Origin of the sequence: Prauserella shujinwangii, from assembly GCF_003001955.1 — a bacterium.
GTDB classification, from domain to species: Bacteria; Actinomycetota; Actinomycetes; order Mycobacteriales; family Pseudonocardiaceae; genus Qaidamihabitans; species Qaidamihabitans shujinwangii.
Genome location: NZ_PVNH01000004.1, coordinates 113,129 through 169,428 on the forward strand (window position 1 = coordinate 113,129; position 56,300 = coordinate 169,428).

Below are 56,300 nucleotides of genomic sequence, written 5' to 3' on the forward strand. Positions count from 1 at the left end.
ACGTCCCGGGTGTGCTCGCCCGCGTGTCCGGCCTGTTCTCCCGCCGCGGCTTCAACATCGAGTCCCTCGCCGTCGGGCCCACGGAGAACCCCGAGGTGTCCCGGATGACGATCGTGGTCGCCGTCGAAGAGCTACCGCTCGAGCAGGTGACCAAGCAGCTCAACAAGCTCGTCAACGTCATCAAGATCGTGGAGCTCGATCCCGCCAGTTCCGTGCAGCGCGAACTGCTGCTGGTGAAGGTGCGGGCGGACGCCACGGTGCGCAGCCAGGTCCTCGAGACCGTGCAGCTGTTCCGTGCCAAGGTGGTGGACGTGTCGCCCGAGGCGCTCACCATCGAGGCGACCGGCACCAGCGACAAGATCAACGCACTGCTGCGCATGCTGGAGCCGTACGGGGTGCGCGAGCTCGTGCAGTCGGGCATGGTCGCGGTCGGCCGGGGCGCCCGGTCCATCACGGCGACCGCCACACGCTGAAGAACGAAAGGAAGAACCTCCCCTCATGTCAGTCGAAATCTTCTACGACGACGACGCCGATCTCGGCATCATCCAGGGTCGCAAGGTCGCCGTGATCGGGTACGGCAGCCAGGGCCACGCCCACGCGCTCAGCCTGCGCGACTCCGGCGTCGATGTGCGCATCGGGCTGCCCGAGGGGTCGCGGTCGCGGGCCAAGGCCGAGGACGAGGGCCTGCGGGTGCTCACGCCCGCCGACGCGGCCAGGGAGGCCGACGTCATCATGATCCTCGCGCCCGACACCAAGCAGCGGGCCATCTACAGCGAGGACATCGAGCCGAACCTGTCCGACGGCGACGCGCTGTTCTTCGGGCACGGCTTCAACATCCGCTACGAGCTGATCAAGCCGCCGGCCAATGTGGACGTCGCGATGGTCGCCCCGAAGGGCCCCGGTCACCTGGTGCGGCGCCAGTTCGTCGACGGCAAGGGCGTGCCCTGCCTGATCGCGGTGGAGCAGGACCCGAGCGGCGGCGCGCAGGCGCTCGCGCTGTCCTACGCGGCGGCCATCGGCGGCGCGCGGGCAGGCGTCATCAAGACGACGTTCACCGAGGAGACCGAGACCGACCTGTTCGGTGAGCAGGCCGTGCTCTGCGGTGGCACGTCCGCCCTCGTGCAGGCCGGCTTCGAGACGCTGACGGAGGCCGGTTACGCCCCGGAGATCGCCTACTTCGAGGTGCTGCACGAGCTCAAGCTGATCGTCGACCTCATGTACGAGGGCGGCATCGCGCGGATGCGCTACTCGATCTCCGACACCGCCGAGTACGGCGACCTGACCCGCGGCCCGCGCGTGATCGGCCCGCAGGTCAAGGAGAACATGAAGGCCATCCTCGCCGAGATCCAGGACGGCACGTTCGCGCGCGAATGGGTCGCCGAGGACGAGGCGGGCCGCCCGAACTACCGCAAGCTGCAGGAGGCGGGCGAGCAGCACCCGATCGAGGAGACCGGGGGCAAGCTGCGCGGCCTCATGTCGTGGGTGGACCGTCCGATTACCGAGACGGCCTGACACGCTACGGAACGTTCGCCGAGGTCACCTCACCCGGTGAGAGGTGAGGTGACCTCGCGCGTGTCCGGGACCCGATGGCCTACGGTGCGGGCCTATGAACGACGAACGCCCCCTCGGCGTCGACAACAAGGCCAACCTGCGCGAGGAGCTGGACCTCACCCGCGCCGAGTGGCGGCGGCTGCTGCCGGGAGCGGACACCGTCGAGTTCGGGTTCGTGCCCCACACCGACGGCTGCACCTACGTGGCGATGCGATCGTCGTCCGAACCGGACGCCGTGGTGCTGGTGTTCACCCCGTCCGAGTGGGACGCCTTCCTGTCCGGGGTGCGGGACGGCGAGTTCGACCGCCCGTCCTGAGCCGCTGACCTGGCATGATGGCCGTCTCGCTTGCTGGGACGGTTGCGGTGGAGTTAACAGCGCCCCCACTCCGGGGCTAGACTGCGCGCGTCCGGGCACAGTGTGGTGACCCGTTGAGCGCGTCCCAGGGGATGAACCCCCGATCACCGAGTCGAAGGGCAGCGCGAACCGTACCCGATCTTGTGAAAGGGCCATCGTGACCAATTCCAGCCAGCCCGTCGTCCTCCTCGCCGAGAAGCTCGCGCCCTCCGCGGTGAGCGTGTTCGGTGACGAGGTCGAGATCAGGCACGTGGACGGCACCGACCGTCCGGCGCTGCTGGCCGCGGTCGCCGACGCGGACGCCCTGCTCGTCCGGTCCGCGACGAAGGTCGACGCCGAGGTCCTCGGCGCCTCGAGCAAGCTGAAGGTCGTCGCCCGCGCCGGGGTGGGGCTGGACAACGTCGATGTGCCCGCGGCCACCGAGCGCGGCGTGCTCGTGGTCAACGCGCCCACCTCCAACATCGTCTCCGCCGCCGAGCACGCGATGGCGCTGCTGCTCGCCGTCGCCCGGCGCGTGCCCGCCGCCGACCAGAGCCTGCGTGGCGGCGAGTGGAAGCGCAGCGCGTACACCGGCGTGGAGCTCAACGGCAAGACCGTCGGCGTGGTGGGGCTCGGCAAGATCGGCCAGCTGTTCGCGCACCGGGTCGCCGCGTTCGACACCCGGGTCATCGCCTACGACCCGTACGTCTCGGCCTCGCGCGCCGCGCAGCTCGGCGTCGAGCTGGTCTCGCTCGACGACCTGCTGGCGCAGGCCGACGCGATCTCCATCCACCTGCCCAAGACGCCCGAGACGAAGGGCCTGATCGACGCCGCGGCGCTGGCGAAGACGAAGAAGGGCGTGCTCGTCGTCAACGCCGCGCGGGGCGGGCTGGTCGACGAGGAGGCGCTGGCCAACGCCGTCCGGGACGGTCAGGTCGGCGGCGCGGGCATCGACGTGTTCGCCAGCGAGCCGACGACATCGAGCCCGCTGTTCGAGCTGCCGAACGTCGTGGTGACCCCGCACCTGGGTGCCTCCACCGCCGAGGCGCAGGACCGCGCGGGCACCGACGTCGCCCGCTCCACGCTGCTGGCGCTGCGCGGCGACTTCGTGCCGGACGCCGTGAACGTCGCGGGCGGCGGCCGGGTCAGCGAGGAGGTCCGGCCGTACCTGCCGCTCGCGCAGAAGCTGGGCACCGTGCTCTCGGCGTTCAGCACGCAGCCGCCGCAGTCGGTGTCGGTGGTCGCCAGCGGTGAGCTCTCCACCGAGGACGTGTCGGTGCTGCAGCTGTCCGCGCTGCGGGGTGTCTTCTCCGGCGTGGTCGAGGACCAGGTGACGTTCGTCAACGCGCCGCGGCTCGCGGACGACCTCGGCGTGCAGGTCACCGTCAGCACCGAGCCGGAGAGCCCGAACTTCCGCAGCCTGCTCACGGTGCGCGCGGTGCACGCCGACGGCACGGTGCACGCGGTGTCGGGCACGGTGATCGGCAAGGACGAGGTGCAGAAGCTCGTCGAGGTCAACGGCAGGCACTTCGACCTGCGGGCCGAGGGCCACGTGCTGCTGCTCGAGTACCCGGACCGGCCGGGCATCATGGGCCGCGTCGGCACGCTGCTCGGCGAGGCCGGGATCAACATCGAGGCGGCGCAGATCAGCCAGACCACCGACCGCTCCGACGCCGTCATGCTGCTGCGTGTGGACCGCGCCGTGGACTCGCACCTGCTGGAGCCCATCGGAGCCACCGTCGACGCGCGCATGATCCGCGCGGTCACCTTCGAATAACCCGCCCACCCCCAACCTTCCACGGCGAGCAGTGAGGGCCACCTTGACTGCGTTGGGCGCAGTCAGGGTGGCCTTCACTGCGTCCGGAGCCGCGGTGTCGTTCGCCGGCAGGAATCGGGGACAGCGGGTGGGCCGCGTTGCTACCCTCGGTGCACCGGTGTCCTGGGGGTCGATGTGGGGTTCGAGGTGGAACCGCGGTCGCTGCGCGACGCCGCCGGATCGGCGGCGGACGCGGCGCAGCGGCTGCGCGGGGTCGAGCTGACCGTCGTGGCGGACCTGGCAGGCGCGCTGCCGGGAGCGAAGTCGGCGGCCCAGGCGGAAAAGCTCGGTGCCCACTGGGAGCGGCAGGCCTCGACCTGGGCCGGCGGTATGGACGACTACGGCGAGAAGCTGGTCGCCGCGGCGGATGCCTACGACGCGGGTGATCGCGGAGCCGCCGGCGACCTGGGTGGGTGAGCCGGATGGTGAGCTGGAACGACGTGAGCCGGTGGGATGCCGGTGCCGTCGCCGGGGCCGGTGACGGCCTGGTGCGGGCGCGCACGGCGATCGTGGGCCTGCAGGACGAGATCGAGGACGCCGCGACGCCGGAGAAGTGGACCGGCCCGAGCGCCGACGCGGCCCGGGACGAGTTGCGCGACCGCAGGCAGGACCTCGAGGAACTGGTGGCGGAGGTCGCCGCGGTGGTGACGGCCGTCGACTCCGTCGAGTCGGCGGTCCGGCAGCTCAGACGGGACGTGGACGAGACCGAGGCGCTGGCCGCCAAGTACCGGTTCGGGATCGAGGACGGGAAGGTCGTGGACCGGGCCGCCGGAGACCCGGCCGACCGGTTACTCAGGACCATGGTCCGGGACGAGCTGGACGAGCGGATCGCCGCGGTGCTGCGCACGGCCGGGGAGGTGGACGACGAACTGGCCGGGATCATGGCCGACGTCCTGGCCGGCAGGATCACCGACGGCGGCGCCACGACGCTGGCCGACGCCGCCGAGGCGGGCGGGGAACGCGTCGAGCTCGGCCGGATCCTCGCCGAGTACCAGGTGAGCCCCGACCCGGACGGCACGGTGACCTACCCGCCGATCATCGGGGTGACCGTGACGAAGTCGGAGGCCGAGCTCCTCGACGACATCGGGCTGGCCGGTATGAAGGACATGTACGACATCCGGGACAACGCGTTCGGGACGGCGGAGGAGCGGTTTCCGGGCCAGGACTCCAACGACAGTCACCAGGACGCGTTCCGGCACGCCTACTGGAACGCGCTGATGACCCAGCGGTTCGGTGCGGACTGGACCGAGCGGTACGGCACGGCCCACGAGCGCCTGCCCGGCAATCCGGCCGACCGGGAGGCCATGGACCTCTACAACAACGAGGTCGGCCGCAAGATCGCCACCGAGCACCCGGACGCGAGCCCGGACGAGCTGGCGGATCTGGTGGCACAGGCCGTGCGCGACGGGAAGATGGTCGTGATCGACGGGAACGGCGAGCTCGCCTACAGCGACGACGTCGCCGGGGGAGAGACCGGCAGAGCGGACGATCCGGCGCCGGAACGGCCGGGTGGCGAGCCGGACTCCGACGCGGGCAGCACCGGGTCGGGGAACGAGAGCGGTGACTACGACTCCGGCAGCGGCCCGGCGGGCAGTTGAGGGGAATCGTGCGGTTACTGGTGATCGGGCTCCTGCTCATCGTGTGCGCTGGGTGCGGCGCGGGAGGAGTGGACGTGGAACACGACGAGGGACTGCAGAAGCGGCTGCGGGAGCTCAGCGAGCAAGGCGGGACGGCCACGCTGGCGGACCTCACCGAGCGTCCGTGGGACGCCGTCTACGTGTTCAGCGAGGGGGTGTCCGCCGAGCGGGTCGAGCGCGCGGTCGGCAGTCCCGTGCTGAGCAGCGACTTCTACTACGAGGCGGGCAACCTCCTGGTGTTCGAACGGGACGGTGCGGTGACCGCCGCGGTCTCCGTGCTGCCCGACCTCCTGGTCACCGGCGGCCAGGCGCGGTGGAGCCGGGACGTCCGCCTGGAACCGCAGGGCGAACGCAGGCCCGCCGCGCTGCGGCTCGTCGAGCCCTGACCCTGACCCGTTGCCCCCAAGGCCACCTTGGTCGCGACGGGCGCAGCCAAGGTGGCCATGGCGGCGCGGCAGGGGCCCAGCGCTCCGGGGGAGGGGAGCGGCAGTGAATGGCACATCGCCTGCGCTGAACGCAGGCGATGTGCCATTCACTGCGGCTGGGGGTGCAGCGGCAGGCCCCCCAAGATCAACATGTGGGTAGCGCTGTGCCACTATCGGGTGGCACGGAGGGGCCGCCACTCCGGCATAAGGGTGGTAGTGCTTCGGCGGATTATCGACTGCCGGTAACCTGCCGAAGCTGGAGTTTGACCGCAAGTGGGGCATCCGGGGTCCGGTCCCCGATCGACGGAGGTGTATGGATGCGGCTCGCTGTGATCCCAGGCGACGGGATCGGGCCCGAGGTGGTCACCGAGGCGCTCAAGGTGCTGGGTGAGGTCGTTCCGGGCGCGGAGATCACCAACTACGACCTCGGCGCCGCGCGCTGGCACGCGACCGGCGAGCTGCTTCCCGAGTCGGTACTCGGCGAGCTCCGGCAACACGACGCCATCCTGCTCGGCGCCGTCGGCGACCCGACCGTGCCGAGCGGCATCCTGGAGCGCGGCCTGCTGCTGCGCCTGCGGTTCGAACTGGACCACCACGTGAACCTGCGGCCCGCGCGGCTGTACCCGGGCGTGCGCGGCCCGCTGGCCGAGCCGGGCGACGTCGACATGCTCGTCGTCCGCGAGGGCACCGAGGGGCCGTACGCGGGCAACGGCGGGCTGCTGCGCAAGGACACCGAGCACGAGATCGCCACCGAGGTCAGCGTCAACACCGCGTTTGGCATCCGCCGGGTCGTCGCCGACGCGTTCCAGCGCGCCGAGCGGCGCCCCCGCAAGCACCTCACCCTCGTGCACAAGACCAACGTCCTCGAACACGCCGGCTCGCTGTGGTCGCGCATCGTCGAGGAGGTCTCGCTGGAACACCCCGACGTGACGGTCAACTACTCGCACGTCGACGCCGCGACCATCCACATGGTCACCGACCCTTCGCGGTTCGACGTGATCGTGACCGACAACCTGTTCGGCGACATCATCACCGACCTCGCGGCCGCGGTGACCGGCGGCATCGGCCTCGCCGCCAGCGGCAACCTGGACATCACCCGGCGCAACCCGAGCATGTTCGAGCCGGTGCACGGCAGCGCGCCGGACATCGCGGGCCAGAACCTCGCCGACCCGACCGCGGCGGTGCTGTCGGTGGCGCTGCTGCTGGACCACGTCGGCGAGCAGGAGGCAGGGCGCCGCATCGAGGCGTCCGTGGCCTTCGACCTGGCCACCCGCGACCAGTCGTCGCCGGGTACGACCCAGGCCATTGGCGACCGGCTGGCCGCGCTCGTCTCCTCGAACGCGCCCCGCCAGGCCAGCTGAGGGTTTTCCCGTCTGTCCCCCAAGGTGGCCTTGGGGACGATGTGTGTACGGGGTGGATGCGGGGAAGTCTGGAGAGCCGGAGGCTTCGCACCCCGAGGGGGTCCGCCATGTGGAACTGGCTGCGCAATCTGCTGGAACGCCGTGAGCCGAGGTCGTCGAGCGCGCCCGAGGCCGACGCCGCCACCGATCCCGGCGTCGCGAAGGCCCGCCCGACCGGCGGCAGGCCGGACGACGAGCGCGCCGACAACCCGTCCACCACGGGCCCCGGCGAGACGGAGACGTTCGTCGGCCGCGCCGCGGGCGAGGACCTCGGCTACGCCGGGGAGACCGGCGCCGGCGCCCGCGCCGAACGGGAACACCCACCGGAGTGAGCGCCGGCGCCGCGCCGACGCACCCGATGTGGCTTTCGGTGCGCTGAACGCACCGAAAGCCACATCAGGTGCGTGCGGGACGGCGCGGCACGAACGGGTGTCCACGATGCGGGATGGGTGCCCACGGGTTGGGCCCGGCGTGGCGTTGTGGCATGATGCGTCCATGGCCACGACGCACGCCATCATTATCCGCCAGCGCGCCGGGTAAGTGCTTCCCCAAGCACCCGGCGCGCAGACCTCTCGCACCCGCGGGGGGTCTTTTTGTTTGTCAGGACGAGCACCGCACCCGCCCCGAGGAGAGAACCCGTGACCCGCACGGAACCGGCCGGCACCCCGCTCGGCGACGACTTCCACCTCTACGACACGACCCTGCGCGACGGGGCCCAGCGCGAGGGGATCTCGTACTCGGTCGCCGACAAGCTCGCCGTCGCCCGCCTGCTCGACGAGCTCGGGGTCGGCTTCATCGAGGGCGGCTGGCCCGGCGCGATGCCCAAGGACACCGAGTTCTTCGCCCGCGCCGCCGCCGAACTGCCGCTCAAGCACGCGGTGCTGGTGGCCTTCGGCTCCACCCGCAGGCCGGGGGTGAAGGCCGCCGAGGACCCGCAGGTCCGCGCGCTGCTCGACGCGCAGGCCCCGGTCGTCACGCTCGTCGCCAAGTCGGACGTGCGGCACATCGAGCGGGCGCTGCGCGTGGACGTCGACGAGGCGTGCGCGATGGTGGAGGACACGGTGTCCTTCCTCGTCGGTGCGGGCAGGCGGGTCTTCCTGGACGCGGAGCACTTCTTCGACGGCTACGCCCACGACCCCGGCACGGCGCTGAAGGTGCTGGACGCCGCGGGCCGGGGCGGAGCCGACGTGGTGGTGCTCTGCGACACCAACGGCGGGCAGCTGCCGCTGCAGCTCGCCGACACCGTGCGCGAGGTGGCCGACCGCACGGGCCTGCGGCTGGGCATCCACTGCCAGGACGACACGTCCTGCGCCGTGGCCAACACCATCGCCGCCGTGCAGGCGGGTGCCACGCACGTGCAGTGCACCGCCAACGGTTACGGCGAGCGGGCGGGCAACGCCGACCTGTTCGCCGTGACGGGGAATCTCGTGGCCAAGCTCGGCATGGACGTCCTCCCGACCGGAGGCGCCGCGGAGCTCTCCCGCGTCTCCCATGCCCTTGCCGAGATCGCGAACATCGCCCCCGACACCCACCAGGCCTACGTCGGGGCCTCGGCCTTCGCCCACAAGGCGGGGCTGCACGCGAGCGCGATCAAGGTGGATCCGTTGTTGTACAACCACATCGATCCGGCCTTGGTCGGCAATGACATGCGGGTGCTGGTCACGGAGATGGCTGGCAGGGCGAGCCTCGAACTCAAGGGACGTGAGCTCGGGGTGGACCTTGCCAGCCGGCCTGATGCGCTCACCAGCGCGGTGAGCAAGGTCAAGAGCCTGGAGGCGGACGGCTGGTCGTTCGAGGCCGCCGACGCCTCACTGGAACTCCTGCTGCGCAAGGAGGTCGCCGGTCCGGGCGAGCCCGCGGAGCCGCCGTTCACGCTCGAGTCGTACCGGGTGGTGCTCGACCACCGCGCCGACGGCGAGGTGATCTCCGAGGCCACGGTGAAGGTCCACGTCGGTGGCGAGCGGGTGATCGCCACCGCCGAGGGCAACGGCCCGGTCAACGCACTGGACGCCGCGCTGCGCAAGGCGCTCGTCCCGCACCTGTCCTGGTTGGACACCGTGGAGCTGTCCGACTACAAGGTGCGCATCCTCGCCGGGCATCCGGGCACCGACGCGGTGACGCGGGTGCTCGTCGAGTCCAGCGACGGCGAGCGCGAGTGGACGACCGTCGGCGTGCACGCCAACATCGTGGAGGCGAGCTGGCTCGCCCTGTGTGACGCCCTCGTGCACAAGAGCCTGCGGGTGGCCGCACGGTAGGATCGCCCCCGTGCGTCTGGCTCGAATCGCTCATCCCGACGGTGTCGCCTTCGCCTCGATCGACGGCGAGGGTGACACCGCAGAGGTCCTGGAAATCGCCGAACACCCGTTCGGCCAGCCCAACTACACCGGGCGGCGATGGCCGCTCGCGGACGTCCGGCTGCTCGCGCCGATCCTGCCGACGAAGGTGATCGCGGTCGGCCGGAACTACGCCTCCCACGCGGCGGAGTTCGGCAACGAGGTCCCGGCGGAGCCGATGCTGTTCCTCAAGCCGAACACGAGCATCGTCGGACCGAACGCGGCGATCAAGCTGCCGCCCGCGTCGTCCCGAGTGGACTTCGAGGGGGAGCTGGCCGTCGTGATCGGCCAGCCGGTGAAGAACGTGCCCGCCGCCAAGGCGAGCGCCGCCGTGCTCGGCTACACCGTCGCCAACGACGTCAGCGCCCGCGACCTGCAGAAGTCGGACGGGCAGTGGGGCAGGGCCAAGGGGTTCGACACGTTCTGCCCGCTGGGGCCGTGGATCGAGACCGCCGTGGACCCGGCCGACCTGGCGATCCGGTCGGAGGTGGACGGACAGGTCAGGCAGGACGCCCGCACGTCCGCGCTCGTGCACAAGGTCCCGCAGCTGGTGGAGTTCGTCTCGGCGGTGATGACCCTGCTGCCCGGCGACGTGATCCTCACCGGTACGCCCGAGGGCGTGGGGCCGATCCAGGAAGGGCAGCAGGTCTCCATCACCATCGAGGGCATCGGCACGCTCACCAACCCGGTGGTGAAGGCCTAACCCGCGGGCATCAGTCCCGGGCGGGGGCGCGCCGCGCGAACCGCGGCGCGTGCTCGGGCCGCACCCCGACCCCGATGAGGTAGGCGGGGACGAACGCGGCCCGCGGGAACCGCCGCATCAGCCCGATGAACGGCTTCGGCGGGCCGGGCCGCGACCCGGTGACGACCGGCGTCACCACCATGCGGTGCAGCAGCCGCTGCAGCAGCTGGACGAGCGCGGTCGGGAGCAGCCTGCGGGTGCGGATCCGCGCGAGGTCACGGTCGCGCACGGCGCCGCGCCGGAGCGGCCCGGCCAGCAGCGTCGCGGCGGCGACCGCGTCCTGCACGGCGAGGTTGATGCCGACCCCGCCGACCGGCGACATCGCGTGCGCCGCGTCGCCGAGGCAGAGCAGGCCGCCGACGTGCCAGCGAGGGAGCCGGTTCAGCCGGACGTCGAGGTGCTTGACGTCGTCCATGGACTCCAGCGAGCCGGTCCGGTCGGCGAGCCACGGGAGCATCGCCGCGACGTCCTCCCGGAACCGGGCGATGCCGCGCGCCCGCAGCCGGGGGTCGAGGCCCTTCTTCGCGATGTAGGCGATCTGGAAGTACCCCTCGCGCGGGATGACGATCCCGAACCGGCCCGCACGCATCCCCGGGGTGAGCGCGGACGCCTGCTCGTCGGACCGGCGGGGCAGCCGGAACCACCACGCGTCGAACGACACCGGGAACTCCTTCGGCCGCAGGTCCGCCTGCGCGCGGGCCATCGAGTGCCTGCCGTCGCACGCCACGGTCAGCTCCGCCCGCAGCTCGCCGGTCGCCCCGTCCGCGGTGCGGTAACGCACGCCGCGGACGCGGCCGCCCTCCCGGATCAGCCCGGTGGCCTCCGTGTTCATCCGCAGGGTGAAGGTGGGCTCCTCCGCGGCGGCGTCCGCGAGCAGGTCGAGCAGGTCCCACTGCGGGACCATCGCGATGTAGGGGTGACGCACCCCGACCCGGCGGAGCCGCCGCAGGTCCCCGACCACCACGCGCTCGGACTCGGACACCGGGAACGCGATCTCCTCCAGCCTGCTCTGCGGCAGCCGCGCGAACCGCTCGCCGAGGCCCAGTTCGTCGAGCAGCTGCATCGTGGACGGGTGCACGGTGTCGCCGCGGAAGTCGCGCAGGAAGTCGCTGTGCTTCTCCAGCACGGTCACCTCGACCCCGGCGCGGGCCAGCAGGAGCCCCAGCACCATCCCGGCGGGTCCACCCCCGATCACGGCGCAGGTCGTGCGCTCGGTCATCGTCGCTCACCCCTTATTCATCATATGTTGAATAACTCCACGATGCACTCGCCGGGGCGTCCCGTCAAGCGAGATAGGCTGAACGAGCTATGACTCAGACGACTCAGACCAAGCCGGTGCGTGCTCGCTTCTGCCCCTCGCCGACCGGGACCCCGCACGTCGGCCTGATCCGCACGGCCCTGTTCAACTGGGCGTTCGCCCGCCACCACGGGGGCAGCCTCGTGTTCCGGATCGAGGACACCGACGCGGCGAGGGACACCGAGGAGTCCTACGAGGCGCTGCTCGACGCGCTCCGCTGGCTGGGTCTGGACTGGGACGAGGGGCCCGAGGTCGGCGGTGAGTTCGGGCCGTACCGGCAGAGCGGGCGCGGGGAGATCTACTCCGACGTCGCGGCCAGGCTGCTGGCGGCGGGCGAGGTGTACGAGGCCTTCTCGACCAACGAGGAGGTCGAACAGCGCCGCCGCGCCGCGGGGCAGGACACCAAGCTCGGCTACGACAACTACGACCGCGACCTCACCGAGGAGCAGAAGGCCGCCTTCCGGGCCGAGGGCCGCTCGCCGGTGCTGCGCCTGCGCATGCCCGACGAGGACATCACCTGGCACGACCTGGTTCGCGGCGAGATCACGTTCAAGGCGGGCACGATCCCGGACCCGGTGCTGGTGCGGGCCAACGGCCAGCCGCTGTACACCCTCACCAACCCCGTCGACGACGCGCTCATGCGCATCACGCACGTGTTGCGGGGCGAGGACCTGCTGCCGTCCACACCCCGGCAGATCGCGCTCTACGGCGCCCTGCTGCGGGTGGGCGTCGCCGACGTCATGCCCGAGTTCGGTCACCTGCCGTACGTGCTGGGCGAGGGCAACAAGAAGCTGTCCAAACGGGATCCCACGTCCAACCTGTTCCACTACCGTGACCGCGGCTTCATCCCCGAGGGTCTGCTCAACTACCTCGCGCTGCTGGGCTGGTCGATCGCGGATGACCGGGACATCTTCACCGTCTCCGAGCTCGTCGAGGCCTTCGAGATCACCAAGGTGAGCGCGAACCCGGCCCGGTTCGACGTGAAGAAGGCCGAGGCCATCAACGGCACCCACGTCCGCGCACTGGCGCCGGACGACTTCGCCCGGCGCGTGGTGCCCTACCTCAGCGCCGCGGGCGTGCTCCCGGCCGAGCCCGGCGAGCAGCGGCTGGCCACGCTGCGCGCCATCGCCCCGCTGGTGCAGGAGCGCGTGACCGTCCTGTCCGACGCCACGGACATGGTCCGCTTCCTGTTCGCCGACGAGGACTCCTTCGCGCCGGAGGAGGCCGCCGCCGCGAAGGCGCTCGGGCCGGATGCCGAGCCGGTGCTGCGGGCCGCGCTCGCCGCGCTCGAGACGCTGCCCTCCTGGGAGGCCTCCGCGATCGAGCAGGCGCTCAAGGACGCGCTCGTGGAAGGGCTCGGACTGAAGCCCCGTAAGGCATTCGCTCCGGTCCGCGTCGCCGTTACCGGCCGCACGGTTTCACCACCGTTGTACGAATCGATGGAACTGCTCGGGCGAGAGAAGTCGCTCGGTCGGCTGCGTCGCGCGCTGCCGGGCAACTGAGCGTAGAGGTCCTAAACCGAAACAGAGCACGACTTATCACCTCGTCAGCCGAGTCGGTATCGGCGAAAGTGCCCTAGCCTCGCGGGGTGGATTTTGCGCTTGCCTCCCCGACAGCACCGCAAACCGCCCCCGGGCTGGATCATGCCGTGCCGTGGGTCCCCCCGGAACTCCGGCTGGTCTGCCTGGACATCGATGACACGCTGATCGATTTCTCCGCCGCGGGGCGAAGATCGCTCGCGGCGCTGATCGGCAGGATCGACCTGTGGCCGCTGTGGGAGCGCATCACCGACGAGCACGTCGCCAGGGTCGTGGCCGGGGAACTCGACTACGGCGAGATGCACGTCCGGCGGTCGCAGGCGTTCCTCGCCGAACTCGGCGCCCTCGTCGACGCGACCGACGTCCTCCAGTTCGAAGCGCGCCGGAAGGAGATGTTGCGGCGATCCTGGCGGCTGTTCGACGACGTCCTGCCGTGTCTGGAGTGGCTCGCCGCCGCCGGTGTCCGGCTCGCCGCTGTGACCAACGCCTCGGGCGCGCACCAGCGGGAGAAGCTCGCGAACCTCGGCCTGCTCGGTTTCTTCGACCACGTCGCGATCGCCGGGGAGGTCGGCGTCGCGAAACCCGATCCGGTGATGTTCCACTCGGTGTGCGTCGAAGTCGGCTGCGAACCGGCGGAAGCCGTGCACGTGGGGGACAAGCTGGAGACCGACGCCGTCGGGGCGCGGGATGCCGGGCTCGGCGGGGTCTGGCTCAACCGCGGCGGAGCCGCGAAAGACGTCCCCGCGGGCGTGCACGTCGTCTGCGGGCTGGCCGAGCTTCCTGAGCTGCTCGTTTGCGAGTTCGCCCGGGTGGGGGTGCCGCTGCCGCGCTGACCGCGCCAACCCCCGGTGCGGGGCGTTCCCTGCGGTGGTCTAGTATTTCTTCCCGGTGGTGCTGAGCAGGACAACGCTCCGGCTCAGCGCTCCTTGGGGTATGGTGTAATTGGCAGCACGACTGATTCTGGTTCAGTTAGTCTAGGTTCGAGTCCTGGTACCCCAGCTGCGAAGAGGAAAACCGGGTCTGGTAAGTTCTCTTCAGCAACAAGGACAAGCCCCCGTCGTCTAGCGGCCTAGGACGCCGGCCTCTCACGCCGGTAGCGTGGGTTCGAATCCCATCGGGGGTACGCGAAAGGTGGAAGGCCCTGTCTGCGGAAAGCGCAGACAGGGCCTTTCGTTTTGTGTCTTGTGGGGGTCGAACCCCCACACCCCCGCCGGGGGCAAGCCCCCTGGACCCCCGTAGGTCGCCGATGTGCACGGGGGCCGGTGCGGGGTGGTCGTGAGCGGGAAACGTGGTTCGCGCCACGTTGGTCACGCACGACCGTCAGACGCGCTCCTGCAGGGCCTCCGCCGCCGCCAGCAGGTCCGCCGCCCAGCGGGCGCCCGGCTTGCGGCCGATCCGCTCCACCGGCCCCGACACCGACACGGCCGCCACCACCGCACCCGCCGAGTCCCGCACCGGAGCGGACACACTGGCCACTCCCGGCTCGCGCTCCGCCACGCTCTGCGCCCAGCCCCGCCTGCGCACCTCCAGCAACGTCCGCTCCCCGAACACCGCCTCGGCGAGGATCGCCCGCTGCGTGTGCGGGTCCGACCACGCGGCGAGCACCTTCGCGCCCGAACCCGCCGTCATCGGCAACCGCGCCCCCACCGGAACGGTGTCCCGGAGCCCGCTCGGCGGTTCCGCCGTCGCCACGCACACCCGCTGCACGCCGTCCCTGCGGTACAACTGGACGCTCTCGCCCGTGATGTCCCGCAACTTGGGCAGCACGGTCGCCGCCGCGTCCAGCAGTGGATCGGCCGTGCCGCCGGCGAGCTCGGCCAGCGCGGACCCCGGGCGCCAGCGGCCGTCGGCCCCGCGGCGCAGCATGCGGTGCACCTCGAGGCCCACGGCGAGCCGGTGCGCCGTCGCCCTGGGCAGTCCGGTGCGTGAGCACAGTTCGGCGAGCCCGCACGGCTCCTCCGCGACGGCGTGCAACACGGCTACGGCCTTGTCCAGGACTCCGATACCGCTGTGCTGGTTGTTAGGGCTATCCTGTCCCACGAAGCGATACTATATTCCCGCAGTTTGGGAAGTCCAGATCTTGGGACGAGCGTGTTCCCCCTGTCCCGCTCGTGCCCGACCAACCTCGTAGGAGGAGCCCTGATGACAACGACGCGGGGCCGCACGCTGGCGGAGAAGGTGTGGGACGAGCACACCGTGCGCCGCGGCGAAGGAGCCGAGCCCGACCTGCTCTACATCGACCTGCACCTCGTGCACGAGGTCACCAGCCCGCAGGCGTTCGACGGCCTGCGCCTGGCCGGCAGGCCCGTCCGGCGGCCCGACCTGACCATCGCGACCGAGGACCACAACGTCCCGACAGTGGACATCGAGCTGCCCATCGCCGACCCGGTCTCGCGCACCCAGGTCGACACCCTTCGCCGCAACTGCAAGGAGTTCGGCATCCGGCTGCACCCCATGGGCGACGCCGAGCAGGGCATCGTGCACGTCATCGGCCCGCAGCTGGGCCTGACGCAGCCCGGGATGACCGTCGTCTGCGGGGACAGTCACACGTCCACGCACGGCGCGTTCGGCGCCATGGCGTTCGGCATCGGCACGTCGGAGGTCGAGCACGTGCTCGCCACGCAGACGCTGCCGCTGCGGCCGTTCAAGACCATGGCGATCAACGTGGATGGCCGGCTGCGGCCGGGGGTCACGGCGAAGGACATCATCCTCGCCGTCATCGCGAAGATCGGCACCGGCGGCGGCCAGGGCTACGTGCTGGAGTACCGCGGCAGCGCCATCGAGTCGCTGTCGATGGAAGCCCGGATGACGATCTGCAACATGTCGATCGAGGCGGGCGCCAGGGCGGGCATGATCGCCCCCGACGAGACCACGTTCGCCTACCTGAAGGACCGCCCGCACGCCCCCCAGGGCGCGGACTGGGACGCCGCGGTGGCCGCGTGGCGGGAGCTGCGCACCGACGCCGACGCCGAGTTCGACGCCGAGGTGCACCTCGACGCCGGCACGCTGACCCCCTTCGTGACCTGGGGCACCAACCCCGGCCAGGGGCTTCCGCTCGCGGAGTCGGTGCCCGACCCGGAGCGGATCGCCGACGAGACCGAGCGCTTCGCCGCCGAGAAGGCCCTGTCCTATATGGATCTTGAACCGGGCACCCCGCTGCGGGAGATCGCGGTGGACACCGTCTTCCTCGGCTCCTGCACCAACGGCCGGATCGAGGACCTGAGGGCCGCCGCCGAGGTGCTGCGCGGGCGCAGGGTGGCCGACGGCGTCCGCATGCTCGTCGTCCCCGGCTCGATGCGCGTGCGCCAGGCCGCCGAGGCCGAGGGCCTGCACGAGGTCTTCACCGAGGCCGGTGCCGAGTGGCGCCAGGCGGGCTGCTCCATGTGCCTCGGCATGAACCCCGACCAGCTCAAGCCGGGGGAGCGCAGCGCGTCGACCTCGAACCGCAACTTCGAGGGCAGGCAGGGCAAGGGCGGCCGGACCCACCTCGTCTCGCCGCTCGTGGCCGCCGCCACCGCCGTGCGCGGCACCCTCTCCTCGCCCGAAGACCTGGACTGACCCCGGAGGTAGACCCACCATGGAGCCGTTCACCAAGCACACCGGCGTCGGGGTGCCCCTGCGCAGGTCCAACGTGGACACTGACCAGATCATCCCGGCCGTCTACCTGAAGCGCGTCAGCCGGACCGGCTTCGAGGACGGCCTGTTCGCCGCCTGGCGCTCCGACGAGCACTTCGTCCTCAACCAGCAGCCCTACCGGCAGGGCAGCGTCCTCGTCGCGGGACCCGACTTCGGCACCGGCTCGTCCCGGGAGCACGCCGTCTGGGCCCTGATGAACTACGGCTTCCGGGTCGTCATCTCGTCCCGCTTCGCCGACATCTTCCGGGGCAACGCCGGCAAGCAGGGCCTGGTGGCCGCCCAGTGCGAGCAGGCCGACGTCGAGCTGCTGTGGAAGCTGCTCGAGAACGAGCCCGGCACGGAGGTCACCGTGGACCTCGAGACGAAGACGGTACGAGCCAAGGACTTCACCGCGGGCTTCTCGATCGACGACTACACCCGCTGGCGGCTGCTCGAGGGACTGGATGACATCGCTCTCACCCTGCGACACGCCGACGACATCGACGCGTTCGAGGCTCGGCGGCCCTCCTGGAAGCCCGTGACGACCCCGCAGACGACGTAGCGGACACGGATTCCCTGCTCAGAAGGGAATCCGGCCTCGGCCGACGGCCGGCGAAACCACGCCAGACGGCACGCGGAACGGCCCCGAACGGGTACCTCGGGGGGCGGAAGCCCCCACCCGATAAGGAAGAAATCCGCGTGCCGTTTGGAATTTGTGCTGCATTGGTAATACCGTGTGCGCAAGTCGGCCGGTGTGGCCGTGCAACACGTAGTTCTTCATGGAGGACTGGAATGGCCAACAAGGCCCAGCTGATCGAGGCGCTTTCCGAGCGTCTGGGCGACAAGAAGGTCGCGTCCCAGGCTGTCGACAACCTCGTCGACATCATCATCCGTACGGTCAACAAGGGCGAGAAGGTGAACATCACCGGCTTCGGGGTGTTCGAGAAGCGCGCCCGTGCGGCCCGTACCGCGAGGAACCCGCGCACGGGTGAGACCGTGCGCGTGAAGAAGACCAACGTCCCGGCCTTCCGTGCCGGCACCACCTTCAAGGACGTGGTGAGCGGCGCGAAGAAGCTGCCGAAGGCGACCGCGAAGCGGGCCACGGCCACGTCGCGGACCTCCTCCGGTACCACCAGCCGCAGCACGTCCACGCGGACGGCCGCCAGCAGGCCTTCCGCCACGCGGAGCACGACCTCGCGGACCAGGGCCACGACCACGGCTCGCGGCACGGCGTCGTCGCGCAGCACGGCGACGAAGCCCGCTTCTCGGTCCACGGCCACGAAGAGCACCACCAAGGCTGCTCCGAAGACCGCGGCCAAGAGCACCACCGCGAAGAAGTCGACGACCGCCAAGGCGGCCCCGAAGACCGCGGCGAAGTCCACGACCAAGGCTGCGCCGAAGTCGACGGCGAAGAAGACCACCGCCGCGGCCAAGAAGAAGAAGTAGCGACCCGGGAACGGGCCGGAGATCCCCGGATCGTCCGGTTTCAGCGACTTCTCGGCAGGGCCCCGCGCCGGACGGCGCGGGGCCCTGCCGCATCCGGGACCACCACGAGCCCGCCGGATCCCCGGCCGCGGCGGTGCCGCCCGTCAGCGCTCGGCGGGCACCGGAGAGGGCAGCGGGCTCGCGAAGTAGTCGGCGTCCACCAGCCGCGGACCCGTGCCGTCGGCGGGATCGGCGAACGACAGCAACCACAGCGAGCCCTTCTTGCTCGCCACCGTGCCGTGCTTGACGGCGCTCAGCTCGACGCCGTCCCGGTCGGCCAGCGTGCCCACCACGTCCGGGATGACACCGCCCTGACTGCACACCACCGGCGTGCCGCCGTCCGCGACGATCGCGAGCAGCCGCGCCGTCCCGAGCACGGGATCGGCCCAGTAGCCCTCCTCCGACAGCAGCGGTTCGTGGCCGACCTCCACCCCGAGGTCCTCGGCGACGCCCTGCACCGTCTGCACGCACCGCAGCCGCGGTGCGGACAGCACCCGGTCCGGGCGGAACGCCCGCACCAGCAGCCGCAGCGCGTCCGCCTGCCGGAAACCCGCCTCCGACAGCGGGCGCAGGTCGTCGTCGCCCGTCCACTCCTCGCGCTTGCCCGCCTTCGCGTGCCGCACCAGCAGCAGCGTGGTGAGCCGGGCGGGCACCGCGCAGAACTCGCGCAACACGGCGACGTCACCGGAATAGCTCAGCACCGTCTCCGCCTCCGAGGGCGGCAGCCAGCGCAGCTCGTCGACCTCCTCGTTCGGTTCGAAACGTCCCGCACACGCCTCGGCGCTGAAGAAGTCGACGGCTTTCCGTACCCGCCCGCGGCGGCCGGAAACGTCGTATTCGATCCGTTGGAGGAAACGGCCGAGGACGGAGTCGTAGCCGGTTTCCTCCCGCAGTTCCCGGACGGCGGCCACGGGGGCGGTTTCGCCCGGATCGAGCTTTCCCTTCGGCAGCGACCAGTCGCCGTAACGGGGCCGGTGCACGACGGCGACCTCGACGTCGCTCCCGTCGCCCGGCCGCCACAGGACCGCGCCCGCCGCCCGGACCGCGACTCGCTGTTCGGCCACGTGCGTCACCCGGTCGCCCCGTGCTTGCGGAGAAGCTCCACCTGGTGGTCGCGGACCTGGGAACCGTCCGCGGGCGACGGGATCCATTCGCCGACCGAGGTGAGCACCCAGCAGCGCGTCACCGGGTCCAGCGCGGAGTCGAGCACGTCGCCGAGTTGGGCGGCGAGCCTGCGGTCCTTGACCCGGACCATCGCCTCGATCCGGCGGTCCAGGTTGCGGTGCATCATGTCGGCGCTGCCGATCCAGTACTCGCCCGCGCCCCGGAAGTGGAACACCCGGGAGTGCTCCAGGAACCGTCCGAGGATCGAGCGCACGGAGATGTTGTCGGAGAGCCCCGGCACGCCGGGCTTCAGCGAGCAGATGCCGCGCACCACGATCTCCACCGGCACACCCGCCTGGGACGCCCGGTAGAGCTGGTCGATGATCTGCTCGTCGACGAGCGAGTTGCACTTGATGCGCACGCCCGCGGCGGCGCCGGACTCGGCGAGGGCGATCTCCTCGGCGATCCGCTGCAGGATGCCGCGCCGGATCCCGTTCGGTGACGTGAGCACGTTGCGGTAGTGCTCCTGCCGCGAGTATCCGGTGAGCACGTTGAACAGGTCGGTGAGGTCCGCGCCGATCTCCGGGTCGGCCGTCAGCAACCCCATGTCCTCGTACAACCGGGCGGTCTTCGGGTTGTAGTTGCCGGTGCCGATGTGGCAGTAGCGCCGGATCGTGGCGCCCTCCTGCCGCACCACCATCGCCACCTTGCAGTGCGTCTTGAGGCCCACGAGCCCGTACACGACGTGCACACCCGACCGTTCCAGTGTGCGTGCCCACGTGATGTTGGCCTGCTCGTCGAAGCGGGCCTTGATCTCCACCAGCGCCACGACCTGCTTGCCCGCCTCGGCCGCGTCGATGAGCGCGTCGACGATCGGCGAGTCGCCCGAGGTGCGGTACAGCGTCTGCTTGATCGCCAGCACCTTGTCGTCGGCCGCGGCCTGCTCGATGAAGCGCTGCACGCTCGTGGAGAACGAGTCGTAGGGGTGGTGCACCAGCACGTCGCCCTCGCGCAGGGTGGCGAAGACGCTCTTCGGCGTCTCCCGCTCACCGAAGGCGGGATGCGTGGCCGGCACGAAAGGGCGGTCCTTGAGCTCCTTCCGGTCCACCGCGGCGAGCTGGTGCAGGCACGTCAGGTCGAGCAGTCCGGGAACCTCCACCACGTCGCCGGGATCGACCTCCAGCTCCCGCAGCAGCAGCTCCAGCACGTGCTCGCTCATGTCCTGCGCGACCTCCAGCCGCACCGGCGGGCCGAACCGCCGCTGCGCGAGTTCCCGCTCCAGCGCCTGCAGCAGGTCCTCGTCGCGGTCCTCCTCGACCTCGAAGTCGGCGTTGCGCGTGACGCGGAACACGTGGTGCTCGATCACCTCGACGCCGCTGAACAGTTCGTCCAGGTGTGCCGCGATGAGCTCCTCCAGCGGCAGGAACGTCGCCGCCGTGCTGTCCCTGCGCTCCTCGACGCGGATGAGCCGCGGCACGTTGTTGGGCACCTTGACCCTGGCGAAGCGCTCGGTGCCGCCCTCGGGGTCCCGCACCGTCACCGCGAGGTTCAGCGAGAGCCCCGAGATGTACGGGAACGGGTGCGCCGGGTCCACCGCGAGCGGGGTGAGCACCGGGAAGATCTGGTCGCTGAAGTAGCGGGACAGCCGCAGCCGGTCGGAGGCGTCCAGATCGGACCAGGACACGATCCGGATGCCCTCGGCCGCCAGCGCGGGCCGGACCCGCTCCTCGAAGGCCGCCGTGTGCCGCTCGACCAGGTCCTGGTTGCGCTTGGCGATGTAGGTGAGCTGTTCCCGGGGGGTGAGCCCGTCGGCGCTGCGCACGGACAGCCCGGTCTCGTCGCGGCGCTTCAGGCCCGCGACCCGGACCATGTAGAACTCGTCCAAATTGGAAGCGAAGATCGCGAGGAACTTCGCCCGCTCGAGCAGCGGCTGGGACTCGTCCTCGGCCAGGGCGAGCACGCGGGCGTTGAAGTCCTGCCAGGAGAGCTCCCGGTTGAAGTAGCGGTCGTCGGGCAGCGTGTCGGCGAGCGGCTGCGCCCCCGTGGCCGCGGGCGGCGCCGACGGCACCGCCCGCACCTCGCGGATCCGCCCGTCGGGGTCCGCGACGCCGGGCGGCGGGGCGGTGGTCACGGTCCGCCGCGGGTGCTCGGGTGGCCGTGGGGCAGCCGGTTGGCTCTCGTCGTTGCTCACACCTGCATTGTTCCCCACGAAGGCAAGGGTCGCGTGTATCCAGCGCAACGCCTCGGTGAGCAACCTAGCGGGGAGCACAGGAGGCTTCCCGCAGCGCGAGCACCGCCGCCGTCCGCTCGCCGAGCCCGAGCAGCCGCGCGTGTTCGAGGTCGCCGGGCGTGTCGACGTCCCCGCGCAGCGACGGCGCGGGCAGCAGCAGCGGCGCCGCCCCCGACTCGGTGTGGGCGCGCGCGGAGCCCGCGCCGAAGCGGGGATCGAGCGGCCCTCCCGGTGCGGACAGCAGCAGGGTGGTGCCGGTCCCGTGCCGGTCGGCGGCGAACGCCCTGCGGCCCGAGGCCTCCGCCACGGCCGCCGCGAGCTCCTCGGGCCGCAGCGCGGGCAGGTCGGCCTGCAGCGCGCCCACCACGCCGCCGGGGTCGGCGGAACGCAGAAACCGCTCACCGACGCGCAGGGCGGCGTTGAGGTCGCGCGCGCCGCACTCGCCGATCACCTCGGCGCCGGTGTCGCGCAGCTCCGCCAGGGCGCCGGGATCGGTCGCCACCACGACCACGCGCCGCACGCCGGCGGCGGCCGTCGCCGCCCGCAGCGTGTCGGCGGCCAGCGCGCGGACCAGGTCGGCGTGCCCCCCGGTGCCCGGCGGGCAGCCGAGCGCGGCCCGCAGCCGCGACTTGCCGGAGCGCGGGGGTTTCATCGGGACGATCAGGTCCACGTGTGCTGCCACGCCCCCATCATGACCGAATCGGCGGCTCCGGTGCTTGTGGGAGGATCGGCCGAGGCGAGGTGACCGTGTGCGGACGTGGAGGAGGAGCCTTGGCTGATCGGGAGAAGGGCGGCTTCTGGGTCGGTGCCGCCGCCGCCCTGTTCTACCCGCTGACCTGGATCGGGCGCAGCGAGTACCGCGGGGCGGAGCGCATCCCCCGGCACGGGCCCGCCCTGCTCGTGCTGAACCACATCTCCCACCTCGACCCGGCCGTCGACGCGGTGTTCGTGCACCGCAACCGGCGGGTGCCCCGGTTCATGGCCAAGGACAGCCTCACCCGCGTGCCGGTCTTCGGCAAGATCCTGCTCGGATCCGGCGGCATCCCGGTGTCCAGGGGCACGTCCACGGCGGGGGACAGCCTGCAGGCCGCCCACGACACGCTCCGCGACGGCAAGATCGTGGTCATCTATCCGGAAGGGACGATCACGCGGCACCCGGACGCCTGGCCCAAGCGGTCGTACACCGGGGTGGCCCGGCTGGCGCTGGAGAACGACGTGCCGGTGATCCCCATCGCGCGCTGGGGCACGCACGCGATCTGGAACGGCTACACGAAGAAGTTCCGGCCGTTCCCGCGCAAGACCGTGATCCATTCGGTGGGGGAGCCGATCGACCTCTCGGCCTACCGGGACGCCGAGCGCACACCCGCGGTGCTGCGCGAGGTCACCGACGTGGTGATGGGCCGGGTGCTGGACCTGCTGTGCGAGATCCGTGGCGAGCAGCCGCCCGCGAAGACCGGGGACGGCGCCTGAGATGAGTGTGCAACGCGTCACGGTGCTCGGGGCGGGGTCGTGGGGCACGACCTTCGCGAAGGTGCTGGCGGACGCCGGCCGCGACGTCACGATGTGGGCCCGGCGGGCCGAGATCGCCGAGGAGATCCGCACGGGGCACACCAACACCGGCTACCTGCCCGGGGTGCGCCTGCCGGACCGGCTCACCGCCACCGCCGACGCCGCCGAGGCGCTCGCCGGGGCGGAGGCCGTGGTGCTCGCGGTGCCGAGCCAGTCGCTGCGGGCCAACCTCACCGGCTGGCGTGACCTGCTGCCGCGCGACGCGGTGCTGGTCAGCCTCGCCAAGGGGGTCGAGCTGGGCACACTGAAGCGGATGAGCGAAGTGATCAGCGAGATCGCCGGTGTGCCCGCCGGGGAGATCGTGGTGGTCTCCGGCCCCAACCTCGCCCGCGAGATCGCGGCGGAGCAGCCGTCGGCGGCGGTGCTGGCGTGCGCCGACCACGAGCGCGCGGTGGCGATCCAGAAGGCGAGCGCCAACCGCTACTTCCGCCCGTACACCAACACCGACGTGGTGGGCTGCGAGCTCGGCGGTGCGTGCAAGAACGTCATCGCGCTCAGCTGCGGCATGGCGGCGGGACTGGGCTTCGGCACCAACACGATGGCCACCCTCATCACGCGCGGGCTGGCCGAGATGGCGCGGCTCGGCGCGAAGCTGGGCGCCGACCCGCTGACGTTCGCGGGACTGGCGGGGGTCGGCGATCTCGTCGCCACCTGCTCGTCGCCGCTGTCGCGCAACCGCAGCTTCGGCGAGCGCATCGGGCGGGGCGAGTCGATGGGGCAGGCGCAGGCCGCCGCGGGTGGCCAGGTGGCGGAGGGCGTCATGTCGTGCCGGTCGATCCGCGAGCTGGCCCGCGGCGTCGGGGCCGACATGCCGATCACCGACGCGATGTACCGGGTGTGCCATGAGGGTGTCGACCCGGCCCGCGTCGGCGCGGAGCTGCTCGGCCGGGAACGCAAGCACGAGTGGTCGTGACCCACGGCGCCGTCCACGGAGTGGGATCGGTTTGACGCCGGCTCCGGGCACTGGTTCGCTGGCGGTGTGCTGACGCGAGACGAGAACGTACGGCGGGGCCGCACCGGCCACCGCCCGTTCGCCTGCGCGCCGTGTCCTCGCTGTTGCCGGTGACCTGACCCCGGCCACGCCCCCGCACGCTCTCTCTTTCTCCGCGCTTTTCCCGAGGACACCCATGTTCGCCGTTCCCGAGAACACCATCGCCCCTGTCGAGAAGGCGCTGCTGCGCCACCCCGTCCGCACGGCGCTCGAGTTCGCCGCCGACCGGGAGCGCTGGCGCAACCTGCTGCGCTACGACCCCGACGAGCGCTTCGCCGTGCTCCTGGACCGCTCCGGCGACCAGGAGGTGTGGCTGCTGAGCTGGCTGCCGGGGCAGGCCACCGGTCTGCACGACCACGGCGACGCCACCGGCGCGTTCACCGTCGTGTCGGGCACGCTGACCGAGACGGTCACGCGCCGGGCGCCGGACGGGCGCGTGCTCACCGAGGTCCACACGCCCGGCACCGGGCAGTCGAGGGTCTTCGGGCCCGGCTATGTGCACGAGGTCCGCAATGCGGGGCCCGACCCGGCGATCAGCGTGCATGTCTACCGGTCCGAGCGGACCCTGCGGCCGTACCAGGTCGACCCCGTGACCGGCCGCCTGGTCTCGTGAGTGAGGAACGTTGTTCTAACCACGTTCCTCACTCACGAGGCGCGTCGACCGGCTTCCCGGCGCGGTCGGCGACGTGCGCGGGCACGGGGGTCTCCCCGGGCACGTAGGGCGCGGGCTCGGGGGTGCCGAACACCGTGTGCACCGGCAGCACGCCCGCCCACGCGGTGCCGTGCGCGACGTCCTCCGGCTCGTCGCCCGCGTTGCCCGCGCGGACCTTCACCGACGCCTCGGCGAGGTCCAGGGCGAGCACGGTCACGGAGGCGAACTCCTTCGGGTTCACGGCCCTGGCGTGCTCCCACGAACCGGGGGACAGGTGGTCGCTCACCACGCGCAGCCCGTGCCACTTCTCGTCCTCGCCGGTCACCGCCCTGGCGCGGCCGTGCACGACGGCGCAGCGGTAGTTCATGGAGTGGTTGTTGAGCGAGCGGGCGTAGACGATCCCGTCGAGCAGCGTCACCGTGACGCACACGCCGGCGCCCTTCGCCGCTTCCCGCAGGTTGCCCGCGCCCGTCGAGCCGTGCAGGTAGAGGGTGTCGCCGTCGCGCCCGTAGCCGGTCGGCAGCACGACGGGGGAGCCGTCGAGCAGGAGCCCGAGGTGGCACACGAGCCCCGCGTCCAGCACCTCGTACAGCACCTCGCGGTCGAGGACGGCGCGGTTCTTCTTGCGGGTGAGGGTGGAGCGGGGTGTCGGGGACAGCGGGCGTGCGATCGTCATGCCCCCAGCCTCGCCGCGCCGAGTGGTACTTTTGAATGGCCAATCTCGGCCAAGACGAGGAGGCCACTTTGGGTTCCGGTGACACGGCGCTGCCGGTCACGCTCGACCGCTCGTCCGAGGTGCCCCTCGCCGTCCAGCTCGCCGACGCCCTGCGGGAGTCCGCCGCCTCCGGACATCTTCGCGGTGGTGACCGGCTGCCGTCCACCCGCGCCCTCGCGGGCAGGCTCGGCGTCAGCCGCACCGTCACCTCCGCCGCGTACGAGCAACTGCACGCCGAGGGCTGGATCGCCGGGCGGCACGGCTCCGGCACGTACGTCACCACGTCGCCACCCACCGGGCGGCCCGCGCGCACGGCGGTCGTGGCACGCGACGCCGTGCCGCCGGACCTGCTCGTGCTCACGCCGGGCGTGCCGTGGGCCGACGGTCTCGACCGGGCCGCGTGGCGGCGCGCCTGGCGGGCCGCCGCCGACGCGCCGCCCACCCTGTACGCGCCGCGCGGCGGGCTGCCGGAGTACCGCGCCGCCGTCGTCGAGCACCTGCTGCGCCACCGCGGGCTGGCCGCGGGCACCGAATCCGTGCTCGCGACGGGCGGCACGACGGCCGCCGTGGTGGAGCTGGCGAACGCCGTGCTGCGGCCCGGCGACGTCGTCGCCATGGAGGAACCGGGCTACCAGCGGGCCGTGCAGGCGTTCCGGCGGGCCGGGCTGACGGTGGTGCCCGTCGGGGTCGACTCGGAAGGGCTGCGGCCCGCCGAGGTCCCGGCGGGCGCGCGGGCGGTCTACTGCTCGCCCGCGCACCAGTACCCGATGGGCAGCCGGATGAGCGCCTCGCGCCGCGTCGAGCTCGTGGAACGGGCCAGGGCCGAGGACTTCCTGCTCATCGAGGACGACTACGACGGCGAGCTGCGCTACGACGTGGCCCCGCTGCCGCTGCTCGTGTCGCTGGCCCCGGACGTGGTGGCGCACCTGGGCACCACCAGCAAGATCCTCACCCCGGTGCTCGGCGCGGGCTGGATGGTCGCCCCGCCCTCGGTCACCTCCGCCGTGCTGGAGTACCGCGACGCCACCGGAACGCGGCCCTCGCCCGCGGGCCAGCGAGTGCTCGTGGAGCTGGCCCGCCACGGCGACCTCGGCAGGCACCTGCGCAGGCTGCGCCGGGAGCTGTCGGAGCGGCGGTCCCTGCTCGTGACCGCCCTGCGCGCGGCGGGGATCCGGGTGCTGGGCGACGACGCGGGCGCGCACCTCGTCGTCCCGCTGCCTTCGGCCGAGGACGAGCGGGCGCGGATCGCCGCGGGCCGCGAGCACGGGCTGCTCCTCGACGGACTGCGCAGGCACTTCACCGGGCCAGCCACGGCGCACGGGGTCACCGTCGGCTACGCGGGGTGCTCGCGGGAGGCGCTGCAGGGTGCGCTCGGGGTGCTCGTGGACCTGCTGTGGGGGCAGCGGGGGTAGGGTGGCCGCCCATGAGTAGCCGCAAGACACGAGTCGCCGTCGTGTTCGGGGGACGCAGCTCGGAGCACACCATTTCCTGCGTGTCCGCGGGCAGTGTGCTGGCGAACCTGGACCCGGACCGGTTCGAGGTCGTCCCGATCGGCATCACGCCGGCCGGGGGCTGGGTGCTCGGCACGAACGACCCGGAGCGGCTGCGCATCCGCGGTCGCGAGCTGCCCTCGGTGGAGGACGGCAAGGCGCTCGTGCTGGCAGGCGACCCCACCCGGCGGGAGCTCATCTCCGTCGAGCAGGGCGAGGCCGTCGAGCTGCTGGGCGGCGTCGACGTCGTCTTCCCCGTGCTGCACGGCGCGTTCGGCGAGGACGGCACCATCCAGGGCATGCTGGAGATGGCAGGCCTGCCGTACGTGGGCGCGGGCGTGCTCGCCAGCTCCGCCGCGATGGACAAGGAGTTCGCGAAGAAGCTGCTGGCCGCCGAGGGGCTGCCGGTGGGCTCCTACGCCGCGCTCCGGCGTGGACAGTCCACTCTGGACGAGGCCGACCGGCGGCGGCTCGGCCTGCCGGTGTTCGTCAAGCCGGCCAGGGCCGGATCGTCGGTCGGCATCAGCAAGGTCACCGACTGGGCCGACCTCGACGACGCCATCGCGCTGGCGCGTGAGACCGATCCGAAGGTCCTCATCGAGGCCGCTGTCACCGGCCGCGAGGTCGAGTGCGGGGTGCTGGAGTTCCCGGACGGGCGCGTCGAGGCGTCGCTGCCCGCCGAGATCCGCGTGCTCAGCGCCGACCCGGACGCCTGGTACGACTTCGAGACCAAGTACCTGGGTGAGGACGCGGAACTGGACATCCCCGCCAAACTGGACGACTCCGTCACCGAGCGGCTGCGGGAGTGCGCGGTCCGGGCCTTCGCCGCGCTGGACTGCCAGGGCCTCGCGCGGGTCGACTTCTTCGTCGGCGCGAACGGCGAGCTCACCATCAACGAGGTGAACACCATGCCGGGGTTCACCTCGACGTCGGCCTACCCGAAGATGTGGTCGGTCACCGGCGTCGACTACCCGACCCTGCTGACCACGCTCGTCGACACGGCGCTGGCCCGCGGCACCGGGCTGCGCTGATCCGGCCGATCCGGCTGATCCAGCTCATCCGGCCTGACGCGCCGCGTCAGTCGAACCGCGGCTCCACCGGTTCCAGTGTCGCGGACACGGTGTCCGAGACGGCCTGCAACGGCCCCGTCCCGGTGCCGTCGGGCACGGTGAGCGCCACGTAGACCTCCCGGTCCACGACGTACCAGGTCGCCGTGCCCTCGCCGGGCACAGGGAGCCACCGGACGTCGTTGACCTCCCGCAGCGATGCCGTGCGGGTCAGCTCGGGCGGGCGGTCCAGCCCGCAGCGCAGCACCACCGGGCGTTCCCCGCCCCACGCGACGGTCGCGGGCGGTGCGGGTTCGGCCAGCTCGCGCCGCTGCAGCCGCTCGCCGGACGACTCCAGCGCCTGCGGCACCGCCTCGACGAGCCTGTCGCAGTGTGGCGTGTCGGACTGGGGCGCGGGCACGGCGACGAGCGCGAGCGGCCCGCCGTCCGAGCCGGGGGAGTCCTCCGGCCCGGCCGTCAGCCCCAGGACGGCGACGACGACGGCCAGCGCGACGGCGAGGGCGGCCGCGACGACGAGCAGGGAGCGCGGCGGGGCGCCGGTGTCGGTCGGGCCGGTCTCCATGTCCCCACTACAGCACAGGCCTACAGGTGGACCACCGGGCAGGTCAGCGTGCGCGTGATGCCCTCCACGTTCTGTACCTTCGCGACCACGAGCTGACCGAGCTGGTCGACGTTGTCGGCGGCGGCACGGACGATGACGTCGTAGGGGCCGGTGACATCCTCGGAGCTGGTGACGCCGGGGATGCCTGCGATCTCGGCCGCGACGGAGGCAGCCTTGCCGACCTCGGTCTGGATGAGGATGTATGCGTGGACCACGGCGCGCCCCTTCGTCTGGATCGATCGGCTCAGGATAGGAACGTTGGCAGCAACGTACCGCAGTCGGGCAAAGATCGGACATCCGAGTGTCGGTGGTGCGGGCAGGGGCGGACCGGAGGTGTGCAGTGGCCGACAGAACCACGCCCGGTGGGGACACCGTGGCAGGGATCGGCGAGTTCGGGCTGATCGGCGCGATGACGGAGGGCCGGGCACAGCCGTCCACGACGCTGCTCGGGCCCGGTGACGACGCGGCGGTGGTCGCCGCGCCCGACGGCCGGGTGGTGGCGACCACCGACGTCCTGGTGCAGAACGTGCACTTCCGCTTCGGCTGGTCCAGCCCGGCCCACGTGGGCCGCAAGGCGGTGGCGGTGAACCTCGCCGACATCGCCGCGATGGGAGCCGTGCCCACGTCGGTGCTCGTGGGGCTCGCGTGCCCACCGGACACCGAGACCTCCGTCGTCACCCAGCTGGTCGACGGCATGTGGGAGGAGGCGGCGCGGGCCAGGGTCGGCATCGTCGGCGGGGACGTGGTGCGCGCCGAGGAGCTGGTGCTCAGCATCACGGCGCTGGGCGACCTGGGCGGCCGCCCGCCCGTCACGCGCTCCGGGGCAAGGCCGGGCGATGTCGTCGCCGTGTGCGGGCGGCTCGGCTGGGCCGCCGCCGGGCTCGCCGTGCTCGGGCGCGGCTTCCGCTCGCCGGTCGGCGTCGTGAACGCGCAGCGATCCCCCGAACCGCCGTACGCCGCGGGGCCCGCCGCCGCGATCGCGGGCGCCACCGCGATGATCGACGTCTCGGACGGGCTGCTCGCCGACCTCGGGCACCTCGCCCTCGCCTCCGGCGTGGGCATCGACGTCCAGACCGACCGGCTGACGCTGGACCAGAAACTGGTGGACGTGGGCACCGCGCTCGGCGCCGACCCGATGCGGTGGGTGCTCACCGGTGGCGAGGATCATGCGCTGGCGGCGACGTTCCCCTCGTACACGGATCTGCCCGAGGGCTGGACCCGGATCGGCACCGTGCTGCTGCCCGACACCGGCGTGACGGTGGACGGCAGGCCGTACGACGGCGAAACCGGTTGGGAGCACTGGCGCTGACCGTGTTTCATGGGCCCGTGGACATTCGCGTTGCCGCCTTCGACGACCCCGACGCCCGGAAGCTGATCGACGCCGTGCAGCAGGAGTACGTGCGCCGCTACGGCGATCCGGACGTGACCCCGGTCGACCCTGCCGAGTTCGCGCCCCCGAACGGGCTGTTCCTGCTCGGTTACGTCGACGGCGCGCCGGTGGCCAGCGGTGGCTGGCGAGCCCACGACGGCGACGAGGAGCCCGAGTTCCGGCCCGGTGACGCGGAGCTGAAGCGGATGTACGTCGTCGACGCGATGCGTGGCCGGGGGCTCGCCCGCGCGATGCTGGCCGAGCTGGAGCGGACGGCGAAGGACGCGGGGCGCACCCGGCTGGTCCTGGAGACGGGCACCCGGCAGCCGGAGGCCATCGCGCTCTACCGTTCCTCCGGTTACACCGACATTCCCAAGTTCGGGGTCTACCGGCACACTCCGGAGAGCATCTGCCTGGCGAAGGAGCTGTAGGAGCGGCACATGGCGATCTACGCGCTCGGTGAGCTGGAGCCCAGCATCCACCCGGACGCCTACGTCCACCCGGACGCGACGGTGATCGGGGACGTGCGCATCGCCGCCGAGGCGTCGGTGTGGCCGCAGACCGTGCTGCGCGGCGACCACGGCTACATCGAGCTCGGCGAGCGGTCCAACGTGCAGGACGGCTGCGTGCTGCACTGCACCGAGCGGCATCCGACCGTGCTCGGCGCGGGCTCGGCCATCGGCCACGCGGTGCACGTCGAGGGCGCCACGATCGGCAGCGGCTGCCTCATCGCGTCGGGGGCCGTGGTGCTCAACGGCACCGTCGTCGAGGACGGGGGCATGGTCGGCGCCGGGGCCGTGCTGTCCTACGGCGCGCACGTCCCTGGCGGGCACATCGCGCTCGGCGTGCCCGCGAAGACCCGCCCGAACACCTCGTTCGGGCCGGAACAGATCGCGGCCGTGGTGGACGGTTACGTGCGGCGCGCAAAGCGGTTCCGGGCCGAGCTTCGCCGCCTCGACCGGCCGCGCTAGAGTCGCGGGCCGTGACCGCACGACCGCTGCCCGAGATCGTCGAGTCAGGCTGGGCGAAAGCCCTCGAGCCCGTCGCGGACCGCATCACCGCCATGGGGGAGTTCCTGCGTGCGGAGGTCGCGGCCGGGCGCCGCTACCTGCCGTCCGGCGACAACATCCTGCGTGCCTTCCAGCAGCCGTTCGACGACGTCCGCGTGCTGATCGTCGGCCAGGACCCGTACCCGACGCCGGGGCATCCGATCGGGTTGTGCTTCGCGGTGGCGCCCGACGTCCGGCCGCTGCCGAAGAGCCTGGTGAACATCTACCAGGAGTACTGCGACGACCTGGGCCACCCGATGCCGTCGAACGGCGACCTCACGCCGTGGACCCGGCAGGGCGTGCTGCTGCTCAACCGGGCCCTCACCGTGCAGCCCGGTAAGCCCAACTCGCACCAGGGCAAGGGCTGGGAGGAGATCACCGAGCAGGCCATCCGGGCGCTCGCCGCGCGCGAGGCGCCCCTGGTCGCGATCCTGTGGGGCAGCAACGCCCGCAAGCTCAAGCCACTGCTGGGCGACGTGCCGTGCCTGGAGTCGGTGCACCCGAGCCCGCTGTCCGCGCACAACGGCTTCTTCGGCTCCCGCCCGTTCAGCAGGGCCAACGAGCTCCTGGAACGGCAGGGCTCGGGGCCGATCGACTGGAAGCTGCCGTAACCGCTGGTCGCCGCTCGTGAGTGCGCAACGTGGTTCTTACCACGTTCCGCACTCACGAGCCCGTACGCACGAAAACGGCCCGGTGAGACTCACCGGGCCGCTCGCAGCGCTGGGGGTGGCTCAGCCGCGGACGACCTTGCCCGCCTTCAGGCACGAGGTGCACACGTTGAGGCGCTTCTTCTGGGAAAGCCCGATCCGCGCGTGCACGGTCTGGATGTTCGGGTTCCACCGGCGGTTGGTACGCCGGTGGGAGTGCGAGACCGACTTGCCGAAGCCCGGCCCCTTGCCACAGACGTCGCACACGGCAGCCACGTCGAACACTCCTCGAGAAATAGGGAAACCGATCGACCCGGCGGTGCCGGGCAACTCGAACAGGGTAGCCGGTGCGCTCCCGGCCGCCGAAGCCGGGTCGCTACGCTCGGTCCGACGCCCTGAACCGCTACGGAGGATACGTGGTGCGCGCCCTGGACGCGGCAGCCGTACGCGCGTGGGCCGCCGCGTGCGTGCACAGCCTGGAGGCGCTGCGCGCGGACATCGACGGCATCAACGTCTACCCGGTCGCCGACTCGGACACCGGCTCCAACCTGCTGCACACCCTCACCGGGGCCCGCGACGCGCTCGAGGCCGACCGGGACGCGGCGGGCGCCGGTCCCGCGCTGGCCACGCTGGCCAGGGGCGCGGTCCTCGCCGCGAGGGGAAACTCCGGGGTGATCCTCTCGCAGGTGCTGCGCGGGATCGCCGAGGTGGCGGGTGACCAGGCCGAACTCGACGGGACCGCGCTGGCCGCCGCGCTGGTCCGGGCGGACGTCGTGGCCACCGACGCCGTCGCCCGCCCGGTCGCGGGCACGATGCTGAGCGTGCTGCACGCGGTCGCCACCACCGTCGGCACCGCGGGAACCGGACCCGCCTCGGCCGACGCGGGCACGGTCGCCGCGCAGGCGGCGAAGGCGGCCGCGGAAGCCCTCGACGAGACCCCCAACCAGCTGGCCGCGCTCGCCGTGGCCGGGGTGGTGGACGCGGGTGGGCGCGGGGTGGTGGCCGTGCTCGACGCGCTGGTGGGCGTGCTGCACGGGACCGAGCCGGAACCCGCCCGGACGCTGCGCGCGGGCGCCGCGCCCGTCCCACCGCAGCCGCGCGCGTGGGAGGTGATGTACCTGCTGGAGGGCGCCGAGGAGGCGGCCCTGCCCGCCCTGCGCCGCGCCCTGTCCGCGCTCGGGGACAGCGTCACCGTCGCCGGCGACGGTGCGGGCAACCACGCGGTGCACGTCCACTGCGGCGACATCGGCGCGGCGCTGGAGGCCGGGCTCGCGCACGGCAGGCCCCACCGGGTCCGGGTGGAGCCGTTGATGACGCCGGTGCCCGAGGACACGGGCGCGGCGAGGGACAACCGCGCCGTCGTCGCCGTCGTCCGCGGCGCCGACCTGGCCGAGCTCATCAGCGCCGAGGGGGTTCCGGTGCTCGCGGTGGAGGCCGGTGCCGAGCCGACGGCGGAGGAACTGCTCGGCCTGGTCACCGAGACCGCCGCGGCACACGTGACGGTGCTGCCGGGCGACGTCCGGCTCACCGGCGCCGCGGAACGCGTCGCGGGGCACGCGGTGCTGGAGGACCGCGACGTGGTGGTGGTGCCGTGCGCGTCGCCCGTGCAGGTGCTGGCCGCGCTCGCCGTGCACGACCCGGACCGCAGGGTCAACGACGACGTGGTGGCGATGGCCGAGGCCGCCGCGGCCACCCGCAGGGCCGAGCTCGTGGTGGCCGGGGAGGAGTCGATCACCTGGGTCGGCCGGGCACAGGCTGGCGACCTGGTGGGGCTCGTCGACGGCGAGGCGGTGCTGATCGTGCCGGCCTCCGCCGCGTCGGCGGTCGAGACGGCGGCCCTGGACGTGCTCGAACGGCTGCTCGCGGTCGGCGGCGAGCTGGTCACGGTGCTCACCGGCCGGGAGGCGCCCGACGGCATCGGCGAGGTGCTCGCGGAGCGCCTGCGGGCCGACCACCCCGAAGTCGAACTGGTGTGCTATCCCGGAGGGCAGAGCGAGGCGCTGCTGCTGATGGGGGTGGAGTGACGATGGCCACGATGCGGGACCCGCTGCGCCCCCTGCTCGGGAAGCGCAGCGCGGACGCGCTGGAGAAGTCGCTCGGCATCGGGACGGTCGGCGAGCTGCTGCGGCACTACCCGCGCCGCTACGCCAAGCGGGGCGAGCTCACCGACATCGCCGGGCTGGAGCTCGGTGAGCATGCCACGGTGCTGGCCCGCGTCGAGCACGTGACCAGGAAGCCGATGCGCGCTCGCAAGGGGCACATCCTCGAGGTGGTCATCACCGACGGGCACCGCAGGCTCAACTGCGCGTTCTTCGGCAACCAGGCGTGGCGCGAGCGGGAGCTGCGGCCGGGCCGCACGGGCCTGTTCGCCGGGAAGGTCAACGCGTTCCGCAACACCCTGCAGCTGGCCAACCCGGAGTACGAGCTGCTCGACCCCGAGGGCGACGAACTGTCCACGATGGACAGCTTCCTGGCGGAGATCATCCCGGTCTACCCGGCGGCCGCGGGCGTGCAGTCCTGGACCATCGGCAAGTGCGTGCGGCAGGTGCTCGACCTGCTCGACCCCCAGGAGGACCCGCTGCCGGGACAGCTGCGCGAGCGTCACCGGCTGGCCGATCTCGACGCCGCGCTGCGCGGCATCCACCGCCCGGACAGCTGGGAGGCGCTCGACGCGGCCAGGGCGCGGCTGAAGTGGGACGAGGCCATGGCGGTGCAGCTGATCTTCGCGCAGCGCCGGTACTCCACCGTGTCGCGGCCCGCGCCCGCCTGCCCGCCGCGCGAGGGCGGTATCGGCGACGCCTTCGACGCGCGGCTGCCGTTCGACCTCACCGGGGGCCAGCGCGAGGTGGGCGACCGCATCGCCGCCGACCTCGCGGGTGAGCACCCGATGAACCGGCTGCTGCAGGGCGAGGTCGGCAGCGGCAAGACGGTCGTCGCGCTGCGGGCGATGCTGCAGGCGGTGGACGCGGGCAGGCAGGCGGCCATGCTCGCGCCCACCGAGGTGCTCGCCGCGCAGCACGCGCGTTCGCTGCGCGAACTGCTCGGCGACCTGGCGATGGCGGGGGAGCTGGGCGGCGCGGAGAACGCGACGCGGGTCGCGCTGCTCACCGGGTCGATGCCGGCGAAGGAGCGCAAGCAGGCGCTGCTCGACGCCGCGAGCGGTGCCGCCGGGATCGTCGTCGGCACACACGCGCTGATCCAGGAGCACGTCACGTTCGCCGACCTCGCACTCGTGGTGGTCGACGAACAGCACCGGTTCGGCGTGGAGCAGCGGGACGCGCTGCGGTCGCGGGCGGCGGAGGGCAAGAGCCCGCACGTGCTGGTGATGACGGCGACGCCCATCCCGCGCACGGTGGCGATGACCGTGTACGGCGACCTGGAGACCTCGTCGCTGCGCGAGCTGCCCGCGGGGCGCTCGCCGATCTCGACCACGGTGGTGCCGGTGGCCGAGAAGCCCGCATGGCTGGAGCGCGTGTGGCAGCGCCTCGTCGAGGAGGCGGGCAAGGGGCACCAGGCCTACGTGGTGTGCCCGCGGATCGGGGACGAGCCGCCCGCGGACAAGTCGGACCGGCGCCCCGCCGTCGCCGTGCTGGACCTGGCGCCGCAGCTGGCGGAGGGGCCGCTCGCCGGGCTGCGCGTGGGGGTGCTGCACGGCAGGCTGCCGAGCGACGAGAAGGACTCCGTGATGCGGGCGTTCGCGGCGGGGGAGCTGGACGTGCTCGTGGCCACGACGGTCATCGAGGTCGGCGTCAACGTGCCGAACGCGACCGCCATGGTGATCATGGACGCGGACCGGTTCGGGGTGAGCCAGCTGCACCAGCTGCGCGGGCGGGTCGGCCGCGGCCAGGTGCCCGGCCTGTGCCTGCTGGTCACCGAGGCGCTCGACGGGACGAGCACCCGCGCGCGGCTGTCGGCCGTGGAGTCCACACTGGACGGATTCGAGCTGTCCCGGCTCGATCTCGAGCTGCGGCGCGAGGGCGACGTCCTCGGTGCGGCGCAGTCCGGCAAGCGCTCCGGGCTGAAGTTGTTGTCGCTGCTGGAGGACGAGGACGTGATCGCGCGGGCACGCACGGTGGCGCAGCAGATCGTCGAGTCCGATCCGCGGCTGACGGACCACCCGGGGCTGGCCCACCTGGTCTCCGAGGTGATCGACGACGAGAGCGCGGAGTACCTGGCGAAGGCCTGATGGCCGCACTCCGCGGTCAGTCAACAACGTTGCGCTGAACTGTCGTGTTCTCGTAACCGAAATGTTGTGGCGCAGATCAAAGTCTGTGGATTCGCGGCGGCGCCGGGGCGCATAGTTCCCCCACCCCCGACCCCGCGCGTGCCCGTGGATCCCCCGCCGCGGCGCGCGCCGACACTGATGGAGACGCACATGGATGCGCGTCGTCCTGCGTTGCTGTGCCTCGTGTTCCTCCTCGTGGCCACGTTCGGCGCCCCGTTCGCCGCCGCGCGGCAGAACGAGGACTCGCCGGCGGACCGGATCGCGGCCGCCGAATCCGACCTGGCAGCCGCGCAGACCCGGCTCGCCGCCACCTACCAGCGGTTCACCGCGGCGGAACGGCGGCACCACACGATGACCAGGCGGGCCGAGGCCGCGCGCGAGGCCGCCCGGCGCGCGGGCGAGCAGGCCCGGGCCGCCGCCGCCCGCGTCCAGCGGGTGCGGCAGGAGGTCGACGAGTTCGCCGCCGCCAGCTACCGGCAGGGCAGCGTGGTCGGCTCGGTCATCTCCTACCTCGGCTCCGACAGCCCGACCGACTTCCTCGCGCGCGCCTCGATGCTCAACGCCCTCGGTGGCAGGCAGCTGGACGTGCTGCAGGACATGCGCCGCGCGGTGGACCGGAAAGCCGCGCTCGACCGGGCCGCGCGGGCGGCCCTCGGCCGGGCCGACGCCGACCGGCGCGCGGCGGGCGAGGCCAGGTCCGCCGCCGAACGGGCCTACCGCGCCGCCGTCCGGCAGCGCGACGCCGCGCGGCGGGAGACCGACGAGCTCCTCGCCAGGAAGCGGGAACTGCAGGCGCCGCGGCAGGCGGAGGCGGCAGGCGCACCGGCGCCGGCCCCGGTGAGCGCCTCCGGCGTGGTCCGGCCGACGACGGGCAGGTTCACCTCGGGATACGGTCCGCGCGGCGGCACGATCCACTACGGCATCGACATCGCCAACAGCATCGGCACGCCGATCGTGTCGGCCATGGCAGGCGAGGTGATCTCGTCCGGGCCCGCGAGCGGGTTCGGGCTGTGGGTGCGCGTCCGCCACGACAACGGGCTGATCACCGTCTACGGCCACATCAACGAGTCGCTGGTGTCCGTCGGCCAGCGCGTGTCGGCGGGGCAGCGGATCGCCACGATGGGCAACCGCGGCCAGTCGACCGGGCCGCACCTGCACTTCGAGGTCCACCAGGGCGGGCACAAGATCGACCCGCTGGTGTGGTTACGGAGCAACGGAGTGGCCATCTGACGGGGCTCGTGAGTGAGAAACGTGGTAAGAACGACGTTTTTCACTCACGAGTGGTAGTCGGCCTGCGAGAACCGCCACGGGCGGGTAGACGGACCCCATGGCACTTCGACCGGCCCGGTTCCCGCACCTCGTCCTGGCCACCTGCGTCGCGGCGGTCGCGGCACTGGTCACCGCGGCGCCCGCGCACGCGCGGGAAGGTGAGCAGGCCGACCCGCCGAACTGGGGGCTCGACCGCATCGACCAGCGGGAGGGCCTCGACCAGCGCTACCGGTACCCCGCCGACGCCGCGAACGTGACCGTGTACGTCATCGACAGCGGTGTGGACGGCACCCACCCCGACTTCGAGGGGCGGGTCTGGCGCGGCCGGGACTTCGTCGACGGCGACGACTACGCCCGCGACACGAACGGGCACGGCACCGGCCTCGCCGGGATCGTCGGTGGCGAGGCGCACGGCGTCGCGAAGGGCGTGACGATCGTGCCCGTCCGCGTGGTGGACGCCGAGGGCGGCGGCAACGGCCTCACCGTCGTCGCGGGTATCGACTGGGTGGCCAACCACGCACGGCAGCCCGCCGTCGCGCTGCTCGGCATCGGCGGACCCGCGGGGGAGGCCGTGGACAGCGCCGCGCGCGGGCTGGCCGAGAAGATGCCCGTCGTCGTGCCCGCGGGCGGCGCGGGCGGCGAGGCGGGCCAGTTCTCCCCCGGCCGCGTGCCGGAGGTGCTGACCGTCGCGGCGAGCGACCGGGCGGACCGCCCGACGGAGACGTCGAACTTCGGGCCCGCGGTCGACCTCTACGCCCCCGGCGCCGGTATCCGCGTGCCCGGCCTCGGCGGCGGCACGTTCGAGCTGACCGGTACGTCCGCCGCCGCGGCGCACGTGGCCGGGGTCGCCGCCGTGTACCGGTCGCTGCACCCGGAGGCCACCCCGGCCCAGACCGTCGCCGCGCTGACCGGTGGCGCCATCGAGGGCATCCTGGAAGGGGTACCGGAGAACACCGCGAATCGCCTGCTCCACAGTCCGCCGGACAGTGGGGAGTGAGGTCCAGCACTTGGGACGGAACTCCCGTGGAGCGGGAGGCACGCGGTAACGTGCCCACGCCACCGATCCGCACAAAGGGAAGGACCGGGCATGTTCCGCAAGGTGCTCGTCGCCAATCGTGGTGAGATCGCCATCCGAGCGTTCCGCGCGGCCTACGAACTGGGAGCCGGAACGATCGCCGTGTTCCCGCACGAGGACCGCAACTCGCTGCACCGACTGAAGGCCGACGAGGCTTACGAGATCGGCGAGCAGGGCCACCCCGTGCGCGCCTACCTCTCGGTCGAGGAGATCGTGCACGCCGCCCGCCAGGCCGGGGCCGACGCCGTGTACCCCGGCTACGGGTTCCTCTCCGAGAACCCGGACCTGGCGCGGGCCTGCGAGGAGGCAGGGATCACGTTCGTCGGGCCCAGTGCCGACATCCTCGAACTGACCGGTAACAAGGCCAGGGCCGTGGCCGCCGCCCGGGAGGCGGGCGTGCCCGTGCTCGGCTCGTCCGCTCCCTCGTCCGATGTGGACACGCTCGCCGCGGCCGCCGAGGAACTCGGCTTCCCCGTCTTCGTCAAGGCGGTCGCCGGTGGTGGCGGCCGGGGCATGCGCCGGGTGGAGAACCCCGCGAACCTGCGCGAGGCGATCGAGGCCGCGTCCCGCGAGGCGGAGTCCGCGTTCGGCGACCCCACGGTGTTCCTGGAGAAGGCCGTCGTGGAGCCGAGGCACATCGAGGTGCAGATCCTGGCCGACGGGCAGGGAAACGTGATGCACCTGTACGAACGGGACTGCTCCGTCCAGCGCAGGCACCAGAAGGTGATCGAGCTGGCGCCCGCCCCGAACCTCGACCCGGAACTGCGCGAACGGATCTGCGCCGACGCCGTGCGGTTCGCCCGGCAGATCGGCTACCGCAACGCGGGCACGGTCGAGTTCCTGCTCGACCGCGACGGCAACCACGTCTTCATCGAGATGAACCCCCGCATCCAGGTCGAGCACACGGTCACCGAGGAGGTCACCGACGTCGACCTGGTGCAGTCGCAGCTGCGGATCGCGGCCGGCGAGACGCTGTCCGACCTGGAACTGTCGCAGGAGAAGGTCTACCTGCGCGGCGCCGCGCTGCAGTGCCGCATCACCACCGAGGACCCGGCCAACGGCTTCCGGCCGGACACCGGGATGATCAGCGCCTACCGCTCGCCGGGCGGCTCGGGCATCCGGCTCGACGGCGGCACCGCGTTCGCGGGCACCGAGATCAGCGCGCACTTCGACTCGATGCTGGTGAAGCTCACCTGCCGCGGCCGGGACTTCAAGACCGCCGTGGGCCGTGCCCGCCGCGCCCTCGCCGAGTTCCGCATCCGGGGTGTGGCGACCAACATCCCGTTCCTGCAGGCGGTGCTCGACGACCAGGACTTCCAGGCGGGCCGGGTCACCACCGCGTTCATCGAGGAGCGCCCGCACCTGCTCACCGCGCGGCACTCGGCCGACCGTGGCACCCGGCTGCTGACCTACCTCGCCGACGTGACGGTCAACAAGCCGCACGGGGAGCGGCCGCACCTCATCAACCCCGAGTCGAAGCTGCCCGCGCTGCCGCCGACCGACCCGCCAGCCGGGTCCAAGCAGAAGCTGACCGAGCTCGGCCCCGAGGGCTTCGCCCGCTGGCTGCGGTCGGCGCCGCACATCGGCGTCACCGACACGACGTTCCGCGACGCGCACCAGTCGCTGCTGGCCACCCGGGTGCGCACCAAGGACCTGCTGGCGATCGCGCCCGTGGTCGCGCGCACCGTGCCGGAGCTGCTGTCGGTGGAGTGCTGGGGCGGCGCGACCTACGACGTCGCGCTGCGCTTCCTCGCCGAGGACCCGTGGGAGCGGCTCGCCGCCCTGCGCGAGGCGATGCCGAACATCTGCCTGCAGATGCTGCTGCGGGGCCGCAACACCGTCGGCTACACGCCCTACCCGACGGAGGTGACCGACGCGTTCGTCGAGGAGGCGACCGCGACCGGCATCGACATCTTCCGGATCTTCGACGCCCTCAACGACATCGAGCAGATGCGGCCCGCGATCGACGCCGTGCGCGCCACCGGCAAGGCCGTCGCGGAGGTCGCCCTGTGCTACACCTCCGACCTGTCCGATCCGGCGGAGAACATCTACACGCTCGACTACTACCTCAAGCTGGCCGAGCAGATCGTCGGCGCGGGCGCGCACGTGCTGGCGATCAAGGACATGGCCGGGCTGCTGCGGGCACCGGCGGCGGAGAAGCTGGTGACCGCGTTGCGCCGGGAGTTCGACCTGCCGGTGCACATCCACACGCACGACACGGCGGGCGGCCAGCTCGGCACCTACCTGTCGGCCATCAGGGCGGGCGCGGACGCCGTCGACGGCGCGGTCGCCTCCATGGCGGGCACCACGTCCCAGCCGTCGCTGTCGGCGATCGTCGCGGCCACCGACCACTCCGACCGGCCCACCGGCCTCGACCTGCAGGCGATCGGGGAGCTGGAGCCGTACTGGGAGATCGTGCGCAAGATCTACGCGCCGTTCGAGGCGGGACTGGCGTCGCCGACCGGGCGGGTGTACCACCACGAGATCCCCGGCGGGCAGCTGTCCAACCTGCGCACGCAGGCGCGGGCGCTCGGGCTCGGCGACCGGTTCGAGGACATCGAGGCCATGTACGCCGCGGCCGACCGCATTCTCGGTCACCTGGTGAAGGTGACGCCGTCGTCCAAGGTGGTCGGCGACCTGGCGCTGCACCTCGTCGGTGCGGGCGTGTCGCCGGAGGAGTTCGAGGCCGAGCCCGGCAAGTACGACATCCCCGACTCCGTCATCGGGTTCCTGCGCGGCGAGCTCGGCGACCCGCCGGGCGGCTGGCCCGAGCCGTTCCGCACCAAGGCGCTGGAGGGCAGGGCCGAGGCCAGGCCGGTGGCCGAGCTGTCCGAACAGGACCGTCAGGACCTCGCGGCCGACCGCAGGGCCGCGCTCAACCGGCTGCTGTTCCCCGGGCCCACCGAGGAGTTCGAGGCGCACCGTGAGGCCTACGGCGACACCAGCGTGCTGCCGAGCAAGGACTTCTTCTACGGCCTGCGCCCTGGCGAGGAGTACGCCGTGGACCTCGAGCCGGGTGTGCGGCTGCTCATCGAGCTGGAAGCCATCGGCGAGGCCGACGAGCGCGGCGTGCGCACGGTGATGGCCACGCTGAACGGGCAGTTGCGGCCGATCCAGGTGCGCGACCGGTCGGTGGCCTCGGACCTGCCCGCGAAGGAGAAGGCGGACAAGAACAACCCGAAGCACGTGGCGGCCCCGTTCGCCGGTGTCGTGACGACCTCGGTGGCGGAGGGCGACACCGTCGAGGCGGGCGAGACCGTCGCCACCATCGAGGCGATGAAGATGGAGGCCGCGATCACCGCGCAGGTGGGCGGCACCGTGCAGCGGCTGGCCATCAACTCCGTGCAGCAGGTGGAGGGCGGCGACCTCCTGGTCGTCCTGGACTAGCTGACCCACGGTCCGTGTGGGCAGTGAAGGCCACCTTCACTGCGTTCGACGCAGTGAAGGTGGCCTTCACTGCCGGTAGGGTGGGGGCGTGCGGATTCATGCTGTGCCGCAGCGGCAGGGGGCACTGACCCCCCACGCCGGACGGCTCGTCCGGGGCTGCGAGGTGCTCGCGGAGCTGGCGGGCGAGGTGCTCGGCCTGCCGGTGGACACCGTTCCCGTCGACGCGGAAACGTCGTCCACAGTGGACGGCATCGCGAACAGGGACGCGCTGGTGCGCAACCGGTCCGCCCAGCTCGCCGCCCTGGAGGCGCCCGAGGGCAAGGTGCTCACCATCGGCGGGGACTGCGCGGTGGACCTGGTGCCGGTGGGGGTCGCCCGGTTCCGCTACGGCGAGGGGCTCGGGGCGGTCTGGTTCGACGCGCACGCCGACCTGAACACCGTCGCGAGTTCCCCGTCCGGGGCGTACCACGGCATGGTGCTGCGCTCGCTGTTCGGCGAGGGCGATCCCGACTTCGCCGCCGCGCCCGCGCTGACGCCGGGTCGCGCCGTCCTGGTGGGCACCAGGGCGTTCGACCCCGAGGAGGCACGAGCCGTCGAGTCCGGGCTGGCCGGGCACGTGCCGGTGGCCGAGGCGGATCCCGGGCGCGTCCGGGACGCCGTGCGCGCCACCGGCGCCCGAGCCCTGTCGGTCCACGTGGACCTCGACGTGCTCGACCCCGGCGAGTTCGGCGCCACCGACTACCCGGAACCCGGCGGCCTCGGCATCGCCGCGCTCGCCGCCGCCCTCGACGGGCTCGCCGCGCTGGACGGCGTCGAGGTGGTGGGCGCGTGCGTGGCCGAGTGCGTCGCGGAGGACATGGACCAGGTGCGGCCGCTGGAGCCGGTGCTGGCCGCGCTGGGCAGGCTGCTCAGGGCCTGAGGGACCGGGTGCCGATCAGCGCCTCGATGCCGTCGAGGACGCGGTCGAGCCCGAAGTCGAAGTCCTCGTTCTCGTCGCCGGACTCCTCGTCGAGCACCCCGGTGTCGATCACCGCGTGCAGGGCGGGGAACCGGGCCCGGTCGGCGACGGCGGCCAGCCGCTTGCCGTAGCCGTCGAGCCGGGTCTCCGCGGGCTGTCCCGCCGCCTCCATCGCCTCGACGATCTGCGACTCGATGAGCACGTTGCTGCGCACGAAGCCGGTCACCAGTAGCAGGACCCCCATCCGCTCGCCCGCGTCGAGTCCGGTCCCCTCCACGCAGCGCAGCGCGCGGTCCATCCAGGCCACGGCGTTGGGCGTGGTCGGGGGCCCGCTGATCGGGATCTGCAGGATCCACCGGCGTGCCCGCAGGCCGTCCCGTTCCGCGCGGGCCCACCGGGCGAGGGCGCTCCGCCAGTCCTCGCCGGGCAGGGGAACGTCCGGCGGCGGCCCGTACGCCGCGTCGGCCGCCAGCGTGAGCAGCTCGTCCTTGGTCGCCACGTAGCGGTACAGGGACATCGGCGCGGCTCCCAGTTCGGTCGCCACACGGCCCATCGACACCGCCCGCAGCCCCTCGGCGTCCGCGACCGCGATCGCCGTGGCGATGATGCGGTCGAGGCTCAGGCCGCGCTTGGGCCCCTTGTTCGGCTGCTCCCGCACGCCCCACGCCAGCTCGAAGCTCGCGGGCAGTCCCGTGCCGGTCCGCTGGTCCATCGAGTGCGTCGCCTCCCGCTCTCCCTCGGTTGACACGCATTCTACTTCTGCGTATAAGTTACGCAGTACAAAAACTGCGTAAGTGATACGCAGAAAGTGAGGGGATCCCATGACCACCGACCTGGCCATCGAGGTGGCCGGACTGCGCAAGTCCTTCGGCGAGCTGAGCGTGCTCTCCGGAGTCGAGTTCGGGGTGGCCCGCGGCAGCGTGTTCGCCCTGCTCGGGCCGAACGGCTCCGGCAAGACGACCACCGTGCGCATCCTGGCCACGCTCATCCGCGCCGACGCGGGCCACGCGCGCATCGACGGGCTCGACCTCGTGCGCGACCGGCACCGGGTACGCCGCCGGATCAGCCTCACCGGGCAGTACGCCGCCATCGACGGGCTGCAGACGGGGGAGGAGAACCTGCGGATGATGGCGCGGCTGTGCGGGCTACGCGGGGGCTGGGCGCGGCAGCGGGCCGCGGAGCTGCTGGAGCGGTTCGACCTCACCGGCGCGGGGAACAGGCTCGTCCGTACCTACTCCGGCGGCATGCGCAGGCGCCTCGACCTGGCCGCGAGCCTCGTCGGGCAACCGTCGGTCATCTTCCTCGACGAGCCGACCACGGGCCTCGACGTGCGCAGCAGGCAGGCCATGTGGGAGGTGGTCACCAGCCTGACCGACTCGGGGGTGACCGTGTTCCTCACCACGCAGTACCTGGAGGAGGCCGACCGGCTCGCCGACCGCGTCGCGGTGCTCGACGGCGGCCGGGTGCTCGCGGAGGGCACCGCGGACGAGCTCAAGGAGCGGGTGGCCGGTCAGCTGCTCGACCTCGTGACGGTGGACTCGGCGGCGTTCGCGGCCGTGACGCGTGCGCTGGGGGACCGCGCCGTGGCCCTCGACCGCGCGGCGCTGTCCGTCGCCGTGCCCACCGACGGCACCGCCGCGCACGTGCGCACGCTGCTCGACGAGCTGGACCCCGGACGCCAGCTGCTGCGGCGGTTCTCGATCCGCACGGCGACGCTCGACGACGCCTTCATCGCCCTCACCGGCCACACCGCGACCACCCCCCAGCCCGAGAAGGAGTCCGCCCGTGTCTGACCTCGCGACCAGCCCGGCGGCCGTGCCCGGACGGGCGCACAGCCCCGTCGGCGACACGCTGGTGATGATCCGGCGGGCCGTGCGCCTGAGCAGGCGCAACATCGACGCGCTGCTGACCGCGGTGCTGCTGCCCGCCATGATCATGCTGTTGTTCGTGTACCTGTTCGGTGGAGCGATCCGCACGTCGACCGAGTACGTCAACTATGCGCTGCCCGGGGTGCTCGTGCTGTGCACCGGGTTCGTGTCGGCACAGACCGCCGTCGCCGTGACACAGGACCTGCAGGAGGGGATCGTCGACCGGTTCCGGTCGATGGACATCGGCGGCGCGGCCATCCTCGCCGGGCACGTCGCGGCGAGCGTCGTCCGCACCGTGTGGGCGGGGGTGGTGATGCTGGCGGTGGCGCTGCTGATCGGTTTCCGGCCGGACGCGAACGCCTTCGAATGGCTCGCCGCGCTCGGGATCGTGCAGCTGTTCGTGCTGGCCGTGTCGTGGCTGGCCGCGGTGTTCGGGCTGCTCTCCCGTACCCCCGAGGGCGCCAACGGGTTCGCGTTCTTCCTCATGTTCCTGCCCTACCCGAGCAGCGCGTTCGTGCCGATCGAGACGATGCCGGGCTGGCTGCGGCCGATCGCGGAGCACCAGCCGGTGACCCCGGTGATCGAGACGCTGCGCGGGCTGCTGATCGGCATGCCGGGCACGGACCGGGCCGGTGTCGCGGTGCTGTGGTGCACGGGCATCGTGCTCGCCGCGGTCGCCGTGGCCGCCGTGCTGTTCCGCCGCCGCACCTCCTGACCCCGCCGCCCGGCGGCGGTGAAGGGCACATCGCCCGCGTTCACGGCGCGGAACGTGCCCTTCACCGCTGCTCGGCGTGCCCCGCGGCGAACAGCATCGTGGGGATCTCCGTGTCCGGGGTGCCGAGCAGCGCGGCGAGCCCCGCGTCGTCGAACTCCGCCACCGCGCAGCACGACAGGCCGAGCGCGGTGCCGACGAGGTAGAGGTTCTGCACGGCCACGCCGGAGTCCACGTGCAGCGTCCGGTAGTGCCGCAGCGGGTACTGGCCGAACGCCACGTCGAGCCGGGCGGTGAGGGCCAGGGACACGGCGGGCCGGGTGGCGAACTCCGGTTGCGCGTACACGAGTTCGAGCGCTCCGGTCGGGTCCACAGTGCTCAGTTCGACCAGCTCGTGCGAAACCGCCTCGTAACGGTACAAACCGGACGGAACCTCCTCCGCCCGCCGGACGAGCACGTACACGCCGAGGCTGGGCAGGCCACCCGCGGTGGGCGCCATCCCGAGCGGGTGCTCGGGCCGGCCGTACGCGGGCACGAACCGCTGCACCCCCACGGCGAACCGCAGCCACGCGCTCAGTGCCCTGAACTCGAGGTCACGGTCCTCGTAGGCATAGCCGGAGCGCCGCATCGCCAGCGCCGCGACCAGGTCCGCGCGCGGCGGCTGGATGTCGGGCAAGGCGATCCGGCCCTTGTCGGACAACGGCACCGGGCGGTTCGGACTCTGCGAGTTGAGCAGCCGGTGCACCGCGAGCGCGCGTTCGGTCCGCCGTGCTACCCGGTCCCCGTTCCTGGTCGTCTCACCGACACCCACCGACAGCCCCCGAATCGCCTCATCCCGTCCGGACCCCGGCTCGCGAGCGAGCATGGCCGAATCGTAACCCGTTCGGGCGAATCTCGGGACCTGTCTGCGCTAAGGCACCCGCTCACCGGGCGGCTGGTTGCCCCGCGCCCCGGTCCCACAGCGGCTGGAGGACGGGGCCGGGCCGGCGCCCGTGCGGCGTGAGCCGGTAACGGGGATATTCGGTAGCCGGCGATCCTCCTGGTCGGCAGGCTGCGGTCATGACGCACGCACGGCTCGGCACTCCCCTCGATGCCCGCCCCCTGTTCGCACCCGAGCACGCGGCGCTGATCGCCACCCTGCGCGGCCTGGCACCGGCCGACTGGGCCAGGGAAGCGGTGCCCGGCTGGACCGTGCGCGATCTCGCCGCGCACGTCCTGGGCGACTACTACGGGCGGCTCGCCCGCGACCGCGACGGCCACCGGGAAGGGCCGGTCTGCGCGCCGGGCGAAACCCTGGAGGCGTTCCTCCACCGCATCAACCACGAGTGGGTGGACGCCTTCTCCCGGGTGAGCCCGGCCGCGCTCGTCGACACGCTGGACCTGATCGGGGCGCAGGTCGCCCGGTTCTTCGAGAGCGCCGACCCCGGCGCGCCCTCGCTGGGCGTGTCATGGGCCGGGGCCGACCCGGCGCCGATGTGGCTGGACAGTGCCCGCGACCTCACCGAGTTCTGGACCCACCGCCAGCAGATCCGGCACGCCGCCGGGCAGGGGACCGACCCTGATCCCCGGCTCCTGTCCGTGGTCCTCGACACCTTCATGCGGGCCCTGCCGCACACCCTGTGTGCGGTCGACGCCCCGCCCGGGACGCAGGTTCGGCTGCGGATCGACGGGGAGGCCGGCGGCACCTGGACGGTCACCTCCACGGGCAGCGGCTGGTCGCTGGCCCCGCCGGACACGGGCCGTCCCGCCGCGCTCGTGCGGCTGGACCCGGAGACCTCCTGGCGCCTGTGCACCCGCGGCATCCAACCGGGCGAAGCCCTGTCCCGCGCCCGCATCGACGGCGACCGCGACCTGGCCGAGGCCGCCTGCCGGATCGTGTCGATCATCCACTGACCGCGCGGCGAGACGGGGCCCTACCGTCCGGCCAGCTCGGCCACCAGCTCGCAGGAGCGCACCCGGTCGGCGTGGCCGTGCACCATCGTCGTGACCATGATCTCGTCGGCGTCCGTGTCGGCGAGCAGCGCGTCCAGTCCTTTCCGGACCGTCTCCGGGGAACCGACGATGCTGCTCGCGAGACGCTCCTCCACGAACGCCCGGTCGAGATCGGTGTACGGGTACTCCGCGGCCTCCTCCGGCGAGGGCAGCGGGATCGGCCTGCCCTTGCGCAGGCTCAGGAAGCTCAGCGCGCTCGGCCCGGCCAGCCAGCGCGCCCGCTCGTCGTCCTCGGCGCAGATCACGGCGGCGCCGAGCAGGACGTACGGCTCGTCCAGCACCGCGGAAGGCCGGAACGACTCGCGGTAGAGCCGGACGGCGGGCACCGTGTTCTCGGCCGCGAAGTGGTGCGCGAACGAGAACGGCAGGCCGAGCATCCCGGCCAGCTGGGCGCTGTACCCGCTCGACCCGAGCAGCCAGACCGGCGGGCGCAGACCCTGTGCGGGGTAGGCGTTGACGGCACGGTCGGGGTCCGGCTCGAAGTAGGCGATCAGCTCGGCCAGCCGCTGCGGGAAGTCCTCCGCGCCCAGTCCGGCCGAGCCGCGCAGGGCGTGCGCGGTGCGCGGGTCGGTGCCGGGCGCCCTGCCGATGCCCAGGTCGATCCGGCCGGGGTGGAAGGCCTCGAGCGTGCCGAACTGCTCGGCGACGACGAGGGGCGCGTGGTTGGGCAGCATGACGCCGCCGGAGCCGACCCTGATCCGCTCGGTCGCCGTGGCGACGTGCCCGATCAGCACCGCCGTCGCCGAGCTGGCGATGCCCGGCATGTTGTGGTGCTCGGCCAGCCAGTACCGGTGGTAGCCGAGCCGGTCGGCGTGCCGGGCGAGGTCGACGGTGTTGCGCAGTGCCGTGGCGGCGTCGGACCCGCTGGAGACGGGTGCGAGGTCGAGCACCGACAGCGGGACGTCAGTCAGGGAGCTCACGCCCTGCTGCAACGCGCGGGACCTCCGGAACCTTCCGGCGGCGGCTACCGGCCGTCCGGCAGCCAGCCGTCGTCGGAGGCGAGCACCACGAGCTGCTGGGTGGCCCTGGTCAGCGCCACGTACAGCACGCGCCTGCCGGTGAGCGACTCCCGGATCAGCTCGCTCGGTTCGAGCAGCACCACCGCGTCGTACTCGAGCCCCTTCGAGTCGAGGCTGCCGACCACCTTCAGCCGCTCGTCGGCCTGCGCGGCGAGCCATCCGGACACCTGTGGCACGCGGTCCATCGCGCAGATGACGCCGACCGTGCCCTCGACGGCGTCGAGCAGCTCCTTCACCGCCGCCTGGACCGCGCCCTCGACGGTGCCCGGCTCCAGCCCGCGGATCTGCGGCTCGATGCCCGTGGCACGCACAGCGTCGGGCAGGTCGTCCGCCTCGGCGTGACCCGCGACGACCCGCGCCGCGAGCGCGAAGATCTCCGCCGAGTTCCGGTAGTTGGTGCGCAACGTGTACCGCCTGCGCGGTGTGCGGGGCCCGAACGCCTGGTCCCGCGCCTGTGCGGCCTCCCCGGGATCCGGCCACGAGCTCTGCACGGGGTCGCCGACCACGGTCCAGCTCGCGTACTTGCCCCGCCTGCCCACCATCCGCCACTGCATCGGGGAGAGGTCCTGCGACTCGTCCACCACGATGTGCGAGTACTCGTCGTAGTGCTCGGGGCGCTGCGGGCCCCGGGTGGCGGTGCTGTCCCGCTCCTGCTCGGCCTCCAGTTCCACCTGCTGCCGCCTGCGCCGCTTCGGCGGCGGGCCCAGCAGCACGCGCAGCTCGTCGAGCAGGGCGATGTCGGCCACCGTCCAGCCCCGCGACCGGTCGGCCATCGAGGCGGCGAGCAGCGCGATCTCGTCGGAGTCCAGCAGCTGCCTGCTCGCCTTGGCGAGCCTGCGCTCGTCGCCCAGCCAGCGGAGCACCTGCGCCGGGTACAGCACCGGCCACCACACGACGAGGAAGCGGTGGAACTCCAGCCGCTCGCCGAGGTCGGTGATCAGCTCCTCGCGGTCGACGGTCCTGCCGTCGGCGCGGGCGTACTCCTCGGCCTTGTCCGCGAGCGCCGCGAGCAGGGTCTCCGCCGCCCGCACCCGCGACCGGTTCGGCGGGCCGCCCTGCGTGTGCACCTTGCGGCGGACGCGGTCCAGCTCCTTGGCGGTCAGCTTCAGCACCTCGCCGCGGTAGACGATCCGCATCTCGGTCGGCGCGTCCGGCGGTGTGTCCCGCAACGCGCGCAGCAGGATCTTGCGCATGCGCAGCGAGCCCTTGATCGCGGCCAGCCGCGCGGGGTCCTGCCGCGTCGCCTCGATGCCGTCGAGCACCTGGCCCAGCGCGCGCAGTTCCACATTGGTCTCACCCATCGACGGCAGCACGCGCGAGATGTAGTTGGTGAACACGCCGGACGGGCCGATGACCAGCACGCCAGCCCCGCCGAGCTGGCGGCGGTGCCGGTAGAGCAGGTACGCCGCGCGGTGCAGGGCGACGGCGGTCTTCCCGGTACCGGGGCCGCCGGTGATCTCGGTCACGCCACGCCACGGCGCCCGGATCACCTCGTCCTGTTCCTTCTGGATGGTCGCGACGATGTCGCGCATCTTCTCGCCACGGGCGCGGCCGAGCGCCGCCATGAGCGCGCCCTCGCCGACGACGCGCATGTCGTCCGGCACGCCCTCGGGGATCAGCACGTCGTCGTCGACGTCGAGCACGGTCTGCCCCGAGCAGCGGATGACACGGCGGCGCACCACGTCCATCGGGTCCTCGGCGGTCGCCTGGTAGAAGGCCGCGGCGGCGGGAGCCCGCCAGTCGGTGACGAGGTTGTCGAAGTCGGCGTCACGGATGCCGAGCCTGCCGACGTAGACGGTCTCCCGGCTGGTGTGGTCGAGCCTGCCGAAGACCAGGCCCTCGTACTCGGCGTCGAGTGAGGCCAGGGTCTGGTTGGCGTGGTACACCATCATGTCCCGCTCGAACAGCATCGACGCCTGCTCGAACACGGCCTCGCGCTGGGCCCCGTGCCCGATCTCGTATCCCTTGCTCCGCATCGCCTCCGCCTGGCTGCGGAGCTCCGCGAGACGCGCGTAGACCCGATCGACGTGGGACTGCTCGATGGCGATCTCGGCCCGTCTGACCCGAGGTTCCGACACTCAGTGCTCCTAGAGCTCAATCCGCCGGGAAGGGGAAGAACGACAATACGCGTTCCCGCGGGCCGCTTCACCACGTCCCGACCAACGCCACACCTCCCGTGCGGGCGCGGGAGAATGCCGGGGTGACCAGGATCGTCGCCGGGTCGGCGGGTGGCAGGAGGCTCCGCGTGCCGCCGAAAGGCACCCGGCCCACGTCGGAGCGCGTCCGCGAGGCGCTGTTCAACGCGCTGGAGACGGCGGGCGAGGTGGCCGGCGCCCGGGTGCTCGACCTCTACGCGGGTTCGGGCGCGCTCGGGCTGGAGGCGCTGTCGCGCGGCGCCGCCGACGCGGTGTTCGTCGAGGCCGACCGCCGCGCGGCCGACGTGCTCACGGCCAACGTCGCCGCGCTCGGGCTCGGCGGCGCCGTCCGGCACGGCCGGGTGGAGGCGATCCTCGCCGAGCCCGCGCCGGAGCCGTTCGACCTCGTGCTCGCCGACCCGCCCTACGCGCTCGGCGACGAGCGGCTGGCCGCGGCACTCGCGGCCCTGGCCGAGGGCGGCTGGCTGGCCGAAGGTGGCCTGGTCGTGGTCGAACGCGCGTGGCGGGACGGCGAGCCGCCGTGGCCCGCCGGGCTCACCCCGCTTCAGCCACGGCGTTACGGGGACACCGCCCTGTTCCGCGCCGAGCGGTAGCGCGGTGGGAGTAGGGGACCTGCGTCACATCCCGCGCGGGAGCGGGGCCCGCTTGGTAGCGTCCGCGCCATGCGCCGAGCGGTATGTCCCGGTTCCTACGACCCCGCGACGAACGGGCACCTCGACATCATCGAGCGGGCCGCGCAGCTCTTCGACGAGGTCGTGGTCGCCGTGCTCATCAACAAGAAGAAGCAGGGCCTGTTCTCCATCGACGAGCGGATGGAGATGCTGCGCGAGGTCACCGAGAAGCTGCCCAACGTGCGGGTCGACTCCTGGCACGGCCTGCTCGTCGACTACTGCCGGGCCAACGGCATCGCCGCGATCGCCAAGGGACTGCGCTCGGTCAGCGACTTCGACTACGAGCTGCAGATGGCGCAGATGAACCGCGAACTGTCCGGGGTGGAGACCCTGCTCATGTCGAACAACCCGGCCTACAGCTTCCTGTCCAGTTCGCTGGTGAAGGAGGTCGCCACCTACGGCGGCGACGTCTCCGACATGGTGCCGGGCGTCGTGTTCGACCGGCTCACCGCGCGACTGCGCGCGGGGGAGCAGGGGACTGACACGCCGTAGGGCGGCGGATCGCGGCAATCACCTCCGGAACCGGGCAGACTGGGTGGTACTGGAGCAGCCCATGGGGATCGAAGGCCGCGAGGGAGTTTGCCGTGTACCGGGTGTTCGAGGCGCTCGACGAGCTCGTCACGATCGTCGAGGAGGCGCGAGGCGTCCCGATGACCTCCAGCTGCGTCGTGCCGAGGGGCGACGTGCTGGAGTTGCTGGACGATGTCCGCGACGCGCTGCCCGGTGAGGTCGACGACGCCCAGGACGTGCTGGACAAGCGGGACGAGCTGCTCGAGCGCGCCCGCGGCGAGGCCGACAGCACCGTCCGGTCCGCGAAGGAGGAGGCCGAGCAGACGATCGCCGACGCCGGCGCCGAGGCCGAGCGGCTGCTCGCGGAGGCGCACGCGCGGGCCGAGCAGCTGGTCGCCGACGCGCACGCGGAGGCCGACCGGGCGGTGGCGGCGGGCCAGGCCGAGTACCAGAACCTGGTCGACCGGTCGCACGCCGAGTCCGAGCGGATGATCCAGGCGGGCCGGGACGCCTACGACCGCGCCGTCGAGGAGGGCAGGCACGAGCAGGCGCGCCTGGTGGCGCAGACCGAGGTCGTGCAGGCGGCGCACGCGGAGGCGGCGCGGATCGTCGACGAGGCGCACGCCGAGGCCGACCGGCAGCGGGCCGACTGCGACGCCTACGTCGACGGCAAGCTGGCCGAGTTCTCCGAACTGCTGTCGACGACCCTGCGCACGGTCGACTCCGGCCGCAACCACCTGCGGGGTCCCGGCGCGCTCGGCGGTCGCTCGACCGTGTACGACTACCAGGCACATTGAGGTAGCGCGCTCGCGTACCCTGGAGGGAGTGGCCCGCGCCGGTTCCGGCGCGCCGTGGCCCGCCCGCCATCTCCAACAGTAGAAAGCCCATGTCTGAAGAGAGCCTCAGCCTGGCGCGCTCGGATGCGCGCAACCCGTGGCTGATCGACACCCGCGAGCTCGGCAGGCGCGCCGGGTCGAGCAGGACCGTGCGCCGGGAGGTCCCGGTGGACGTCGCGCTCGGCGTGCCCGACGTCATCACGATTCCCGCCGGCTCCACCATCACGCTCGACCTGCTGCTGGAGGCCGTCGTCGAAGGCGTGCTGGTGACCGGGACGGCCGCCGCGCCGACGGAGGAGCACTGCTCCCGCTGCCTCGACCCCGGCACCGGCGAGGTGGAGGTCGAACTCACCGAGCTGTTCGCCTATCCCGAGTCCACCACCGAGGAGACCACCGACGAGGACGAGGTCTTCCGGGTCGTGGACGACAAGCTCGACCTGGCGCCGCTGGTCCGGGACGCCCTGGTGCTCGCGTTGCCGCTGGTGCCGCTGTGTGACGAGGACTGCGCGGGCCTGTGTTCGGGGTGCGGTGTCAAGTGGGCCGATCTCGACCCCGGACACGGGCATGAGACGATAGACCCTCGGTGGGCCGCGCTGGTCGAGCGTCTGGAGGACACTCCGGGTGAGCAGCCGGCGGACGGCTCGGACCGCTGAAACCCCACGAGCACCCCGCTCGACCCAGACCGACAAGGCATGCTCGCGCCCGCGAGCAGATCGTGATGAGGAGTACCAGCCGTGGCCGTCCCGAAGCGGAAGATGTCGCGTTCCAACACCCGCTCGCGCCGCGCGCAGTGGAAGGCGCGTCCGGTGCAGCTGGTGCCGTGCCAGAACCGCGCGTGCAAGCAGCTGAAGCCGCAGCACATCGCCTGCCCGACCTGCGGTCAGTACGGCGGGCGCCAGGTTGTCGAGCCCGCCTAGGGCGGACCGCTGATGGGGGGTAAGTCGCCGACGGGTCCGGCAGCAGATCCCACACCGTTACTCGAGGCGCTCGGCGTCGAACTCGACGCCGAGCTGCTCCGGCTCGCCCTGACCCATCGTTCGTACGCGTACGAGAACGGTGGCCTGCCGCCCAACGAGCGGCTGGAGTTCCTCGGCGACGCCGTGCTGGGCCTCGTGGTCACCGACCACCTGTACCGCAGGCACCCCGATCTGCCCGAGGGGCAGCTCGCGAAGCTGCGGGCGAGCGTGGTCAACATGCACGCGCTGGCCGGGGTCGCGCGCGGTCTCGGTGCGGGCGGTCTCGGCGCCCACCTGCTCCTGGGCAAGGGGGAGGAGCTCACGGGTGGCCGGGACAAGGCCAGCATCCTCGCAGACGGCCTCGAAGCCGTCATCGGGGCCACCTACCTGGCGCACGGCATCGACACCGCGCGCGCCCTGGTCCACCGGCTCTTCGACGGGCTGCTCACCGAGGCGCCGCTGCGGGGCGCGGGCCTGGACTGGAAGACCAGCCTGCAGGAGCTGACGGCGTCGGCCGGGCTCGGCGTGCCGGAGTACAAGGTGGAGGACACCGGTCCCGACCACCGCAAGGAGTTCAGCGCCATCGTGCTCGTCGGCGGCCGCGATCTCGGCCACGGCGACGGCACGACCAAGAAGGAAGCCGAGCAGAAGGCCGCCGAGTCGGCCTGGCGCGCGCTGACCGCCGAGCTGGAGCAGCCGGAGAGCGCCGGAGGAGCGTGACCCGGCGCCGGGCAGCGCCGGTGCCGCGCCCGGTCGGCTCTCGCGAGCGCTCCCGTGGTTCCGGCCACGTGCTCACGCACGTCCGGTGACCCGCGGTCGCGGGTACGCTGGTCCGGTGCCTGAGCTTCCCGAGGTCGAAGTGGTGCGCGCCGGTCTCGAGGCGCATGTCACCGGCCGGATCATCGCCTCGGCGGAGGTCCTGCATCCCCGCGCGGTCCGCAGGCACGTGCCCGGCGCGGCCGACTTCGCCGGCAGGCTCGCCGGGGTGAAGGTCGAGGCCGCCCGGCGGCGTGGCAAGTACCTCTGGCTCGACCTCGCCGACGGCCAGGCGCTGCTCGCCCACCTCGGGATGAGCGGCCAGATGCGGGTGCAGCCGCCGGGGGCGCCGGACGAGAAGCACCTGCGGGTCCGGTTCACCTTCGCCGACGGAGGGCCCGAGCTGCGGTTCGTCGACCAGCGCACGTTCGGCGGCCTGGCGCTGGCCGACCTGGTCGACTCCGGCGGCACGCCGGTGCCGGACACGATCGCGCACATCGCGCGCGACCCGATGGACCCGGCGTTCGACCTGGCCGTCGCCGCCCGCGCCCTGCGGGCCCGGCGCACGGAGGTCAAGCGTGCCCTGCTCGACCAGACGCTCGTGTCCGGAGTCGGCAACATCTACGCCGACGAGGCGCTCTGGCGCGCGCGGCTGCACTGGGCGCGGCCGACCGAGCGGCTCACCGCGGCGCAGGCCCGCGCCGTGCTCGGCGCCGCGGCGGACGTCATGGCGGAGGCCCTCGCGGCGGGCGGGACCTCGTTCGACGCGCTCTACGTCAACGTCAACGGCCAGTCCGGGTACTTCGACCGCTCGCTGAACGCCTACGGGCAGGCGGGCAGGCCGTGTGACCGGTGCGGCACGCCGATCCGGCGCGATCCCTTCATGAACCGGTCGTCGTTCTCCTGCCCGCGCTGCCAGCCGAGGCCGCGCGGGCCGCGCTGACCGGGCGGCGAGATCCCATCGTTACGCCGATGCGAGCAAGGCTTACCGCACTACTGTGCAATGCGTGCTAGTCTTCCACCCGCAAGAGTGGAGGACAGCGGTGGAGATCAGCCAACTGCTCAAGGGCGTACTCGATCTCGCGGTGCTGGCGGTGCTCCGGGACGCGGACGGCTACGGCTACGACGTCCTGCGCAGGCTGCGGCAGGCCGGTCTCGACGAGGTGGGGGACGCGTCGGTGTACGGCACGCTGCGGCGGCTGTACAAGGCCGGACTGCTGACGTCCTACGTGATGCCCAGTGAAGAAGGCCCGCACCGCAAGTACTACAGCGTGAACGAACGGGGCCGGGAGCGGCTCGCCGAGTCGGGGAGGACCTGGCGGAGCTTCGCGAAGTCGATGGACGGCCTGTTGGGAGAGACAGTATGAGCGACCAGAGCCCGCCCGCCGTGCGCGGCTATCTCGCGAGGGTGCGGACCGCCCTCGCGGACCTGCCCGCCGCCGAGGTCGACGAGATCCTCGACGACGTGCGGCCGCACCTGCTCGAGATCGCGGCGGAACTGGGCGAACGCGCCGGGGTCGACGCGATGAGCGAGCGGATCGGGACGCCGGAGGCCTACGCCGCCGAGCTGCGCGCCGCGGGTGACTACCCGCCGCCTCCACCGGGCGAGGAGACCGAGGGGACCGGCGCCGCGACGGCGGGGCGGGGCCTGCCGCGCCTCGTGCTGTGGAGCCTCGTCGCCTGCGTGTGCGGACTCGCGCTCACCGGGCTGGTGGCGGGGCTGTCGCTGTCCGAGGAGCCGCTGCTCGCCCTGCTGCTGATCGTCCCGGTCCTCGCGGCGAGCGGCTGGTTCGTCTGGCGGCACGGCACGGAGCGGGTGGCCGACCTGCCCGAGGTGCGCCGCCTCCTGCAGGCCCTGCGCCCGCGTGCGGGCGAGCCCGCCGGCGGCCTTCCCGGCTACCTGCGCTCGCTGCGCCCCGCCTGGTGGCTGCTGTGCGCGACGGTGCTCGTCCTGTTCGGACTGTTGCTCGTCCTGCGCAGCCGCGACGCGTTCCTGGTGCTGCCCTTGCTGCTCGTGCTGGCGGCCGCGGCCATGTGGTCGGGACCACGGTCCGTCCGGGACGCACGGCTGCTGTGGCTGAGCCTGCCGCTGTCCGCCCTCGTCGCAGGCAGTGCGCTGGGCCTGCTCGGCTTCGCGGGGGAGCGGGTGAGCGGGAACTTCGGCTACCACACGAGCCCGTACGCCTACGAGCCCGCCAACACGGTGAACGGCGAGCCCGCGCTGTTCTACGGCGAGCACCCGGTCGAGAACGT

Annotated in this window: 56 protein-coding genes and 2 tRNA genes (2 of these 58 running past the window's edge); 45 read left to right on the forward strand and 13 right to left on the reverse strand. The window is 72.5% G+C overall.

Features of this window, described 5'->3' with window-relative positions; all coding sequences use genetic code 11:
• The 11 genes from ilvN to B0I33_RS10325 all read left to right on the forward strand — a co-directional run.
• Positions 1-473, forward strand: the 3' portion of a protein-coding gene (ilvN, locus tag B0I33_RS10275) for an acetolactate synthase small subunit (protein ID WP_106178388.1). The gene continues 34 nt to the left of window position 1, outside the view; the window shows 473 of its 507 coding nt (coding positions 35-507); its start codon lies beyond the left edge, outside the window; its stop codon occupies positions 471-473.
• A 25-nt stretch (positions 474-498) separates the two neighbouring features.
• A complete protein-coding gene (gene ilvC, locus B0I33_RS10280; protein WP_106178389.1) occupies positions 499-1,512 on the forward strand; it encodes a ketol-acid reductoisomerase in 1,014 nt (337 codons plus the stop codon).
• A gap of 94 nt (positions 1,513-1,606) precedes the next feature.
• Complete coding sequence (locus B0I33_RS10285; protein ID WP_106178390.1) at positions 1,607-1,867, forward strand: DUF397 domain-containing protein; 261 nt, start codon at positions 1,607-1,609, stop codon at positions 1,865-1,867.
• Positions 1,868-2,063: 196 nt separating this feature from the next.
• Positions 2,064-3,662, forward strand: a complete 1,599-nt coding sequence (serA, locus tag B0I33_RS10290) for a phosphoglycerate dehydrogenase (protein ID WP_106178391.1) — start codon at positions 2,064-2,066, stop codon at positions 3,660-3,662.
• Between the two features lie 174 nt (positions 3,663-3,836).
• Positions 3,837-4,118, forward strand: a complete 282-nt coding sequence (locus B0I33_RS10295; RefSeq protein ID WP_106178392.1) for a type VII secretion target — start codon at positions 3,837-3,839, stop codon at positions 4,116-4,118.
• A 5-nt stretch (positions 4,119-4,123) separates the two neighbouring features.
• Positions 4,124-5,299 carry a DUF6973 domain-containing protein gene (locus B0I33_RS10300; RefSeq protein WP_106178393.1) on the forward strand — a complete coding sequence of 392 codons (1,176 nt, stop codon included), beginning with the start codon at positions 4,124-4,126 and terminating at the stop codon, positions 5,297-5,299.
• A 74-nt stretch (positions 5,300-5,373) separates the two neighbouring features.
• The gene (locus B0I33_RS10305) at positions 5,374-5,724 is read left to right on the forward strand and encodes a hypothetical protein (RefSeq protein ID WP_245900577.1); all 351 of its coding nucleotides are present in this window, start codon (positions 5,374-5,376) and stop codon (positions 5,722-5,724) included.
• A gap of 356 nt (positions 5,725-6,080) precedes the next feature.
• Positions 6,081-7,124: a 3-isopropylmalate dehydrogenase gene (locus B0I33_RS10310; protein ID WP_106178394.1), complete on the forward strand. Its 1,044-nt coding sequence runs from the start codon at positions 6,081-6,083 to the stop codon at positions 7,122-7,124.
• Between the two features lie 107 nt (positions 7,125-7,231).
• Positions 7,232-7,495, forward strand: coding sequence for a hypothetical protein (locus B0I33_RS10315; RefSeq protein ID WP_106178395.1), 264 nt, complete (start codon positions 7,232-7,234; stop codon positions 7,493-7,495).
• A 306-nt stretch (positions 7,496-7,801) separates the two neighbouring features.
• Entirely contained in the window at positions 7,802-9,418 is a 1,617-nt protein-coding gene (gene cimA / locus B0I33_RS10320; protein ID WP_106178396.1) for a citramalate synthase, read from the forward strand.
• A gap of 10 nt (positions 9,419-9,428) precedes the next feature.
• On the forward strand, positions 9,429-10,199 hold the full coding sequence (locus tag B0I33_RS10325) for a fumarylacetoacetate hydrolase family protein (RefSeq protein WP_106178397.1): 771 nt from the start codon (positions 9,429-9,431) through the stop codon (positions 10,197-10,199).
• A 10-nt stretch (positions 10,200-10,209) separates the two neighbouring features.
• Here the strand turns inward: B0I33_RS10325 and B0I33_RS10330 are convergent, their stop codons facing one another.
• Positions 10,210-11,457, reverse strand: coding sequence for an FAD-dependent oxidoreductase (locus B0I33_RS10330; protein ID WP_106178398.1), 1,248 nt, complete (start codon positions 11,455-11,457; stop codon positions 10,210-10,212).
• Between the two features lie 89 nt (positions 11,458-11,546).
• Here B0I33_RS10330 and gltX point away from each other — a divergent pair, with 89 nt between their 5' ends.
• The 4 genes from gltX (at position 11,547) to B0I33_RS10350 (ending at position 14,196) form a co-directional block, all read left to right on the forward strand.
• The gene (gene gltX / locus B0I33_RS10335; protein WP_106178399.1) at positions 11,547-13,037 is read left to right on the forward strand and encodes a glutamate--tRNA ligase; all 1,491 of its coding nucleotides are present in this window, start codon (positions 11,547-11,549) and stop codon (positions 13,035-13,037) included.
• A 146-nt stretch (positions 13,038-13,183) separates the two neighbouring features.
• Positions 13,184-13,906: an HAD family hydrolase gene (locus tag B0I33_RS10340; RefSeq protein ID WP_245900579.1), complete on the forward strand. Its 723-nt coding sequence runs from the start codon at positions 13,184-13,186 to the stop codon at positions 13,904-13,906.
• A 94-nt stretch (positions 13,907-14,000) separates the two neighbouring features.
• A tRNA-Gln gene (locus B0I33_RS10345) sits at positions 14,001-14,072 on the forward strand.
• Positions 14,073-14,123: 51 nt separating this feature from the next.
• Positions 14,124-14,196 (forward strand) — tRNA-Glu (locus B0I33_RS10350).
• 197 nt (positions 14,197-14,393) lie between these two features.
• On the opposite strand, the gene B0I33_RS10355 is transcribed toward B0I33_RS10350, so the two are convergent.
• Entirely contained in the window at positions 14,394-15,113 is a 720-nt protein-coding gene (locus B0I33_RS10355; protein ID WP_106178401.1) for an IclR family transcriptional regulator, read from the reverse strand.
• 102 nt (positions 15,114-15,215) lie between these two features.
• On the opposite strand from B0I33_RS10355, the gene leuC reads away from it, so the two are divergent.
• From leuC to B0I33_RS10370, 3 genes are all read left to right on the forward strand, one after another.
• Positions 15,216-16,631 carry a 3-isopropylmalate dehydratase large subunit gene (gene leuC / locus B0I33_RS10360; RefSeq protein WP_106178402.1) on the forward strand — a complete coding sequence of 472 codons (1,416 nt, stop codon included), beginning with the start codon at positions 15,216-15,218 and terminating at the stop codon, positions 16,629-16,631.
• A 19-nt stretch (positions 16,632-16,650) separates the two neighbouring features.
• Entirely contained in the window at positions 16,651-17,250 is a 600-nt protein-coding gene (leuD, locus tag B0I33_RS10365) for a 3-isopropylmalate dehydratase small subunit (protein WP_106178403.1), read from the forward strand.
• A 230-nt stretch (positions 17,251-17,480) separates the two neighbouring features.
• Positions 17,481-18,134 (forward strand): HU family DNA-binding protein, encoded by a 654-nt coding sequence (locus B0I33_RS10370; RefSeq protein WP_106178404.1) that lies wholly within the window; start codon positions 17,481-17,483, stop codon positions 18,132-18,134.
• 143 nt (positions 18,135-18,277) lie between these two features.
• Here the strand turns inward: B0I33_RS10370 and B0I33_RS10375 are convergent, their stop codons facing one another.
• The 3 genes from B0I33_RS10375 to cofC all read right to left on the reverse strand — a co-directional run bounded on the left by B0I33_RS10375 (position 18,278) and on the right by cofC (position 22,159).
• Complete coding sequence (locus B0I33_RS10375) at positions 18,278-19,237, reverse strand: NUDIX hydrolase (protein ID WP_245900581.1); 960 nt, start codon at positions 19,235-19,237, stop codon at positions 18,278-18,280.
• Between the two features lie 5 nt (positions 19,238-19,242).
• Complete coding sequence (locus B0I33_RS10380; RefSeq protein ID WP_425440465.1) at positions 19,243-21,468, reverse strand: RNA degradosome polyphosphate kinase; 2,226 nt, start codon at positions 21,466-21,468, stop codon at positions 19,243-19,245.
• 64 nt (positions 21,469-21,532) lie between these two features.
• Complete coding sequence (gene cofC / locus B0I33_RS10385) at positions 21,533-22,159, reverse strand: 2-phospho-L-lactate guanylyltransferase (RefSeq protein ID WP_106178861.1); 627 nt, start codon at positions 22,157-22,159, stop codon at positions 21,533-21,535.
• Positions 22,160-22,278: 119 nt separating this feature from the next.
• Here cofC and B0I33_RS10390 point away from each other — a divergent pair, with 119 nt between their 5' ends.
• The 3 genes from B0I33_RS10390 (at position 22,279) to B0I33_RS10400 (ending at position 24,680) form a co-directional block, all read left to right on the forward strand.
• Complete coding sequence (locus B0I33_RS10390; RefSeq protein ID WP_106178407.1) at positions 22,279-22,977, forward strand: lysophospholipid acyltransferase family protein; 699 nt, start codon at positions 22,279-22,281, stop codon at positions 22,975-22,977.
• 1 nt (position 22,978) lies between these two features.
• Positions 22,979-23,989, forward strand: a complete 1,011-nt coding sequence (locus B0I33_RS10395; RefSeq protein WP_106178408.1) for an NAD(P)H-dependent glycerol-3-phosphate dehydrogenase — start codon at positions 22,979-22,981, stop codon at positions 23,987-23,989.
• Positions 23,990-24,203: 214 nt separating this feature from the next.
• Entirely contained in the window at positions 24,204-24,680 is a 477-nt protein-coding gene (locus B0I33_RS10400) for a cysteine dioxygenase (protein WP_106178409.1), read from the forward strand.
• 28 nt (positions 24,681-24,708) lie between these two features.
• Here B0I33_RS10400 and B0I33_RS10405 read toward each other — a convergent pair whose 3' ends face one another.
• Positions 24,709-25,395, reverse strand: a complete 687-nt coding sequence (locus B0I33_RS10405; protein ID WP_106178410.1) for a pyridoxamine 5'-phosphate oxidase family protein — start codon at positions 25,393-25,395, stop codon at positions 24,709-24,711.
• Positions 25,396-25,463: 68 nt separating this feature from the next.
• Here B0I33_RS10405 and pdxR point away from each other — a divergent pair, with 68 nt between their 5' ends.
• Both pdxR and B0I33_RS10415 read left to right on the forward strand, forming a co-directional pair.
• On the forward strand, positions 25,464-26,846 hold the full coding sequence (gene pdxR, locus B0I33_RS10410) for a MocR-like pyridoxine biosynthesis transcription factor PdxR (protein WP_245900583.1): 1,383 nt from the start codon (positions 25,464-25,466) through the stop codon (positions 26,844-26,846).
• Between the two features lie 11 nt (positions 26,847-26,857).
• The gene (locus B0I33_RS10415; RefSeq protein WP_106178412.1) at positions 26,858-27,955 is read left to right on the forward strand and encodes a D-alanine--D-alanine ligase family protein; all 1,098 of its coding nucleotides are present in this window, start codon (positions 26,858-26,860) and stop codon (positions 27,953-27,955) included.
• 46 nt (positions 27,956-28,001) lie between these two features.
• Here the strand turns inward: B0I33_RS10415 and B0I33_RS10420 are convergent, their stop codons facing one another.
• Together B0I33_RS10420 and B0I33_RS10425 are read right to left on the reverse strand one after the other, a co-directional pair.
• The gene (locus tag B0I33_RS10420) at positions 28,002-28,553 is read right to left on the reverse strand and encodes a DUF3515 domain-containing protein (protein WP_106178413.1); all 552 of its coding nucleotides are present in this window, start codon (positions 28,551-28,553) and stop codon (positions 28,002-28,004) included.
• 20 nt (positions 28,554-28,573) lie between these two features.
• The gene (locus B0I33_RS10425; RefSeq protein ID WP_106178414.1) at positions 28,574-28,807 is read right to left on the reverse strand and encodes an Lrp/AsnC family transcriptional regulator; all 234 of its coding nucleotides are present in this window, start codon (positions 28,805-28,807) and stop codon (positions 28,574-28,576) included.
• Positions 28,808-28,932: 125 nt separating this feature from the next.
• Here B0I33_RS10425 and B0I33_RS10430 point away from each other — a divergent pair, with 125 nt between their 5' ends.
• From B0I33_RS10430 to B0I33_RS10445, 4 genes are read left to right on the forward strand one after another with little or no spacing between them, the layout of a single operon-like run.
• Positions 28,933-29,901: a thiamine-phosphate kinase gene (locus B0I33_RS10430; protein ID WP_281259367.1), complete on the forward strand. Its 969-nt coding sequence runs from the start codon at positions 28,933-28,935 to the stop codon at positions 29,899-29,901.
• A gap of 17 nt (positions 29,902-29,918) precedes the next feature.
• Positions 29,919-30,392: a GNAT family N-acetyltransferase gene (locus B0I33_RS10435; protein WP_106178415.1), complete on the forward strand. Its 474-nt coding sequence runs from the start codon at positions 29,919-29,921 to the stop codon at positions 30,390-30,392.
• A gap of 9 nt (positions 30,393-30,401) precedes the next feature.
• Positions 30,402-30,932, forward strand: a complete 531-nt coding sequence (locus B0I33_RS10440) for a gamma carbonic anhydrase family protein (RefSeq protein ID WP_106178416.1) — start codon at positions 30,402-30,404, stop codon at positions 30,930-30,932.
• Positions 30,933-30,943: 11 nt separating this feature from the next.
• A complete protein-coding gene (locus B0I33_RS10445; RefSeq protein ID WP_106178417.1) occupies positions 30,944-31,621 on the forward strand; it encodes a uracil-DNA glycosylase in 678 nt (225 codons plus the stop codon).
• 120 nt (positions 31,622-31,741) lie between these two features.
• On the opposite strand, the gene rpmB is transcribed toward B0I33_RS10445, so the two are convergent.
• A complete protein-coding gene (gene rpmB, locus B0I33_RS10450; RefSeq protein ID WP_106178864.1) occupies positions 31,742-31,933 on the reverse strand; it encodes a 50S ribosomal protein L28 in 192 nt (63 codons plus the stop codon).
• Between the two features lie 143 nt (positions 31,934-32,076).
• Here rpmB and B0I33_RS10455 point away from each other — a divergent pair, with 143 nt between their 5' ends.
• The 6 genes from B0I33_RS10455 to B0I33_RS10480 all read left to right on the forward strand — a co-directional run bounded on the left by B0I33_RS10455 (position 32,077) and on the right by B0I33_RS10480 (position 42,532).
• Entirely contained in the window at positions 32,077-33,681 is a 1,605-nt protein-coding gene (locus B0I33_RS10455) for a DAK2 domain-containing protein (RefSeq protein ID WP_106178865.1), read from the forward strand.
• Between the two features lie 2 nt (positions 33,682-33,683).
• Positions 33,684-35,843, forward strand: a complete 2,160-nt coding sequence (gene recG / locus B0I33_RS10460) for an ATP-dependent DNA helicase RecG (RefSeq protein WP_106178418.1) — start codon at positions 33,684-33,686, stop codon at positions 35,841-35,843.
• A 189-nt stretch (positions 35,844-36,032) separates the two neighbouring features.
• Positions 36,033-37,112 (forward strand): M23 family metallopeptidase, encoded by a 1,080-nt coding sequence (locus B0I33_RS10465; protein ID WP_106178419.1) that lies wholly within the window; start codon positions 36,033-36,035, stop codon positions 37,110-37,112.
• A 97-nt stretch (positions 37,113-37,209) separates the two neighbouring features.
• Positions 37,210-38,148: a S8 family peptidase gene (locus B0I33_RS10470; protein WP_106178420.1), complete on the forward strand. Its 939-nt coding sequence runs from the start codon at positions 37,210-37,212 to the stop codon at positions 38,146-38,148.
• 90 nt (positions 38,149-38,238) lie between these two features.
• Positions 38,239-41,613, forward strand: a complete 3,375-nt coding sequence (locus B0I33_RS10475) for a pyruvate carboxylase (protein WP_106178421.1) — start codon at positions 38,239-38,241, stop codon at positions 41,611-41,613.
• Between the two features lie 88 nt (positions 41,614-41,701).
• On the forward strand, positions 41,702-42,532 hold the full coding sequence (locus B0I33_RS10480; protein ID WP_106178422.1) for an arginase family protein: 831 nt from the start codon (positions 41,702-41,704) through the stop codon (positions 42,530-42,532).
• Here the strand turns inward: B0I33_RS10480 and B0I33_RS10485 are convergent.
• Positions 42,522-43,319, reverse strand: coding sequence for a TetR/AcrR family transcriptional regulator (locus B0I33_RS10485; protein ID WP_245900585.1), 798 nt, complete (start codon positions 43,317-43,319; stop codon positions 42,522-42,524). The genes B0I33_RS10480 and B0I33_RS10485 overlap by 11 nt on opposite strands.
• A gap of 73 nt (positions 43,320-43,392) precedes the next feature.
• On the opposite strand from B0I33_RS10485, the gene B0I33_RS10490 reads away from it, so the two are divergent.
• Entirely contained in the window at positions 43,393-44,364 is a 972-nt protein-coding gene (locus B0I33_RS10490) for an ATP-binding cassette domain-containing protein (protein ID WP_106178424.1), read from the forward strand.
• Positions 44,357-45,154 (forward strand): ABC transporter permease, encoded by a 798-nt coding sequence (locus tag B0I33_RS10495; RefSeq protein ID WP_245900588.1) that lies wholly within the window; start codon positions 44,357-44,359, stop codon positions 45,152-45,154. The genes B0I33_RS10490 and B0I33_RS10495 overlap by 8 nt, the downstream gene beginning before the upstream one ends.
• A gap of 61 nt (positions 45,155-45,215) precedes the next feature.
• On the opposite strand, the gene B0I33_RS10500 is transcribed toward B0I33_RS10495, so the two are convergent.
• A complete protein-coding gene (locus B0I33_RS10500; RefSeq protein WP_106178425.1) occupies positions 45,216-46,016 on the reverse strand; it encodes a SagB family peptide dehydrogenase in 801 nt (266 codons plus the stop codon).
• A gap of 194 nt (positions 46,017-46,210) precedes the next feature.
• Here B0I33_RS10500 and B0I33_RS10505 point away from each other — a divergent pair, with 194 nt between their 5' ends.
• Complete coding sequence (locus B0I33_RS10505) at positions 46,211-47,044, forward strand: maleylpyruvate isomerase family mycothiol-dependent enzyme (RefSeq protein WP_106178426.1); 834 nt, start codon at positions 46,211-46,213, stop codon at positions 47,042-47,044.
• Between the two features lie 20 nt (positions 47,045-47,064).
• Here B0I33_RS10505 and B0I33_RS10510 read toward each other — a convergent pair whose 3' ends face one another.
• Together B0I33_RS10510 and B0I33_RS10515 are read right to left on the reverse strand one after the other, a co-directional pair.
• On the reverse strand, positions 47,065-48,063 hold the full coding sequence (locus tag B0I33_RS10510) for an LLM class flavin-dependent oxidoreductase (RefSeq protein ID WP_106178427.1): 999 nt from the start codon (positions 48,061-48,063) through the stop codon (positions 47,065-47,067).
• Positions 48,064-48,107: 44 nt separating this feature from the next.
• Positions 48,108-50,240 (reverse strand): HelD family protein, encoded by a 2,133-nt coding sequence (locus tag B0I33_RS10515; protein ID WP_106178428.1) that lies wholly within the window; start codon positions 50,238-50,240, stop codon positions 48,108-48,110.
• Between the two features lie 122 nt (positions 50,241-50,362).
• On the opposite strand from B0I33_RS10515, the gene rsmD reads away from it, so the two are divergent.
• From rsmD to B0I33_RS10560, 9 genes are all read left to right on the forward strand, one after another.
• The gene (rsmD, locus tag B0I33_RS10520) at positions 50,363-50,911 is read left to right on the forward strand and encodes a 16S rRNA (guanine(966)-N(2))-methyltransferase RsmD (protein ID WP_106178429.1); all 549 of its coding nucleotides are present in this window, start codon (positions 50,363-50,365) and stop codon (positions 50,909-50,911) included.
• 69 nt (positions 50,912-50,980) lie between these two features.
• On the forward strand, positions 50,981-51,481 hold the full coding sequence (coaD, locus tag B0I33_RS10525; protein WP_106178430.1) for a pantetheine-phosphate adenylyltransferase: 501 nt from the start codon (positions 50,981-50,983) through the stop codon (positions 51,479-51,481).
• 92 nt (positions 51,482-51,573) lie between these two features.
• Positions 51,574-52,296 carry a flotillin family protein gene (locus tag B0I33_RS10530; protein ID WP_106178431.1) on the forward strand — a complete coding sequence of 241 codons (723 nt, stop codon included), beginning with the start codon at positions 51,574-51,576 and terminating at the stop codon, positions 52,294-52,296.
• An 89-nt stretch (positions 52,297-52,385) separates the two neighbouring features.
• Positions 52,386-52,988, forward strand: a complete 603-nt coding sequence (locus B0I33_RS10535; protein ID WP_106178432.1) for a YceD family protein — start codon at positions 52,386-52,388, stop codon at positions 52,986-52,988.
• 81 nt (positions 52,989-53,069) lie between these two features.
• The gene (gene rpmF / locus B0I33_RS10540) at positions 53,070-53,252 is read left to right on the forward strand and encodes a 50S ribosomal protein L32 (RefSeq protein ID WP_106178433.1); all 183 of its coding nucleotides are present in this window, start codon (positions 53,070-53,072) and stop codon (positions 53,250-53,252) included.
• 12 nt (positions 53,253-53,264) lie between these two features.
• Complete coding sequence (gene rnc / locus B0I33_RS10545) at positions 53,265-54,011, forward strand: ribonuclease III (protein ID WP_106178434.1); 747 nt, start codon at positions 53,265-53,267, stop codon at positions 54,009-54,011.
• Between the two features lie 115 nt (positions 54,012-54,126).
• Positions 54,127-54,990 carry a bifunctional DNA-formamidopyrimidine glycosylase/DNA-(apurinic or apyrimidinic site) lyase gene (gene mutM, locus B0I33_RS10550; RefSeq protein WP_106178435.1) on the forward strand — a complete coding sequence of 288 codons (864 nt, stop codon included), beginning with the start codon at positions 54,127-54,129 and terminating at the stop codon, positions 54,988-54,990.
• 100 nt (positions 54,991-55,090) lie between these two features.
• Positions 55,091-55,414, forward strand: coding sequence for a PadR family transcriptional regulator (locus tag B0I33_RS10555; RefSeq protein ID WP_106178436.1), 324 nt, complete (start codon positions 55,091-55,093; stop codon positions 55,412-55,414).
• On the forward strand, positions 55,411-56,300 hold the 5' portion of the coding sequence (locus B0I33_RS10560) for a DUF1700 domain-containing protein (RefSeq protein WP_106178437.1). 286 nt of this gene lie beyond the right edge of the window; only the first 890 of its 1,176 coding nucleotides appear in the window; it begins with the start codon at positions 55,411-55,413; its stop codon lies beyond the right edge, outside the window. Before B0I33_RS10555 ends, B0I33_RS10560 begins: the two co-directional genes overlap by 4 nt.

What these genes read in the sequence shown, in the direction of transcription:
- ilvC (WP_106178389.1), top strand. Translation starts at nt 499, where the DNA reads ATGTCAGTCGAAATCTTCTACGACGACGACGCCGATCTCGGCATCATC.
- B0I33_RS10285 (WP_106178390.1), top strand. Translation starts at nt 1,607, where the DNA reads ATGAACGACGAACGCCCCCTCGGCGTCGACAACAAGGCCAACCTGCGC.
- B0I33_RS10300 (WP_106178393.1), top strand. Translation starts at nt 4,124, where the DNA reads ATGGTGAGCTGGAACGACGTGAGCCGGTGGGATGCCGGTGCCGTCGCC.
- B0I33_RS10310 (WP_106178394.1), top strand. Translation starts at nt 6,081, where the DNA reads ATGCGGCTCGCTGTGATCCCAGGCGACGGGATCGGGCCCGAGGTGGTC.
- B0I33_RS10315 (WP_106178395.1), top strand. Translation starts at nt 7,232, where the DNA reads ATGTGGAACTGGCTGCGCAATCTGCTGGAACGCCGTGAGCCGAGGTCG.
- B0I33_RS10330 (WP_106178398.1), bottom strand. Translation starts at nt 11,457, where the DNA reads ATGACCGAGCGCACGACCTGCGCCGTGATCGGGGGTGGACCCGCCGGG.
- gltX (WP_106178399.1), top strand. Translation starts at nt 11,547, where the DNA reads ATGACTCAGACGACTCAGACCAAGCCGGTGCGTGCTCGCTTCTGCCCC.
- leuC (WP_106178402.1), top strand. Translation starts at nt 15,216, where the DNA reads ATGACAACGACGCGGGGCCGCACGCTGGCGGAGAAGGTGTGGGACGAG.
- leuD (WP_106178403.1), top strand. Translation starts at nt 16,651, where the DNA reads ATGGAGCCGTTCACCAAGCACACCGGCGTCGGGGTGCCCCTGCGCAGG.
- B0I33_RS10370 (WP_106178404.1), top strand. Translation starts at nt 17,481, where the DNA reads ATGGCCAACAAGGCCCAGCTGATCGAGGCGCTTTCCGAGCGTCTGGGC.
- cofC (WP_106178861.1), bottom strand. Translation starts at nt 22,159, where the DNA reads ATGAAACCCCCGCGCTCCGGCAAGTCGCGGCTGCGGGCCGCGCTCGGC.
- B0I33_RS10395 (WP_106178408.1), top strand. Translation starts at nt 22,979, where the DNA reads ATGAGTGTGCAACGCGTCACGGTGCTCGGGGCGGGGTCGTGGGGCACG.
- B0I33_RS10400 (WP_106178409.1), top strand. Translation starts at nt 24,204, where the DNA reads ATGTTCGCCGTTCCCGAGAACACCATCGCCCCTGTCGAGAAGGCGCTG.
- B0I33_RS10405 (WP_106178410.1), bottom strand. Translation starts at nt 25,395, where the DNA reads ATGACGATCGCACGCCCGCTGTCCCCGACACCCCGCTCCACCCTCACC.
- B0I33_RS10415 (WP_106178412.1), top strand. Translation starts at nt 26,858, where the DNA reads ATGAGTAGCCGCAAGACACGAGTCGCCGTCGTGTTCGGGGGACGCAGC.
- B0I33_RS10420 (WP_106178413.1), bottom strand. Translation starts at nt 28,553, where the DNA reads ATGGAGACCGGCCCGACCGACACCGGCGCCCCGCCGCGCTCCCTGCTC.
- B0I33_RS10440 (WP_106178416.1), top strand. Translation starts at nt 30,402, where the DNA reads ATGGCGATCTACGCGCTCGGTGAGCTGGAGCCCAGCATCCACCCGGAC.
- recG (WP_106178418.1), top strand. Translation starts at nt 33,684, where the DNA reads ATGGCCACGATGCGGGACCCGCTGCGCCCCCTGCTCGGGAAGCGCAGC.
- B0I33_RS10465 (WP_106178419.1), top strand. Translation starts at nt 36,033, where the DNA reads ATGGATGCGCGTCGTCCTGCGTTGCTGTGCCTCGTGTTCCTCCTCGTG.
- B0I33_RS10470 (WP_106178420.1), top strand. Translation starts at nt 37,210, where the DNA reads ATGGCACTTCGACCGGCCCGGTTCCCGCACCTCGTCCTGGCCACCTGC.
- B0I33_RS10475 (WP_106178421.1), top strand. Translation starts at nt 38,239, where the DNA reads ATGTTCCGCAAGGTGCTCGTCGCCAATCGTGGTGAGATCGCCATCCGA.
- B0I33_RS10490 (WP_106178424.1), top strand. Translation starts at nt 43,393, where the DNA reads ATGACCACCGACCTGGCCATCGAGGTGGCCGGACTGCGCAAGTCCTTC.
- B0I33_RS10500 (WP_106178425.1), bottom strand. Translation starts at nt 46,016, where the DNA reads ATGCTCGCTCGCGAGCCGGGGTCCGGACGGGATGAGGCGATTCGGGGG.
- B0I33_RS10505 (WP_106178426.1), top strand. Translation starts at nt 46,211, where the DNA reads ATGACGCACGCACGGCTCGGCACTCCCCTCGATGCCCGCCCCCTGTTC.
- coaD (WP_106178430.1), top strand. Translation starts at nt 50,981, where the DNA reads ATGCGCCGAGCGGTATGTCCCGGTTCCTACGACCCCGCGACGAACGGG.
- B0I33_RS10535 (WP_106178432.1), top strand. Translation starts at nt 52,386, where the DNA reads ATGTCTGAAGAGAGCCTCAGCCTGGCGCGCTCGGATGCGCGCAACCCG.
- rnc (WP_106178434.1), top strand. Translation starts at nt 53,265, where the DNA reads ATGGGGGGTAAGTCGCCGACGGGTCCGGCAGCAGATCCCACACCGTTA.